Raw genomic sequence first — 57,671 nt, forward strand, 5'->3', positions numbered from 1 at the left:
ACAGGAACGAGAGCACCTTCATGAAATCCATATCGTAGAGCTTCACGCACTGATAAGGTAATCCTTTCCATTCATTTCACCTGGCTTTTCTTTGAGATGCGAGGTACATGGCATACTCCAAGGGACGTCTTACAGCGTTTAACCTTTTTTCTTGATCACCTATTTTTTGAAAGATAATGCGTCCTGGTCTTGCATTGGCTTCTAAGAACCAAATCTTATTATCTTGATCTATGAGAAAGTCTAGGCCTAATTCCCCTAGAGTGGGATACTTCATTGTCAAATGGTCGGTAATTTTCAAGGCTACTTTTTCCATTTCCTCTTCTGAAACAGTGATGCTTTTTTCTTCTTTTAGTTCCTCCATAGAGATGGCTTTAGCACCAGTATGAATATTACAAGTAATACCATTGGCAGCGACTCTAGCTGCCATGCCCGTAATATTCCATTTTCCTGTACTATCTCTTTGCGCCAAAACACGAATATCGAAGATGCGATCCTTCCAACGTCCTGAATCAATGGCTTGCTGGATAACATATTTTTTAAGTTTGCTTGATCTTTTAAGAATTGCCATGGTTTTGTGAAGACTGGCCCAGTATCTTGCTCCTTTTTTTGCTTCTTCTATATAAAAACTTCCCTGTTTACTGTTATTGGTTATGCGAACAATACCCTCTCCTTTTGTACCGAGTACAGGCTTTAAATAGGCTGATCCCCATCGAAGGAGCAGTCTTTTAAGTTCCTTGTCTTGCCCCGCAAAAAGATAGGTCTCTGGTAAGTGAGAGGCTATATCTGGATCATTTTGTAAAAGGCCATGGACAACATATTTATCTGCGACGACAGGATTAAAGAGCGCTACACCCACCTTGTTCAGATTTCGTCTACAATAAACCGCTTCTCTCCAACCCTTTCCAAGGTTGAAATACCGATCATATACAATATCAGGAAGGGGTATTTTTTTTCTCTTCCATTTCTTTTTTGATAGATTATAATGAAAACCTGTAACCATACGCTCTTTCCAGTGAACCTGATTGGGAGAAAAAACAAAAATAGAAAGGCCTAGCTTGGCGCCTTCTTCAGCCAATTGGCGGAAAAACAATCCATTGCCTTGAAAACCTTCTGGTTTGGAGATAGCGTGAACTAATATACCAAGGATGAAAATCTTCACCCCCTTATTGGTCTAAGGTACTATATGATAGGGAGAATTAGAGGGTGAAAAAAAGACTGCACTATGGTGCAGTCTTTTTTTCCTTTTTGCCCCTTTACGAAGGCAATCTTTCTATTATGTTTTTAGTTTTTTCTCTAGCTCTGTTTGAAGTTCTAGCATTTTTTGCTGCGTTGCTTTGATTTGATCTAATAAATGAGTTAGTTCAGACTCTGGTTCTTTCGTAATTGTAAGTTCTCTTTCTGTTTTAATCTCTTGTGCTGCTTTTGCATCTTGCAAATTGTTAAGGACAACAGCAATAAATAGATTAATGACCACAAAAGTTCCAATAATGACAAAAGAGACAAAGTATGTCCAAGCCCAGGGGCTCAGTTCCATGGCGACGTACATGACATCTGTCCAGTCTTCTAAAGTTATTACACGGAAAAGTGTTAACAAAGAAAGACCGAAGGAACCCCAAAGTTCTGGATCGTGTTGATGAAAGAGGTGGTATCCGAGAATTCCGTATATGTAGAAAAGAATTCCTGATAATACAAGAATATGTCCCATGCTAGGAATGGATCGAATTAAAGTTGTTACAATTAACCGTAGCTCTGGAATGGTTGATACAAGACGTAAAATACGTAACAAGCGAACAAGACGGGCAATCATAGCAAACTGGCCAGTCATTGGAATCAACGATAAGATTATAATCGAAAAGTCAAAAAGGTTCCATCCATTGCCAAAATAGCGATTCCATTGGGGCGCAACGGCTGTTATTTTGATCAAAGCTTCGATAATGAAAAAGGCTAGGATGATTTTATGAATCCAGTAAAACCAGTTTTCAAAGTGAGATGTTAGAAAGCTTGACGTTTCCAATCCAAGAACAAGGCTGTTGAGAAGAATTAAAGCTATAATGAAGTGGTCAAAGTAAGGCATGCCAACAATGCGCTGACAAAAGGCTTTCATCTTTCGGTCACTCCCTGGTAGTTTTTATGAATAGAGGTAAATAAAAACCGCCAAGGACTATACCATTGTTGTAGATACCATCATAGGTAAGGGAAGGCACAAGAGGAGCCTTGCTTCGACTCCTCTCGTGTCTTTTTTTTGCTAGATTTCCATGATGATCGGTAATACTATCGGGCGGCGCTTCGTTTTCTGATAAAAATATTCGTTTAAAGTGTCTCTGATTAAGTTTTTCAATATAGACCACTCTGTTGTTTTTCCTGTTTTCTGGGTCAGGGCTTCACGAACACGGCTTTTTGCTTCACCTAGCAGATCGCCTGCTTCTCTGACAAAAACAAAGCCCCGTGAAACAAGATCAGGTCCAGCTAAAATCGTACCATCTTCTTTGTTGATCGTAACAACGGCAATGACAACACCATCATGAGCCAGATGGTGACGATCACGAAGGACAATATTGCCTACATCGCCAACACCGATGCCATCGACCATAATACTGCCAGACTCAACCGTTCCAGTTATCATGGCTTTTTCCATGTTAAATTCTATGCGATCGCCAATATTACAACGGATGCATCGTTCTTCTGGAATACCCATGGTTTGTGCCAACTTGGCAAATGTAGCTTGATGTCGATATTCACCATGAAAAGGAATGACAAAGCGAGGTCGTAAGAAATTGAGCATAAGCTTGATTTCTTGTTGAGCAGCATGGCCTGACACGTGAACATTGGCTACTTCTTTGTAGACAACATCGGCGCCAATGCGGAATAAGTTGTCAATCGTTCTTGATACAAGCTTTTCATTGCCTGGAATCGGCGTGGCCGAGATGATAACGGTGTCACCTTCTCGAATGGAAATCTGGCGATGATTGTTTGTTGCCATTCTGGTTAAGGCTGCCATAGGTTCTCCTTGAGAACCTGTTGTAATAATAGTGACCTGATGATCGGGCAATCTATCAACTTCTTCTAACTCTATAAGCATACCTTTTGGTACATTCAAATAACCAAGTTGTTGCGAAACATCGACAACGGTCACCATACTACGACCAACAACGGCCACTTTGCGGTTAAATTCAGCAGCTGTGTTGATCACTTGTTGAATACGGTGCACGTTAGAAGCAAAAGTAGCAATTATGATGCGGCTATCTGTTTTGGCAAAGACGGAACGAAAGGTGTCACCAACAGTGCGTTCTGAGGGTGTATAGCCAGGACGCTCAACGTTCGTGGAGTCACAAATAAAGAGCATAACACCTTCATCACCATAACGAGCTAGCTTGTTAAACTCTAATACTTTGTCGTCTACCGGTGTCTGATCGAGCTTAAAATCGCCAGAATGAACAATCAATCCAGCGGGTGTTCGAATGGCCATGCCGATACCATCGGGAATGGAATGGTTTACGCGGAAAAACTCCAACTGAAAAGGTCCTGCATTGACCACATCATCAGCTGTAATCTCATGTAATTGGGCTTCTCGTATTAAGCCATGCTCCGTTAGTTTATTCTTAACCAGACCCAATGTCAGTCTAGTTCCATAGACAGGTACTTGAATTTGTTTCAACACAAAAGGCAATGCGCCGATATGATCTTCATGGCCATGGGTTAGAAAGATACCACGGATCTTTTCAACATTTTGCACGAGATAGGTAATATCAGGAATTACAAGATCAATGCCAAGCAGTTCTTCTCCAGGAAATTTTACACCTGCATCAATGACAATGATGTCATCACCATATTCAATGACGCTCATATTCTTGCCCACTTCTCCGACACCGCCTAAAGGGATGAAAGAAACGGTGGGCTTGCCATTGCCATTCATTCTTGGACGTGCCGGCGCCTTCGCTTTTCCTCGTCTAGGGCGATACCCTGTCTTTTTAGGTGGTCCTTGCGTCCCTTTCTGCGGTTGATTGGACTCTTGAGAGTTATTCATAGCTTCTCCTTTTAAAGAAACGAGATTGTTATATTCTTCTTCTATGCTTGTAAGCACCCTTGCTCTTTTTGCTTCATATCTTTATCTTGCCCAAAACAAGGATGCAATTTTTCTAAGTTTAGATGATTTATGAACCTTTTACTCGGGGAAAAACTTATCTAACGCTTCTAGAACACCCCAGGATTGGTACTCTTTGGTTACGTAATTGGCTCGTTCATGAAGACCAGCAGGTGCATTTCCAACATATACACCTGTCCCAGCCCATTCAATCATGGATAGGTCATTTCGATTGTCTCCAATGGCCATCACAGCGCCTTGTGAAAGTCCCAACATAGAGGCAACTTGTGCAAGGGCTTGTCCTTTTGTGGCCATGGGATGTAGAACTTCTGTAAAATAATCATGGGAGTTTGTGACAAAGACTTGATCGCCAAACCTTTGAAAAATCTTATCCGTAATTCGGGCTGTTACGGAACTTTCTGTCATAAGAACAATCATTGTGGGGTGGTGATCTTGTAAAAAGCACTCTTCCATATGATCATGCAAGTTATTAACATAGGAAAAAGATAAACCCAATGCTTTTTCATACTTTTCCGTAAAAAGATGAGGCGTATCGGTGACCACTTGGTCACCGAAAAAAGAAAAACGTAAAATATCTTCCTTTTCTTTCTGCAACTCTTTGAGTATTTCCCGACCTTGACCTCGGTCCAACGTTAGATGGTGGAGCGTTCGATCATCTTTGGTATCACGAATCATAGCACCGTTACAAGCAATCAGAGGTCCTTTTAAAGCAAGTTGACGAGCGTAGGGCAGGGCAGCCGGATAAAGGCGACCCGTCGCTACAACAAAATGAATTCCTCTTGCTTGCAAATCCTCTATTCGTTCGACTAAAGAAAGAGGTATTTCCCTTTTTTCGTTCAACAAGGTTCCATCTAGATCGAGAGCTACTAGTTGGATTCTACGCATTATGCCACATCCAACTAAACGTACTAAATCGAAAGATCTTATGTCTACCATATTCTTCATAGGAAACAAACTTTTCTATAGGAAAAAGAAGTTCCCAATGGAGGCAATCTGCCTCTAAAGGCAAGAGCTGAAAAGCCACTTGCTCAATGGTCAAGTGGCCTTCTTCAATTCGCTCTTCACGACGATGGATCTCTCCAACAACACAAGTGCCTTTCCAGATCGTCCTATGCTGATCAATTTTGAGTGAGAAAGTCCCTTTTTGTCCCTGTAGCGTAGTAAGCCGATCAACCAGAGTCTTTTCTCGTGGATCTGTACTAAAATACTCACTGCCAGCTAAGATGTAACTGCCCATTCTGACTCACCTGCTATACCCTTATTCTGTCGTCGCCTTCCTTATTATAAGCTGTAATTAGGCGCTTCTTTCGTAATTGTTACATCGTGGGGATGGCTTTCCCGCAACCCAGCTGCTGTAATCCGAATAAACTTCGTTTTTGTCATTAGCTCCTCTAGATCGCGACATCCACAATAGCCCATACCAGCTCGTAAACCGCCGATCATTTGGAACAAGGTATCAGAAACAGGGCCTTTGTATGGTACGCGGCCTTCAATGCCTTCTGGAACAAGCTTTTTCTCATTTTCCTGGAAGTAGCGATCTTTTGATCCTTCTTTCATAGCGCCTAAGGATCCCATGCCTCGGTAGACTTTAAAGCTACGACCTTGGTAAATCTCGATATCGCCAGGGCTTTCTTCTGTTCCCGCTAGCAAGCTTCCAAGCATAACGACATTGGCGCCAGCAGCCAGCGCTTTGGTAATGTCACCAGAAAATTTGATGCCACCATCGGCAATAATGGGAATTCCTTTTTCCCGGGCTGCTCGAGCACTTTCGTAAACGGCCGTAATTTGAGGTACGCCAATCCCAGCGACAACACGGGTTGTGCAAATCGATCCCGGACCAATACCTACTTTGACACAATCGGCGCCTGCTTCAATCAAGTCTTTCGTACCTTCATAAGTCGCTACATTGCCTGCAATGATATCGACCTGTGGGTAGAGGCTCTTGATCTTTTCTACCATGTTCAATACGCCTCGTGAGTGACCGTGGGCTGTATCAACAACAATGGCATCTACACCCGATTGTACCAGCGCTTGTACGCGATCGAGAGTGTCGGCAGTGACGCCTACGGCAGCGCAAGCACAAAGACGTCCTCGGTCGTCTTTCGTAGAATTGGGATATTGTCGAGCTTTTTCAATATCTTTAATGGTTACCAGTCCGCGCAGATGTCCTTCGTCATCGACTAAAGGAAGTTTTTCCACTTTATGCTTTCGTAATATTTCTTTGGCTTCTTCTAAGGAGGTTCCTACAGGTGCTGTGATTAAGTTCTCTTGTGTCATCACATCATTAATCGATCTTGAAAAATCGGTCTCAAAGCGCAAATCACGGTTGGTGATAATTCCGACCAGCTTACCCGCTTTATCGGCAATGGGTACACCAGAAATATGATAGCGCTCCATAATGGCTAAGGCATCTTCAATTTTTTGTTGACGAGACAAGAATATAGGGTCTGTAATAATACCATGTTCTGAACGTTTCACCCGATCGACTTCATGAGCCTGTTGTTCAATGGTCATGTTCTTATGAATTACACCAATGCCACCTTCGCGCGCCATGGCGATGGCCATCCTAGAGTCTGTTACTGTGTCCATACCTGCTGACATAATGGGAATATTTAATCGAATTCTACGAGTTAACTGCGTTACGACAGTCACCTCTCTAGGTAGAATCTCTGATTTGCTTGGAATAAGTAGTACGTCGTCAAAAGTAAGGCCTTCTGAAATGGTGAAACAATCGCGCAAACTCAATCTCTCCTTTCATAGAATCACAAAGCTACGGCAAACATATTATCCCTGATTGTAGCACAATTTTGCTATAAGGAGCAAGAAAAACCGGAAGCACCCTGTAGAAAGGTACTTCCGTCTACTCAGTCCGCTCCATATGCTCACGAACGACATAAGAAGGTGCAGAAGCAAGGAAGCGATCAATTAAAAATACAATCACCGTTAGATCATCGATATGTCCAAAAAAAGGCACTACATCAGGCACCACATCAAGAGGCCACAGAAAATAGGCAGCTCCTAAGCCTAGTAACAGCACTTTATTAAGAACGGGTACTCTTCCATCTCGCAACAATGCCATAATGAGTCGGGAAGATCGGGGTATGTTAACAAGAACACGTAAACGCTGCCACGTTGTAGCTTTGTTCATTTTTGCTTGCATAGCTCTCCCTCCCTACTATTTTCATTTTGATGGTTACTACTATTCTACCTTGTTCTCACATTGTGGAAAAGCCCCTACAAGCAAGTGCGTCGTATCATTGATACATTCAATGACGGTCTGATCATCATAAAAGGAAATAATATTAAGGGCTGTGTTGTCTTGCTTTAGTTGCCAGGCTCGATCGAGATCGAGATCGAGAATGGCGCACAGAAGGGTACGAATAGTACCTCCATGGGCTACAATGGCAATGTTTTCCCCTTTATGTTTTGCGACGACATCAAGTAAAGCTTCGTAAGCTCGGACTTGTAATAAAGCAAAGCTTTCTCCACCAGGCACAAGCAACTGTCCCGGTCGCTTTCTCCATGTTTCTATTTCCTGAGGATAGGCTTTTTCTATTTCAGGAAAAGTAAGTCCTTCCCATTGGCCAAAGTGGCATTCACGAAAGCGTTGATCGAGTTGCACTTCTTTTTGATGGGCAGAAGCTATAATCTGGGCTGTTTCTACGGCTCGACCTAGGTCGCTGGCATAGAGCACATCAATGTTCTCATGAGCCAAACGACGTAGCAATTGTTGTGCTTGATATCGTCCCTGTTCACTTAAAGCAATGTCGCTATGCCCTTGATAGCGACGATTCAAATTCCATTCTGTCTCGCCATGGCGAATCAAGTAGACCTTTGTCATAATACGCTCTCCTCCCCTTCAATCACTTGTAACGCTTCTAGAAGTTTTGCCGTTTCTTCTATTGTGCGTACTGCAATGCGCAAGTATCTCTCTCCTAGTAAGGCAAAACTATTACAATTGCGAAGGATCATTTTTTTCTGGGCCAATTTATCGGTCCACCAAGAAGCGCTATAGCCACTCTTTTCTATATTTACAAGTAGAAAGTTGACCGTAGAAGGAAGAGGCTCAAAGCCTTTGATCTTTTGTAACCCTTCAAAAAGATAGGCCCGTTCCTGGGGCAATCTTTCTTGCGTTCTTTTCTGATAGTCTCGGTCTTGCAAAGCAGCAACGGCAGCTATCTGGGCCAGATGATTGACTGACCAAGGATCACGCTTGCTTTGTAGTTCTTCAATAAAAGAGGGTTTCCCAATCAGAAGGCCTAAACGAAGACCAGGAATGGCAAAAAATTTGGTTAAAGAATAGAGCACTCTCACATAGTTGCTCGCTACGGTCTGTTCAATGGCGCGAATTTCTTGCTCTGGTGGTAAAAAATCAACAAAAGATTCATCAATGAGCAGATGAATTCGCCTTTCTTCACAAACTTTGATGATTTCATCACGAACTCCCCGTTCCCAGGTCCATCCGACAGGGTTATGGGGTGAGCATACTATGGCTCCATCGCAGCCTGATTCTATCAGTTGAGCAATCCACTTCTTGTGGTCAAGTTGAAAGTGATCCTTTTCATTGAGATAAAAAGGATGAATCTGGGTACCCTGGGCTTTTAAAGCTCGATGGTACTGCCCAAAGGAAGGTTCACAAAGCATAACCTTTCGAAGTTGGCATTGAGCAATCCAATGATCGAGCAAGTCAACAGCGCCATTTCCTGGCAAGAGAGCAGAAGGCGTTAAGCCCAGATAGGTGCTGAGGTGTTGAAGAAGATGGCGGCAATGGGGATCGGGATAGTGAATCACTTCATCAATTCTCTCTACCATTGCTTTACGGGCTTTTAACGACAAGCCTTGCGCATTGATGTTGGCACTAAAATCTATCACTTTTTCTCCATAAGACCAGATATCGCCACCATGTTCATAAGGCCTCTTTTTAGTGTCCATAGAATAAAATATGGCTTTCTCTCCTTACGTACGAAAGTAAAAAGATTTGGACTTCTTAGTACTAGTAAAAGTCCCAACTAGTGCAGACGCCCTGCCTTCATTTCATAAAAGCAGTGACAAATGATTGGTCCATAGTACTGTTATGGAAGGTTGTAGCGGGCGCCTCCTCCAACGAGTGTGTATTCTCCAAGGTAGTTGTAGGCTGATTGTTCTGTCATGAAAGCTCGCACATTTTCTTTGATAGCTTTTTCTTCTTTTTCAATCAGTAGACCTACAATGGTTCCGCTGTGGGCAATGGATAGGCCTAGAGCACCTTGTGCTTGCGCTTTTTCGACGATAACTTCTAAGTTGGTTTTTGGTAATAAGGTCTGATTGGCTAGGGCGCTGATTGTGGCGCCCTGGCCAATTTTTTTTCTGTCGCCTTGTTCTAGTCCTTCTATGATTAAAGCAAAAGCTTGTTGAACTTTTGCTTCTTTCATCTGATTTCGTTCGAACAGTTGGGGATGGTTGTTAAAAGCAATCGTGTCAACATCGCCACCATTGTCATAAAGAAGTATGTCTATGGCTGGAATATTTTCTGTAATTGTCAGAGCTTGCGAGCCTTGACGGTGATCAAAAATGGCTATGCCTGGTAAAAACAAGCCATCAGAAGGTTCCACTGTTAAAATAACCTCGATCATTTCTTGTTGCGATATCTTTCGCTTACAAGCTCTTGCTAAAGCATATAAAAGTGCACAGAGATCGGCAGTGCTAGAAGCCAACCCTTTGCCACTTGGTAAAGGGTTTTCGAATCGAATGGCTAGATCGTACTTTCCTTCTAGATCCCAGCGAGAGAGTATTTCATAGAGGGCTTTTTCAGCTTTCCAGCGCCCTTTGAGTCCATCGATGTGGCCTCTTCCTGGTTCCATCGATATTTCTGCCGTAACCCAGCAATCAATGGGACAAGTGATATGTAGATAGCGCTTGTCAATCCACCCCTGGGCCAGCTCTCCGCAAGTCCCTGGTAGATAAGCCCGCCCTTTCAAAAGAGCACCTCCCCAAAAGGTGAATATAGAAGAGCCACGAGTAGAACAAGCCCATAGACTTCTACAGTTTCACAGATAGCGCCGTATATATCACCGGTGAGCCCGCCCAGCTTCTTCGATAGATGAGTCGCCCAGACTTGCACGAATAGAGCTGTCATGGCTAAGATAAAAATCCCTACTAAACCAGCCAGGGCCGTAAGCACAAAGGCTGTAAAGAGCGTTGTAATAAAAACAGGTGCAACAGGGCGATGGCGATGAAAAAGAGCGGCCATTCCTTCTGAGCGGGCATAGGGAAAGCGGTAGAGCGCAAAAGCAATGGACCATCGCCCTACCATGGGCAGCCACAAGAGGGTAAGCAAAAGGGGATCGAAGGTAGATCCATAAAATCCTGTCTGAAAATTCCAATTCCACAGGTCAAGAGGTAATGCGAAAGCGATCGAACCAGGCTGTACGGGTAATGATGCGAGAGCACCTAGTTTTAGGAGAAGGAGCATCATCACAGAGACAACAGCATGGGCACCCACTCTTGAGTCACGCATAATCTCTAAGATCCGTTCTGGCTTTCTCCCTGAAAAAATGCCATCAAAAGTATCCATAAATCCATCAACGGTAATAGCACCGGTGAGATAGATTTGTAAACTGAGTAAAAGAGGTATAAGAAGTGTAAGAGGTAGCAACCAAGAGAAGAAAGAAGCAGCCAGAACTAACAAAAAACCAATAATCAAGCCTACAAGAGGCAAAAAAAGCAACGACTTTCCAAAGTCTTCTTCTCTAAATTCTTTTAGATTCGGTACAGGCAAGCGAGTGAAAAAAGAAAGAGCTAGAAAAAAGCGAGTTAATAAAAGATTCACTTGATTATGTCAACGCCACAGAGACGCCTGCATCTTCAAAAGTCGCCATCTCTCGCAAGATTTTGATCGCACAGTCGACCATGGACATAACCAGGACAGCGCCGGTGGCTTCGCCAAGACGAAGGTTCATGGTAAGCATGGGTTTGATTCCTAGGTATTCGAGCATAAATTTATGACCCGGCTCTGCAGAAAGGTGGGAGCCAATCATATAAGCCCTTGATAGCGGTGCCAGTGTTCCAGCGATTAGGGCTGCTGCCGTAGCGTTAAAGCCATCAATCACAACAGGCATGCCGTATACGGCTGCGCCAATCATCAACCCGGCCATGCCCGCAATTTCTAGACCACCGACTTTTGCCAATACATCAAGACTATCGTTGCTATCTGGTTTATTGACTGCGAGCGCTTTGCGGACCGCTTCTATTTTGCGCTTGTATCTTTCATCGTTAATGCCTGTACCACGGCCGACGACTTGCTCCACCGGTACATTACCAAGAGCAGCTATGATGGCAGCAGAAGAAGTGGTATTGGCAATGCCCATATCACCGGGGGCGAGCAAGGTTATACCTTCTTTGGATAGTTGCTCTACCGTTTCTACACCGATTAGAAGCGCTTTTTCTGCTTCTTCTCTAGTCATAGCAGGACCTTGAGTCATATTTTTTGTACCATAGGCAATTTTTTTTCGTATTAAATTAGGCAGATCAGGCAAGTCCACGGCCACGCCAACGTCGACACAAATTAAAGAAGCACCTGCATGGTTGGCCATGACATTAATTCCCGCACCACCGTTCATGTAATTGAGCACCATTTGCGGTGTTACTTCCGGCGGATAAGCACTAACACCTTCAGCAGCTACACCGTGATCGCCCGCCATGATGACAACTTTTTTCTTCGTTAGCGGTGGTTTTACAGAACCGTAGATGGCGGCGACTTGCTTGCCTATATCTTCAAGCATTCCTAAGCTGCCTTGTGGTTTTGTTAAGGAGTCTAGATGAGCTTGTGTTGCTTCTATTATTTTTTGATCCAACGGTTTGATTTGTTTGATTACTTGCTCCAGTGACAAGAAAGGTGGCCTCCTTTGTTTGGTTATGAAGAAAAATAAGAGACAAACCTGTCCATAGCTGCAGGATAGGCTGAAAGATGAAAATGAACGTAAGAAGCGGTTAATCTTTTTTCTACATAGCCTACAGACCGAGAGATTGCTTTTTCTCCAGCTAGGGTCGTCTTCGCGATGGCAAAAACTGGATTTTGCAATTCTGCCTTTTGATAGGTCAAGCTAGAATAATGGAATTCATGGCCTCGCAAATTCTCTCCAGGACTTGTAAGTACATTCTCTGTAAGCGCTGTTGCTGTAACATAGCCTAGGGCTTGTCGTCTTTTTTGCATGACCGAATTCGCTGGTATAAGACCGGCAAGCTTATACCGTCTTTGACTAAGATCTTCTATCGACTGACTTAAAAACATATAACCGCCACATTCGCCATAGATGGGCAATCCTTCTTGAAAAGCCTGGCGTAAATCTTGGATAAATCTTTCATTGCTTTGTAGGGCTTCTAGATAAAGTTCCGGATAACCGCCGCCAAGATAGATTCCTTTGACATGGGCCGGGAAAGTTTCTCCGGCCACCGGTTGAAAGGGAACCCATTCTATGCCCCGGTCACTGAGATCGCGTAAGCTATCTTCATAGTAGAAGTGAAAAGCTTCATCTCTGGCAATGGCTATGGGAATTCTTTTCTGACTCCTTATCTGATTCGATGTGGTTGTAACAATCCTAGTAATGGGATTGTTTTTTTGATCCCATCTCTTTTCTTCCAACAAAAAGAAGTGGGAGCGAATCTGGTTATAGAGTCGATCTAAGTCGATTTGCTGCTCTATCACTTCAGCCAATCTATTACAATAGTCTCGCAATGCCGGTTGATCGGTGACGGCAGAGACCAAACCCAGGTGACGCTCTGGCATTGGTTCAATGCTTTTTTTCAGTAACCAGCCGTAGACAGGTATTTGACAAGTCTCTTCAATGGCTTTTTGAATCATCTGACCATGTCGCTCTGAGCCAACACGGTTGATGATTACAGCGGCAACATTCAAATCTTGTCGCAACGTAGCAAAGCCGTGGACTGTTGCAGCTACGCTTTGTGCTGCCGATGTACCATCGACTACTAAAATAATTGGAATGTTGAGGATTCGAGCAATGGAAGCAGAGCTTCCAGCTTCCCCCGGCTTTTCTCCTACGGCGCCATCATAAAGTCCCATAACGCCTTCAACGAAAGCCAGATCAGCCCCTGCAATGGCTCGATGGTAAAGCCTTTGAATGGTACTTGGATCCATAAGCCAACTGTCGAGGTTCGAACAAGGTCGACCTGTGATCCAGCGGTAAAAGGTTGGATCAATGTAGTCAGGACCGCACTTGAAACTTTGCACTTTTTTTCCACGGTTGCGAAAGGCTGTTAAAAGACCCATGGTGAGAGTCGTTTTTCCTACCCCACTATGAGTTCCAGCAATAAGGGCTGTTGCTATCATAGTAACCACTTTCCTATCCAGTATAAGCCAACAAGGGCTGGCAAGGCAAAAATAACTGTTGTCACAGCCATGATGGTAACAGCCTGGCCAATGTGACGAGCTTGTAGTGGAACGAGCGGATCGCCCATTGTTGCTCGCTGAGAAGGTACTTGCTTATAGTAGTTTAAGCCTCCGAGTTGAACGCCTAAGGCCCCAGCCACCACAGACTCAGGAATGCCACTGTTTGGACTGGGATGGGAAGCCGCGTCACGTTGCCAGGTTCGAATCATTGCTTTGATTGGGTAGCCTAGTAGGGCCGCTCCTACAATCATAGATAGCCCTGTTAGACGGGCTGGTAGATAATTGGCAATGTCATCAAGCTTTGCGGCAAAGCGACCAAACCAGAGGTAGCGTTCGCTGCGATAGCCGATCATAGAGTCTAAGGTATTGATGGCTTTGTAAGCGTAAGCGCCTGGTACACCGAGTATAAAAGCATAAAAAAGAGGGCTTGTAATGCCATCAACAGTATTTTCTGCCACTGTCTCTATGGTAGCTCGTACGATTTCACTTTCGTCAAGCTGTTCTGTATCGCGGCCTACGATATAAGAAAGCTTACGCCGTGCTTCTGCAAGATTGCCTTGTTCCAGCAAATCTTTGATCTCTAAGGCCGCTCCTGCAAGGGAACGAGCTGCCAGTGCAATGCCTAATAGTAAGGCTGCTATGAAAGTGGCCAGTAAAGTACCTAAGGCCTGGGCAATGGTGACAACAAGCGTGGTGATAAGAAAAGTCGTTATCACCACGATCAGGGAAAGCAAAGCGCCTCGCCAATAGAGGGCTTGTGGCTTTTCTTGCTTTGACTTTTGAAGATAAAGCTTTTTCTCTAGCGAAGAGATTAGTTTTCCCATGGCGACTACGGGATGGGGCAGCCATCGTGGATCTCCCAAAAAGAGATCAATCAGAAGAGCCAAGATCAAGATAAGCGGTGTTATTAAAAAAATCTTTTCCATGGGCTTTACTTGGAACTCCCTTTGTTAGCTTTCTTTCTTATGTCGTTCAATTCCGACAATGCTGTAAAGCCGCTCCATATCAAGACTCTCTCTTACGATAGCTGCCAGGCGATTATAATCTTCTTCTTGTCGTTCTTTGCTAGAAAGAGCATGGGCAAAATTCAGCGGTCCCCAGCCTTTTTTTCGTCGTAAAAAGTTAATAAGCTGGTGTCGCAAGCTATCGTTATCGAAAATACCGTGTATATAGGTGCCAATAATCAGACCATCTTCTGATACAACGCCATCAAGAAGCTCCACGTTCTTTTCGCCACGTTGTAGCAGTTGACCAAAGGGTTGCTCTTTCTCTGTAAAATAACTGCGCCCCATATGAATCTCATAGCCTTCTACAGAAAGACCTTGTAAAGGTCCCAAAAAAGGTCCTTGGCCGCATAAGGTCGCTCGTACCTGGTAGGTGATTTTTTCTGCTTCCATTTGTGTTGTCATCGGGAATAAGCCAAGACCCGGTGCTTGTTGTTGCGTACTTTCTACTGCATAGGGATCGACAATCTCTTGGCCTAAAAGTTGATAGCCGCCACAGATACCCCAGAGCATTTTCCCTTGCTCCACATGATCTTTAATTTTGGCAACAAGTCCGCTTTGCTGAAGCCAGAAAGCGTCTTCAATGGTATTTTTCGTGCCGGGCAGGATAACCAGATCAGGAGTACCAAATTGTTCTGCTTCTGTTACATAACGAAGATGGGTCCCTTCTTCTAGTGTTAAAGCGTCAAAGTCGGTGAAGTTAGAAATGCGAGGCAGTCGTATGACCACGATGTCTAGTTGCTCTGCTTGTGACACTTGCGTTGATGCTTTTTCTAAAGCAACAGAGTCTTCCGCTTGAATATGTAAACCTTGAAAATAGGGAACTACACCAAGTACAGGCTTTTTCGTATACTCTTCTAAAAAATCAATGGCTGGTTGTAAAAGCGTAATGTCCCCTCGAAATTTATTAATAATAATGCCTTGAACCCGTTCTTGTTCATCGGGATCTAAAAGGGCCAGTGTTCCTACGACAGAGGCAAGAGCCCCACCGCGATCAATATCAGCCACTAACAATACAGGTGCATCGGCCATTTTGGCGACTCGCATGTTGGCGATATCTCGTGCTTTAAGATTCACTTCCGCTGGTGAGCCAGCACCTTCAATCACAATCACATCATAGTCTCGATGAAATTGATCGAGACAAGCTTGGATCGTTGATAAAGCTTTGGGTGCATAGTCTAAGTGGTAGGTACGAGCATTGAGATTTCCTACAGCTTTCCCCATTAAGATAACTTGCGAAGAAGACTGTCCTGTTGGCTTTAAGAGAACTGGGTTCATTGCAACTTGCGGTTCTAATCCCGCTGCTTCTGCTTGTACGACCTGGGCACGACCCATTTCTTTGCCATCTTTGGTTACGTAAGAGTTCAAAGCCATATTTTGCGACTTAAAAGGAACAACAGCAAGGCCGTCTTGGTAAAAAATACGACATAAAGCTGTAGCAAGCACACTTTTTCCTACATTGGAACTCGTACCTTGTAACATAACTGATCGGGCCAAGCGATTCTCTCCTTCCTGATCCATTTCTCCGTTTTTCCCCTAGCTCTTCACTTCACTATTTCACCTGAAGAGGATAACCACTAACGGTAAAGTAGACTCGATGCGCTTGTCGGGCAAAAGCTTGTTGAAGTAGCCCTGATAAATCGCGAAAAAGACGACTTAAGGGATCTATCGGTACAATCCCGAGTCCTACTTCATTGCCTACAACGAGAATTGTAGCTTTCGATTCCCGGGCTTGTAAGGCCAGTCTTTCTCCCCGCTCTAGGATCTCTCTTTCCTTTTCAGCAGACCAACTTCTTTCGTCATAGATAGGTAAAAGAAGATTGGTTAACCATAGCGTTAAGCAGTCGATTAAAATAACTTGATCTGCCTGATTCCATCTATAAAGGGCATCTTCAAGCTCTGTTGGCTCTTCTACCGTAATCCACCCTTCCGGTCTCCGTTGTTGGTGTAAGGCAACTCTTTGACTCATTTCTTGATCGTAGACTTGGGCTGTAGCAATATAAAGAACTTTTTCTTCCGAAGAAGCCACTTGACTTGCCAACTTCTCCGCAAGAGAACTCTTGCCACTTCGAGCTCCGCCTGTAATTAGCACCAATTCACTTTGACCGACTTGAATCTCCCCATATCGAGACAGGATCAACACCCCCTTGCGCTACAGTATGTGCCACCTGCACCTGCACCTGCACCTGCACCTGCACCTGCCCGGATTCTAACTTTCAGCAGGCTCTTATGCTATACTTTATCTATGAAAAAAATATTTTCTAAAGTCATCTACCGATGCCGCCAAGTGCTCTGGGCTTTAAATAGTAAAGTTACACCAGAAGAAGAAACCTGGACCGCTAGCTTATTAACCAAAGAAGAATATACCATTTTTTCTCAACTAAACCTATCGGATCAACGCCATTGCCTAGACGTCGCTTACTACTGCAAAGAAAAAGCAAAGCACCTTGAGGAGAAGCAACAAAAACTACTCGTAAAAGTATCCTTGCTCCATGACATGGGCAAAAGGCACCATCGCCTTCAACTCTGGCATCGAATTCTCTATGTTCTACTGCAAAATCACCCAAATTGGCTGAATAAAGCGAAAAAAACCTCGCTTCTACAAAAGCCTTTAGAAGTTCTAGCTTGTCATAGTTCCATCGGCGCTGAAGAAGCGAAAAAAAGAGGCTGGTCCAATGACGTAATCACGTTAATCCACCATCATCATAACCCTCACGCTACCTTGGAGCAACCTTTGGCAGAACTCCTCACTCTTTTGCAGGAAGCAGACGAAAAGTACTAGCCTCACCAGAAGTGAAGGTTACTTTTTCTTAGCGATTGAATATTTTTGTGTACCCCCCCATGCCTGGTCGGGCACAACCACTGATGAAAATAACTTTTCCTGATTACGTTGGGGTTACTTCATAGAGGGGCCAGGTCATCACGCTTTCCTGCGCTCTGGACTGGTCCCACGCTGTTACCGCCAGCAAGCTGGCGACAGCTGAGGTCCCAAGTCCCGCTGCGGAAAGCGTGATGCCCAGTCCCAGAGGATTTTTACTGATTGTGACTCCCGTTGGCATAGCTTTGCGTAACGTCCTGCTATGTTTGCACAGCTGCCTACTGTATTTGCAATAGGCCCAAACTCAGTCACAACCAGCAAAATGTACCTGGGTCAGGCGTTATGACTTCCTGGAGAGAGGACTTCAGACCTCAGCCATCGGCAGCTTGCTGCCGCTCATGGCGTGGGATGAGTCCGTTCGGAAGGAATTCATAACGCCTGACCCCACCACAGGGTAGCTATTTTCGTACTATCAACACAGCAGAACCGTCCCCCTGCGCTAGTACTAAGGCATCTGCAACAAAAGCGCATTCACAATCGCAGCCGCCGTCGTACTACCACCTTTCGTACCTTCGATAGTAATATAAGGAACATCAAGAGCCCTAAGCAATTCTTTCGATTCAGCAGCTCCCACGAAACCAACAGGCACCCCAATGACAAGAGCAGGACGGCAAAGGCCGCCTTCGATGGCTTTCATGAGCTCAAAAAGAGCTGTCGGAGCGTTGCCAATGGCTACAACGGTACCATTAAGTTGGGGCGCTAAGATTCGAAAGGCTGTCATAGCCCTTGTTTCTCCCGTTCTTTTCGCTTCTTCGACGACTTGCTCATCATGAATGGTGCAAATGATTTGGCCGCCTCGAGGTTGTAGTAACTTATAATTGATGCCACTTCGAACCATGTTAACGTCACAGTAGATCGAAGCGCCTTGGGCCAGTGCACGTATACCTGCTTGTGCTGCATTGGGAGAAAAATGAACGAGGGGCGCAATATCAACATCGCCCGTCGTGTGAACAACGCGCATAATTACTTTTTTCTCTTCTTCTGTTACCTGAAGTGGCCCCAATTGACTGGCAATGATGGCCATGCTTGTATCTTCAATCGCTTTTGGGTTGGTTATATATTCCATCATGGTAACTCCTGAATTCGATCATGAATTAATTGAGCCAACCGCTTGTCAACACCAAAAGGTCGACCTAAGTTGATTGTTACATGGGGATATTGTGGGCGTAACTCTTCTAAAAGACAAGGTATGTCTCTTTTAAGATGGATGCCGTTATTCAAAAAGAGAGGTACCACTTTCACATTGTCAACGCCTTCTTTTTCTATTAACTGCCGAATCCCTTCTTCTAAGCTTGGTTCGGCCAGTTCCATAAAAGCTACGAGGAGTGGCTCTACTCCAAATTGTTCCTTAACAAGTTCCCCGAGGGCAACAGCATTTTCATTGGCTTCTGCAGCCCGGCTCCCATGAGCAAAAAGAATAACTCCACTTTTCATCGTTCTATCTCCTTTGTCTGTCTTTGCATGGCCCACTTTATGACTTCTTCTAAGTCTCCTGTCACCTGGGGATATTCTAAAGAAGGACGCTTTAACACAATAATATCCATTTTAGAATCCAGGGCCGCCTGGATTTTTTCTATTGCGCCCCCTGGAGAGCCACTTTCTTTGGTTATAAGCCATTGGGCTCCCGTATGTACAAATAATGCTTTGTTGAGATCATAGGAAAAAGGTCCTTGCATGGCAATAATTTGCCATGGTTGTAATCCTAGATCTTGACTGTGAGCAATTTGATCTGTTTCGGGCAAAATGCGCACAAAAGGCACAAGATGACGGGACTGAAGATCAGGTACGGCCTGGGCGAGAATGCGGCTTCCTGTGGCAAGAAAGACTTTTTCTCCGGCTTTGGCTTGTTCTAAATAAGTAAGTGCTTCACTCCAAGTAGAAGCGACTCGAAGATAGGGCGACTTCGGTAAGGCTGTAGAAGGTCTTTCGTAGCGTAGATAGGGCAGGTTTCGCTTGCTAGCCAGATCGATTAGATTTTCTGAAGCTAGGCGAGCATAGGGATGGCTCAGATCCAGAAGGGCTTGAACTTGATACTTTTTCACGAATGAATCCATGGCTTCTCTTGAAAGTGCCTCTTGATGAATTTTTAAGTAGCCCTTTTGTAGGGCTGCTGAAAAAGGGTGCGTGATTAATTCAGCACCATAAGAGCTGACGACTGTGGCCACAACAGGCATTTTAGAAGCTAGAAGCTTTTGGAGTACCTTTGTCGCTTCACTGGTACCGGCAACAAGCCAAATCACAGTCGATAGCCTCGCGGTGTAATCATCCAAGATCCTTCTACGTAGGTCTGAGAATTTCCTATTATGATCGTCGTGAACATATCAATCGGATGGTCCAAGAACTGGCCCAATGTGGTTATTACTTTTTCTTCGCCTTGTCGCCCTACATTGCGCACAATACCAACTGGTGTCTGGGCTTCTTTATGTTGTAGCAAGCATTGTTGAACTTCAACGATTTGCTGAATTCTCTTTTTACTTTTGGGGTTATAAAGCGCAATCACATAATCACCGAGAGCGGCACATTCTACCCGTCGCAATATCAATTCCCAGGGTGTTAATAAATCGCTTAAGGAGATAATGGCAAAATCGTGCATCAAAGGTGCACCCAATTGAGCCGCCGCAGCTGTAGCTGCAGTAACGCCTGCAACGACTTCTACTTGTACCGATTCTGCGCCTTCCGTTCCTGTTACGAGCTCTAATACCAGACCAGCCATGCCATAGACGCCTGGATCGCCACTAGAGACAAGGGCCACCTTCTTCCCTGACAAAGCGAGCTCCACTGCTTTTTGGCATCGTTCCACTTCTTTTCGCATACCAGAAGTGAATATTTCTTTGTCTTCTGTTAGGTCGGCAATGAGCTCTACATAAGGATGATATCCTACAATGACTTCAGCACTTCCAATGACTTCTAAAGCCCTGGATGTCATTTCATCTTTTCCTGCTGGACCGAGTCCAACAATGGCCAGGGAGCCTCGGCAAGGGCTATCGTTACAGGTCCGTAGCTTCTCTTGGTTACCAGGAGACGGCTCCGTTGATGCACTAGTAAAGCCGCTGGTTCGCATAGAGCTTTCACTCCAATCGTTTGATAAACAAAGGATGATGCTGTAATTTCTTCGTGTTGGTTACAGCAATTTTCTATCTCATAAGGTTGAAATGTGTAAAAGGGTAGCTCCCGCTCCCGGGCTAGCTCTACCAAAGCAGGCTCCTCTTTCTTGATCCAACCACTTGCTATGGCAAGAAGGCAACGCTCATCAATCTCTGCTTCCACAAAAGCTTGATGTAAAGCTGCTTTCACCTTTTCTAAAGAAACGCCTCGTCGACAACCGATTCCAGCTACAATGTAGCGCGGATACAACGTGATAGTGGCAGGGCTTTTTTTTCTTGTTGATGTACATAATACCGTAAGATTGTTACCTTTATTATCTCCTAGGGCTAGCTCCCGCTTTTCTTCTTCATCCTTTATATGGCTTGTCCAGGTTTGCCAAGGAATCTGTAGTTCCGGCGCAACTTTATATTCTTTATCTAGGGGTGATAATTTGTTTTTTATATATCTTTGCCAATATTGCAAGAATTTCTCTTCCATCAACCATTGTACAGGTTGCTGTCGGAGTAAAGCGGATGAGATTTTTTTTACATTTTCCCAAGGGTCTATTCGAGCACCATAACGACGAGCAAAAAGATCGACAGCTGGCACTTCTACGACATCGGTGGCCGTTGTGATAACTGGCTTTGCATCAATCGCTTGGGCCACTTGGTGAGCCAGTTCATTGGCACCGCCCCAATGCCCTGAAAGCACTGCAATTACATGGTGACCCTTTTCGTCTAGGGCGACTACAGGTGGATCCTGTTTCTTGTTCGTCATCAAAGGCCCTAAAAAGCGAACAAGAATCGCAAGAGCACCGATGAAAAGAATCGGTCGCCCTTCCTGATAGATGCCTCCAAAGGTTGGTTGTAGCGGTTTTTTCCATCGCCTGTAACGATTTGTTTCCCCTAGGAAGTCCAGATCTTCTGGAATCCACAAGATACTTTCGGGAAAAACCGAGGCAATTCTACTGCCCAGGTTCGCTCCTCCAGGCGTTAGGGCAATGATATTCACGCCCCATCTCCTGTTCCGATTCGATAGCCATGGGTAAAAGATCCATCGTAGAGCAGAGAACGTTCATAGGGGCCTTCAAGAAAAGAGCCTACAAGGATCATCGCTGTCCGTTCGATGCCTGCCTTTTCTACTTTCTGCGCAATTGTCTCTAAAGTACCAAAAACCTTTTTTTCTTCTGGCCATGAGGCTTTGTAGACAAGGGCGATCGGACAATGCTTTTCATATCCGCCTGCGATCAATTCTTGTACGACATCTTTGATTTTATGGGTGCTTAAAAAAATACACATAGAGGCGTTGTGGCGAGCAAGCTCTCTGAGAGATTCTTTCTCTGGGACAAGGGTTCTGCCAGATAGTCGAGTGATAATTACCGTTTGCGAGACACCAGGTAAAGTAAGTTCTCGATTGAGTGAAGCAGCTGCTGCGACAAAAGAACTCACACCAGGGACAACTTCATAGGCAATATTTTTTTCATCTAAGCCATCCATTTGCTCTCGAATGGCCCCGTAGATAGAGGGATCTCCTGTGTGGAGACGAACGACTTTTTTTCCTTCCTCATGGCCTTGGATCATAATTGCAAGTACTTCTTCTAAGGTCATGGAGGCGCTGTTGTAAATGGTTGCTTCCTGCCGACAATGGCTTAGAATTTCAGGGTTCACCAGTGAACCGGCATAAATAACAAGGTCTGCCTGGGCTAATTTTTTCTGTCCTTTTAGGGTGATTAGATCGGGATCACCAGGACCGGCACCAACAAAGCTAATCAACAGGAAGGCCTCCTTTTTTCACCAGTAGCAAACTCAGGTAGTCAAGCTCTTGTCCTTGCAGCAATCTAAGATCTTTTTGAATTACTTCACCGGAGAGGCCGCATCGAGAAATGTAATAAGAAGAAGAAAGTCGTCCTTCTTCTTCTAGAATTTTATAAATTTGTTCAAAAGAAGAAGCGCCCTTCATTAAGACAAGGTTGGGAAAGCTTTTAAGATAACTGCGTAGCTTTTCAGTTTCGCCCAGGGCCGGTACGATAAGAAGAGGCTCTGTGCCTTCTGCCAGGGCTACATTGGCCGCAGAAGCGGCGGCTGCAAAAGAGGTAATCCCAGGTATACTCTCGATCTGTACAGTTTTATCAATGCTGCGTAAAGCTGCAATTAGATAGCTATAGGTAGAGTAAAGCAAACAATCGCCAATCGTGACAAAGGCACAGTTTTGTTCTTGTAGGACCTCGTAGATCTGTGCTGCACCTTCTTGCCAAGATTTCTCTAAAAGCTCTTTGTTTTGTGTCATCGGTAAGTGTAGAGAAATAACTTGACTACTTGGAGGAATTAATTCTTTGATGATAGAAAGGGCAATGCCTTCCCTTCCCCCTTTGCCTTGTGGGGTAAAGATTACTTTTACGTCTTGCAGAATTCGGTATGCTTTCCGCGTCAACAGTTCGGGATCACCAGGACCTACACCGATTCCGTACAGTTGGCCCAGTGGCATGGGCGGTCCTCCTTCGAAGCCCAGAATATTGTAACAGGATTTTGACTTTTCCAAAGATGGTACGATCCTGCTTTTTCCATTTTTTGCACTTGGACTTGTACAGCTTGAAAAGGAATCTTCGCCTTTTCAAACCAAGCTGTTGCTTCTGCTAAGGTCTCTACAGTGATGGCATTCAGGACAATACGGCCCTTCGGTTGTAGCCGTTGCCAGCACGTTGATAAAAGGCTTTGTAACTGTCCACCGGATCCACCAATAATAATAACGTTTGGTTGAGGCAATCTATCCAGCCCGGTTGGTGCTTCTGTCTCTAGTACCGTTACGTTGGATAAATCAAAATGTCGACAATTGGCTTTGATCAGTGTGCAGGCTTCGCTCTTTCTTTCAATGGCATAGACATGACCTAGGGGAGCCAGTTGTGCCGCTTCCATGGAAATGGAACCGGTACCGGATCCCACATCCCAGATTCTATCGTGCTTTTGGATAGCCGCTCTGAGGAGGGTTAATGCTCGAATATCAGACTTGGTCATTGGTATTTGCTGGCGAAGAAAAGTCTGATCGGGCAGTCCAGGGTAGAACCGCTCTTCCTCATCAAAAGGAACTTGACTCTTGTCTTGTGAAGACAAAATTTCTTCTTTTTTTCCACCTTTTACGAGCAATAATGCAGGTTGATAAGGCTTTTCATCTACTTCAGCCAGAGCTTCTATCGAGCTTTTAATGACTATTTCATCTTCATAAGCAAGATTTTTTAGTATGATAGCCTGTCGCCAACCTTCTCCCTTCTGTTGAAGGTACTGGCAGATTTTTTCCGGACTATTCTTAGGGTCCGTTACGTAGGCGATCCAGCCATCATGTTCGAGCCATAAAGATGCTTTTTCAAGAGGTCGTCCGTGTAAGCTTTGCCAACGACAATCTTGCCAGGGAAGCTTTATTCGTGCAAAAGCCAGTTGTAAAGAGCTTAATCCTGGAATGACTCGCAGGCCTTCCGCTCCTATTTCTTTTACGATCATGGGCAGAAGACTGTAAAAGCCAGGATCCCCTGATAGCAAAAGAGCTATCTTGGTTTTCCCTTTAAGTTCTTCTAAAAAGGCCATAAGACCTGGTAAATCGGCATCAATTACCTTGGAAGGCTTCTTCAAATAAGCAAATAAGGCGAGGGCTCTTTTTCCGCCTACTAGCATTTCCGCTTTTTCTGCTGCTTCAATGGCTTCTAGTGTTAAGTGTTCTCTTGTTCCTGGTCCAATTCCAATGACTGTAATGGGATGTTCCAAGAGCCTACGCTTCCTTTCTTTGCGCCGTCGCTCCAGGCCAGTGCTTGACCCTGTAAATTCGTAAATACGACCTCTACAGGGCCTTGAAAGCGTTCTGTTCCTTTCTGAGCTGCTACATTGGCAAGATGTTCTAGCAAAGTATATTCCCCGGCTTTTTCTAGTACCATCACCGCTTCTTCAGCCGTATTGGCATTGAGAAGGCGTTGTAGCAAAGGTTGTGGCAGGCCTACAATAGCGCCATGGGCAACCATAATTTCTCGGCGTCCGTCGGCAATTTTGCTGTGACTGTGAAATATGCCACCTGCCATTTTGACGAGTTTTCCAATGTGACCCCAGAGTAGAACTTGCTTGACACCTTTTTTTCTACATTGATCAAGCATGTGTCCAATAAAGTTACTGATTACAATAATAGCCTCTGCAGGTGCACCCAATTCTTCGAGCGTTCTTTGTCCCATTCTCCCTGGTGTAAGTAGTAAAGTGTGATGACCTGCCTGTAAAGCCAAATCAATCTGGCTCTCTAAGCTATGTTTGAAAGCTTCTTCTGACATGGGGTAGACAAGTCCTGTTGTACCTAAAATAGAGATGCCTCCTGTTATACCTAACTTGGGATTCAGTGTGGCTGGTGCTTTTTTTTCTCCTTCAGGTACAGTGACAACCAAGTGTACGCCTTTATCTTTCGGTAAAACCTCACTTACCGCTTCTCGAATCATCTTTTGGGGAATGGGATTGATGGCTGCTTCACCGACAGGCAAAGCCAACCCAGGCCTTGTCAGGCGACCAACACCTTGTCCACCTGTAATGTGAATACCCTTCGCTGCTACGGAAGCTTTCACCTCTATAGCCAGACCATGGGTGTTATCGGGATCATCTCCCCCATCTTTAATCACTTGACAGGTTACGCTTTCTTGATCTTGTTCCACCATTTCTGCCATCAATCGCAATCTACCGTGATAAGGCAATGGAATCTCTATGATAAATCCTGTTTCCGGAGGAAAGGGTGCATCGACTTGAAGTAAGGTTCTATATAGTATGGCTGTGGCTGCTTTTGCTGCTGCTGCCGCACAAGAGCCCGTGGTGTAGCCTTTACGCATCTTGCCCCCCCTCGCATTGTGAAAAAAGCCACACCTCCTAATAAAGAGGTATGGCTTACGTTGAGCGCCGACAAAATATTATTATTCGTCAGCTTTTGCATCATTCCTGCATATCCAGATAACTTTTCCATAGTCATTCGAAAAATCATTACGAAGTACACTATGATGGGAACGCCCTTTTCGTTGCTCTCGCCTTAGACGTCGATTCTCTTCTTCCAGCTTCGTAATGGTATTACGCCGTTCACTTTCTACTGTTTCTAACAAAACCATCAATACTCGACGGCTCGTCCGTAGCTGACTCAGGCGCGAGCGCAGGTAGACGACTTGATCCTTGAGTAGATCAATCGAATCTCCTTTGACATCTCTCATGGCTATGCCTCCTGCTTTTCTCTTATCACCAGTTTATGTCTACTGAAGAAGGAATATCCCTGTTACTTACAAAGCAATTGCTTTACCGATGCGCTGAACAGCTTCTATGATTTTTTCATCGGGCACAACAAGCGCAATGCGTACATAACCCTCACCGAGATCACCAAAAGCATTACCAGGGATCACAAGGACGCCGGCTTTTCTAATGAGTTGTTCTGCAAAGTCGTAAGAGCTGCTATAACCTGTAGGGATAGGCGCCCAGACAAACATAGACGCTTTGGGTTTATCCATTTCCCAGCCGAGTGCAGTCAGTCCGTCGACAAGCAGATCTCTTCGTTTTTGATAGACGAATGCATTCTCCTGAACCATATCTTGAGGGCCTTCTAAAGCAGCTATAGCAGCCCATTGTACTGCTTTGAAGACACCATAGTCGATATTAGACTTAATTCGATTCAACGCGTTGAGGATCTCTTTGTTCCCTACGGCCATACCGAGGCGACAGCCTGCCAAGTTGTAGGACTTCGATACAGAGTGTAATTCAATGCCTACTTCTTTGGCTCCAGGGACTTGTAGGAAGCTGACAGGTCGGTACCCATCGTAGGCTAGTTCTGAGTAGGCTACATCATGTAAGATCATGATGTCATTTTGACTTGCAAAAGCTACGGCTCTTTCGAAAAAGTCTAGTTCAGCTGTAGCTGCTAGGGGATTGCTTGGATAGTTTAAGACCATCATTTTCGCTTTTTGAGCGACCTCTCTGGGGATGGCATCAAAGTCTGGTAGATAGTGATTTTCTCGAGTAAGGGGCATGGCGTACTTTTCCCCTTCTGCCAACATGAGACCGGCTGTGTAAATGGGATAGCCGGGATCAGGTATGAGAGCAATGTCTCCTCGATTGATCAAAGCCAGGTAGATATGCCCTAGCCCATCTTGAGAACCCATTAAAGAAAGGACTTCTTCTGCAGGATCGAGTTGTACTCCAAATCTTTGAGCATACCATCGTGCTACGGCTTCTTTAAATTCAGGGAGTCCATCAGAAAGAGCATATCCATAAGCATCATCTCGAGCTAAAGCTTTCATAAGGGCTTCCCGCACATGGGGTGCTGGAGGGCGATCGGGACTACCAATGCCTAGGTTGATTACGTCTTTACCTTGCGCGGTCACTTCTTGCCGCAATCTATCCATTTGGGAAAAGACGGCTGAGGAGAGGGCTGCGATTCTTGTTGCTGTCTTCATGATGTCACCTCTACTTTTTATTAGGAAAAATCAATGTTCTGTAACTTTGCGTGATGGTAACACTTTTTTCAAAAAAGCAGTGTAGTTTTCACCGGCGATGGCTTTTACTTGTTCTTCTGAAAAACCTCTATGTAACAAAGCATCCCAGAGGCGAGGATAGTGAGCAGCGCTTTCTAAGTAAGGCACAAATTGATTAATTCCGTCAAAATCACTGCCTACACCGACATGTTTATAAGAACCTGCTACCTGACAAGCATGTTCTATATGATCGACTACCTTATTTATATCAACATTTTCACGATTCGTCGATAAGAATGGTGGATAAAAATTAATTCCCAGCATACTACTTCGTTGCTGAAGTGCTTTTATTTGTCGATCTTGTAAATTGCGAGGGTGATCACAAAGGTGACGGCAATTGCTATGTGAAACGAGTAAAGGCTTAGAAGTAGAAGCAAGTACATCCCAGAAGCCTGCTTCAGAGATATGAGCAAGATCGATGATCATGTTTTTTTCTTCCATGACTGTAATAACTTTATGTCCAAATCGACTTAAGCCACCTCTTGTTCTACTTTCGCCACAACCATCTGCGATCAGGTTACGGTGATTCCAGGTAAGCCCGATAGAGCGTACGCCGAGCCGGTAAAAGATAGAAAGCATTTCTAGAGAACCTTCTAAGGCTTCTCCGCCTTCTATGGCTAATAAGGCACCAATACGATTCGGTTGTGATTGAAGCTGTTCTATATCTTCTTGATCTTTGATGTGTGTTAGCCTGCTATGATAACGCTTCATCAGTCTGTGAAAAGTGTCAATAAGTTGTAATGTGTAACGAAGGCTGCCTACTTGTTGAAAAGATTCATCCACATAGGCAGCAAAAAATTGCAATTTTACAGAACCTGCTTCCATCGTTTCGAGGTTTATGGGTCCTCGAAATCGATCAAAGTTAAAACTGTCCCAATCTGCTTTGTGAATTCGTCCGAGGGTGTCGCAGTGGCTATCGACAACAAAGAATTTCTTCATGGGATTCCCCCTCGATAATAATAAAACCTGCTCAGTATTTATGAGCAGGTTGGGAAACTAAAGATTTATAGTTAAGTAATATAAAAACAAAATTAAGACTTTATAATCGTTAAAAACTATACTTAGCGAGGCTCAATAATAAGCTTAATCGCTGTACGTTCTTCACCATCGATAGAAATATCAGTGAAAGCTGGGATGCAGATTAGATCTACACCTCGAGGTGCTTCAAATCCTCTAGCAATTGCTACAGCTTTTACAGCTTGGTTCAGTGCACCTGCACCGATGGCTTGAATTTCTGCGCCTCCTCTTTCTCGTAAAACACCTGCTAGAGCTCCTGCTACGCGGTTTGGGCTGGATTTGGCTGATACTTTCAGAACTTCCATTAGAACGGCCTCCTTGAATGTTATAATTTTCTTCAATTTCCACTATTGTATATTTCTACAGTAACACGAAAAATCCTTTTTTTCAATCGCCAAAATTGCCATATTAAGGCTCTATGGTCAGGTTTATCCGTTCTATGTCCTTCGCTTTTCCTTTCTCACCCAAATTCGTTAAAACAGCACATAATTGCAAAGTTCCCGAGGCAGTCTCAAAGCGTACAGGCAAGGATGTCAAAAACTTTCTTAAGACTAACTCTTTCTTTACACCAATAACAGAGTCTCTAGGCCCTGTCATACCAACATCGGTGATATAGGCTGTTCCACCTGGTAAAATTCTTTCATCGGCCGTTTGAACATGGGTATGGGTTCCTACAACAACAGATGCACGCCCTGCTAAATGCCAACCAAAGGCAACTTTTTCTGAAGTGCTTCGCCGTGAAAATCAACAAAAACATAGTCTGTTTTGCCCATCAAGCTTTCTAAGATTCGACCAACACTATGAAAAGGACAATCAAGATTATCCATAAAAACACGACCACAATAGTTGATGACAGCTATTTTTTTCCCATTCGGTAAAGAAAAAACGCCCCAACCCCGACCAGGTGTTCCAATGGGGTAGTTGTTTGGACGAATGAGCCTAGGCTCACTATCAATAAAATCAAAAATTTCTTTTTTGTCCCAGGTATGGTTTCCCATGGTTATCACATTAACGCCGAGGTCAAAAAGATTGTGCACAATTTCTTTTGTTATACCATTGCCTCCAGCTGCATTTTCACCATTGGCAATCACAAAATCAATCTTTCGTTCCTTGATTAGCTTAGGCAACAGAAGTTCTATCGCTCTTCGACCTGGTTTCCCAATAATATCACCTATAAATAAAAGTCGCACACTGTAGCCTCCACTCGTATATGCTAGTAAAAGTTATTTGGACCTCAAGATAATGGAAAAAGAAAGAAAAGAAACTGTGTTTCTCTAATCACAGTTTCCCCCTAAAAAGCAGAACATTTTCTACTAGCAGTTAAAAACCATCACTCGACCTTCTTCACGAAAAGCGTAGAGCGATTGTGTTGATTCTATACCTCGTAAATCTTCTAGTAGACTGCTAATCATTTCTTCTTGCCATAATATCTCATCTTCATGCAATGTATCATTCAATTCTTTTTCTAAGAAACAAATTGATCCTACCTGTTGTTTAAGAAGCTCTACAATCAAAGCAATCTCATGAAGAGAAAGGCTTTCTACGTCACGATGTATATAAAGACTCGCTAGTGGTACATTGTTCTCATACTTTACAAATAAAACATCTGGTTGTCTGTACTCTAATTTATGGAAAGTAAGCAAAGCCTCCTGCATAAGAGAAGTACAGGCTTCCATTCTTTTGATCTCTACTTCTTCTTGTAAAAGAAAAGAAAACTTTATAATGCGCTTTAGAGGATCGTATGTTACTGTTCCAACTTCAGGATAACGAGCAAGAATTGATACAAGGAGACCGGTGGTACCTTTCATTTCTTCATTTTGTTTTGTCGTTATATTCAACAATCGTCACCTTCCTTGCTCCGTTTAGCTTTAGAAAGACTTTCTACAAAAATAATAAAAATCCTGTTACTTCGCCATTATCTTTTATAGTGCAAGTATTATCAAAAAAGGAAAGTCGATCAAAAATGAGATCGACTTTCCTTTTTGGAATCTATTTGGCATATTCTACAGCACGCGTTTCTCTTATAACAACCACTTTAATTTGTCCAGGATATTCAAGTTCTGCTTCAATACGCTTTACTATATCTCTGGCTACACGGATTGAGTCAGCATCTTCCACCTTGTCAGGCTTCACCATGATGCGGATCTCTCTGCCCGCTTGGATTGCAAATGCCTTTTCAACGCCTTCAAAAGAGTCGGCGATTTCTTCCAATTTTTGCAAACGTTTAATATATGACTCTAGTGTTTCTCTTCGAGCGCCTGGACGTGCTGCTGAAACAGCATCGGCAGCTGCAACTAAGACCGCTTCCACAGTGTAAGCTTCTTCATCACCATGATGGGCTGCAATACAATGAATCACATCACGAGACTCTCGATACTTCTTGGCCAGATCAACACCGATGCTAACGTGGTTACCTTCTACTTCATGGTCTACAGCTTTACCAATGTCATGAAGCAATCCAGCTCGTCGAGCTAAAGATACATCAGCACCAAGTTCTGCTGCCATTAAGCCTGCTAAGTGAGCCACCTCGATAGAATGCTTCAATACATTCTGTCCATAGGAGGTACGCCATTTTAGACGACCTAAAAGCTTAATCAGTTCAGGGTGCAGGCCATGTACACCTGTTTCAAAAGTAGCTTGTTCGCCTTCTTCACGAATTCTCTGTTCCACTTCTCGTTGTGCTTTTTCAACCATTTCTTCGATTCGAGCTGGGTGAATACGTCCATCAAGAATAAGCTTTTCTAAAGCCATACGAGCGACTTCTCTACGAATGGGATCAAAGCCCGATAAAATGACAGCTTCTGGTGTATCATCAATGATTAAGTCAATGCCTGTCAGTGTTTCTAAGGTACGAATGTTACGACCTTCTCGACCAATAATTCGACCTTTCATCTCATCATTAGGCAGTGCAACTACAGAAACAGTTGACTCGGCTACATGATCGGCTGCGAAGCGTTGAACCGCTAAAGATATAACTTCTCTTGCTTTTTTCTCTGCTTCTTCTTTGGCTTGACTTTCAACATTTTTGATCATCATAGCTGCTTCATGCTTCACTTCTTCTTCTACGTTAGCAAGTAAGAAAGTGCGTGCTTCTTCTGATGTCAAACCTGATAAGCGTTCTAGTTCAGCAATTTGTTGTTGCAAGGTATCAGCAAGTTCACTACGAACTTTTTCTATCTCTTCTTCGCGACGGTGCAAAGAGTCTTCTTTGCGTTCCATCATATCCATTTTGCGATCGAGAGACTCTTCTTTTTGTAACAGTCGACGCTCTAGACGTTGTAGTTCATTGCGTCGTTCGCGATTCTCTCGTTCTGCTTCTGATCGCATCTGATGAACTTCGTCTTTGGCAGCTAGTACGGCCTCCCGTTTCTTCGCTTCCGATTCTCTTACTGCATCTTCTACAATCTGGCGAGAACGTTCTTCAGCAACGCCGATTTTAGCTTCTGCAATCGACTTGCGATACATTACGCCAGCCACAAAGCCGAGAACGGCTGTTACAATGGCTACTATCCATTCCAAGAGTTCGTCACCTCCTCTGTTTTGGCTCATATCTTCGATGATCTTTGTTTAATTAAACAGAAAAAACCGAGCAGAAACTCGGTTTCGAAGAGATATCTGTCCACATTGAAATACAGCTTTAACTATCAATCGGTTAAAACCGCTGGCGCCTATGTCCTTATACTACCACACAGCCCCTTGCCTGGTTACTTATGCGACTCCACCTTGCTATAAGGGTTTTGCTGCTGAATGAAATATATAAGAAAAGCCCTACTTGTGGCTTGATACTCTACGTTGTAAGTTTCCGTCTACTGCGTTATTTTAATATTTTTCATATATCATGTCAAGTTTTCTGCTCTTGAATCAATGGCTCTTCTTTTTTTAATTCATCGAGAAGTCGATATATTAATTCTAAAGGAAAACCTTTTTGTTGTAGATGTCGACCCAGTCTGGCGCTTTTTTGATCTACTTCTTTGCGGTAGAGCTCACGAAGCTTTATATAGGCTACTTTTTTCGCTCTTTCATACTCTTCTTCAGGTGATAAACATTCTTCTAATGCTTCTTCACATAAGGCTCCTTGAATACCTTTTCTGTTCAACTCTTGTTGAATTCGCATTGAGCCATAAGAAGAACAGTCTTTGCGATATCGAGTATAAGAACGAGCAAAACGACGATCGTCAAGGTAACCGAGATCGATAAACCGTTTTATAATTTCTTCAGTATCTTCTGCTTTGGCTCCTTTTCGCCGTAGACGATCTCTTAATTCTTGTGTGCTTAAAGAACGTCTTGAAAGCCAGAAGAGAGCTTTTTTCCAGCTCTCTTCATAAGACAAATGTGTCATTGGACTGCCGGTTCACTTTCAACGGTTCCATCTACAGGATGAATCGGTTGACCTCGAATGATTCTTTCAACTTCTATGGTCAGTTCTTGATTTTTCTTTAAGAATTCTTTCGCATTCTCTCGTCCTTGACCGAGTCGTTCACCTTTATAAGAGTACCACGCACCGCTTTTGTCTATTATGTTCATTTCTACAGCTATGTCCAAGAGACTGCCTTCTCGAGAAATTCCCTCACCATACATAATGTCAAAGTCAGCTTGCTTAAAAGGTGGCGCCACTTTGTTCTTCACAACTTTTACACGAGTACGAGAACCAATCATATCAGATCCTTGCTTGATTGTTTCAACTCTGCGTACCTCTAAGCGGACTGAAGAATAGAATTTTAGAGCCCGTCCACCTGGTGTTGTTTCAGGATTGCCGAACATGACTCCCACTTTTTCGCGAATCTGGTTGATAAAGACACAGCAAGTTCTTGATTTTGATACGACACCGGTAAGCTTCCGTAAAGCTTGTGACATCAATCGAGCTTGCAATCCCACATGGGTGTCGCCCATTTCACCATCAATTTCTGCTTTTGGAACAAGCGCTGCTACAGAGTCAACCACAACAATATCGACTGCACCAGAACGAACAAGGGCTTCTGCAATTTCTAAAGCTTGCTCCCCTGTATCAGGCTGAGAGACCAACAGATTGTCTATATCAACACCAAGATTTCGAGCATAGGCAGGATCAAGGGCATGCTCTGCATCAATAAAAGCAGCCAAGCCGCCTGCTCTTTGTGCTTCTGCAATGATATGTAGGGCAACGGTCGTTTTACCAGAAGACTCAGGTCCGTAAACTTCTACAATTCGCCCTCTAGGAACACCGCCAACTCCTAAGGCCATATCGAGTGCAATAGATCCAGTCGGGATCACTTCTACGGTTAAGCGGGCCGATGCCTCTCCCAAACGCATAATCGATCCCTTGCCAAAAGCTTTCTCAATGTTGTTCAGGGCTTGTTGAAGAGCTTGTAATTTATCACCAGCCATGATCTTCCTCCTTATTTCACATAACAGACAAAGGTTATTTGCTTTGAATATACCTTTCCTGTAATAACTTGTCAATCCCTGTTTGAATCATGGCGTTTGTGTCAAAGGCTTGGCATAGCGAAATCGAAAAGAACCAGCATAGGCAGGAATTTCTACCGTATTTTGCTTAGCAATTCTGATATCGATTTTTCTTTCTTTCAAGCTATTGACGAGACCATCCGTCACTTGTAGTACATCACTAAGTTGATCAGGCGGACCAATGGCATCAATAACATAGATCTGATCTCGATCACTGCTAATGGGCGTCTTATTGATCAGAATATTTTTTCCTGATACATAGATTTCTGAGTTAGCAATGATCCGCTGGCCATTGACAGCAATGGCTTCAGCACCTGCATAGCGTAGTATATTGACCAGTTCCATCAGATCGATAATGTCTAAAGGAAAAAGTGTGGCTTGCTTTGTATCTAAGGTGACTCGAATTCCTGCACCTTCTACACTGGCATACCCTGTCAAAATTCTCAGTCGATCAATTTCTGTAGAAATACCGGTGCCTACGTAACCTTTGGCCACAGCTTCATACTTTTCAACTTCTGCTTTCAATCGACTGATCTCTTCTTCTAGTTCCATTCTCTCGCTTTCGCCTTTTTCTAACAGTTCCTCCAGCGCCTTCTGCCGCTCAATCAGTTCGGTTCGTCCCTGAGCAAGCTGCGTTGCTGTGTTAAACTGTGTCGTAAGCAAGATACCAAGGGTTAAGGCGACAATCGTAGCCGCTACTTGCCATCTTTTCCATTTCATTTTTACAGACATTTTCATTATCTTGCCACCGACTCTTGACTTAGATCGGTCATGGTTCTAGCATACCGAAATCTTATATCACTACGATAAGCCGGAATCTCTAGTTTTTCACTAGGTAGAACATCAAAGGTAATCCCATAACGTTGCCGATAATCTCGAAGCATTAACGATATGGATACCATATTAACAGAAGCCGATAAGTTCTTTGGATCTCCAACAGCTTTAATGACAAAAGGCGGTGTTATAAAGTCACGATTTACAAAAATAGTTGTTCCACCACAAAAAATTTCAGACGTACTAATTAACCTCTGATGATTAATCGCGATGGCTTCTGCTCCACCTGTCCATAAGGCGTTAACTAGCTCTCGTAAATACCAATCGTGAATATAGTAATCGTTCAAATTGTCCAAGCTAGAGAACTGAAAATCCTGTGCTAGGGGGCTATCATCAAGTGTTATGATTACACCAGGTCCTTCTAGTGCGACAAAACCAGCATCAAGACGGGTCCTTTCTAGGGTTTGTTCCAGGGCTTGTCGAGAGTCTTCGCCTTCTCGGTAGCGATTGAGTTGCGCACGAAGTTCCATGATTTGTGCACTCAAAGCATCTTTCGATTGTTCTATCTGAATCAGCTTCGATGTTAGTTCATCAACAGAGTACCCTTCTGCCGCTTTGGTTATCTCTGCCTGCGTTCGCCATTGTACCATTAATGAAAAACCAACAAAAAAGCATATGACCGTTGCGATGATGATCGCTTGTACACGCTGATTCAATTGCAAAGCCTCTCACCTCCCTGGAACTATGAGTAATTCTATTCCTTATCTTGCTTTGGCTGGTTCTACACTAATCTTACGACCTTTGATCATATTCTGATGCATCACACCGAGAACACGACCGGCTACATCTTCAGGCACTTCTACGAAGGTAAATTTATCGTAAATGTTGATAACACCAATTACATTGCCAGGAATTCCTGCTTCTTCAGCAATTGTCCTGACGATGTCTTGAGGCCTTACACCTTGTCCACGTCCAATGTTCATGAAGAGTCGAACCATACCGGGTTCTGCGCCAGTATTGCCAAATTCAGAAGCTTCTCTGGACGTTTCTTCTTTTTCTGCTTCTGGCCCTTCTACTAAAAGTTTAAAAGTGGCTGCCGCAATTTCCATTGGATCATATTCATCGGCTAACTCACTAATAATGCTTTTGTATTCACCGAAGTGACCACCTTCTAGGAGCTTAACAAGCTTACTTTTATGTGATTCTTTATGTCTTTCTACAATGTCTGCCATAGAAGGAAGATCGCGCCGCTGAATTCTTGCTTTGGTTACTCTTTCAATGAGCTTAAGTTGACGATACTCTCGATAATTAATCAACGTCATGGCGATGCCTTTCCGTCCTGCTCGCCCTGTACGACCAATGCGGTGAACGTAAGATTCTGGATCTTGTGGAATGTCGTAGTTGACAACGTGCGTAACATTTTCAACATCAATACCTCGTGCTGCTACGTCAGTCGCAACAAGAAGTTCTGCTTTGCCATCACGAAACTTTTTCATCACTCGATCGCGCTGTGCTTGTGTTAAGTCACCATGCAAACCTTCGGCAAAGAAGCCTCGAGTCTCTAAGGACGCTACGAGTTCATCGACGCCACGCTTGGTTCTACAGAAAATAATAGCAGCTCCAATTTCCTCCATGTCAAGAACCCGACAAAGAGCATCTACTTTCTGTGACTCTTTACACTCATAGTAAACTTGTTCGATCAAGGGGACTGTCAATTTGTCTCTTGAAATGGTGACAAATTCAGGATTTTTCATGTATTGACGAGCTAATTTTTGAATCGGTCCTGGCATGGTTGCTGAAAAGAGCAAGGTTTGTCTGTTTTCTGGTGTTTCATTAATGATTGCTTCAATATCATCAATAAAGCCCATGTCAAGCATTTCATCCGCTTCGTCAAGAATCACCATGCGCACATTGTTCAAGCGCAAGGTTTTTCGACTGATGTGATCGAGAATTCGACCTGGTGTGCCAATGACAACTTGTACACCATGACGCAACGCTCTAATCTGTCTTTCAATCGATTGGCCTCCATAAACAGGCAGCGATTTCAAGTTGCTCAATCGACCAATCTTACTTACTTCTTGGGCTACCTGAATGGCTAACTCTCTTGTTGGACAGAGCACAAGGGCTTGCACTCTGCTGTCAGAAGTATCCATCATTTCTGCCATTGGGATACCAAAAGTTGCAGTCTTACCAGTACCTGTCTGCGCTTGTCCAATTAGATCTTTTCCTTCTAAAATAAAAGGAATCGCTTTTGCTTGAATTGGTGATGGTTCTTCAAAGCCCATATCGGAAATCGCTTTTAAAACCTTTTTATTTAAGTTAATATCTCCGAACTTTTCTATATTTGTCTGTTCCTCTGTGCTGGAGTTTTGTTGGAATGTCAATACGATGCACCCTTTCAATCATCAATATTTCATTGTAGTTGTTACGACGACTCCTGTAGATGATATCGTAACCAGTTTAGCACGGCCGTTGCTGTTCGCTCTTTGATCGCTTTCCTGTCACCAACAAAACGAAACTCTTTCGTTTCACAATAGGCTCCATCGACAAGTGCGCCATATACCAATCCTACGGGTTTTTCTGCCGTTCCTCCATCGGGTCCAGCAATGCCTGTAACGGCCATTGCAATGGATGCACCGGATATTTTTTGTACGCCTTGCGCCATAGCCAGCGCTGTTTCTGCACTGACAGCGCCATAGGTTTGGAGAATCTTTTCTTCGACACCAAGTAGTTCTTTTTTCGCACTGTTATCATAGGCCGTAACACCTAAGAGAAAGTATGCCGAGGAACCTGCTTCATTGGTGATCTCGTGAGCAATCAATCCACCGGTACAGGATTCGGCTAGAGCTAACTTCTTGCCTCGTTGAAGCAAACATTGACCGACTACACCTGATAAAGTTTCTTGATCGAAACCATATATATAAGGATGAAGCCTCTTGACAATCTTTGCTTCTGTTACTTTTATGAGTGCTTCTGCGTCTACTTTTGTTTTGGCTCTAGCGGTTAGTCGAATATGGAGACCTCGTTGTTTGGCCAGCAAAGCAATGGTAGGATTGCTCTGTTGCAGAAGCAAATCGCGGAGTTTTTCCTCTACCACCGATTCTCCCGGTCCAACAACCTTGAGGACGCGAGAATGGAGAAGACCTGGATCAATCTCTGTCTTCATGGTTAAGTAGGGCTTAACTGTCTCTTCAAACATGGGTTCCATCTCACTAGGAGGACCTGGTAAGAGTACAAAGGTTTTTGTACCTTCTTCAAGAATCACACCAGGTGCTGTCCCTAAGTGATTGGGAATAATGATGGAGCCCTCAGGAATAAGAGCTTGTCTTTTGTTGTTATCTGGCATGATACGGTCACGACGTTGAAAAAATGATTCTATATGATGAAGAGTAGGCTCGTGAAGTTGCAAGGAACGGCCGCAAAGTTCGGCAACCACTTCTTTTGTCAAATCATCCATAGTCGGACCTAGACCACCTGTCGTAATAATTAAATCAGCACGACTCATGGCATTTTCAAGAACTTGTCGAATTCTATCGGGGTTATCGCCTACGGTTGTCTGAAAATAACAACAAATTCCCAGAGCAGCCAACCTTTCAGAGAGATAGCGAGCATTGGTATTTATACTTTGTCCTAACAGCAGCTCTGTTCCTGTAGAGACAATTTCAGCGCTTATCATCATAACACCCACTTACATCTTTTTCAATACACTATGAAGTTCTTAACCGTTGTATCATCTCATAAAATATCCATTTTCGCCAAAACCATGTCAATTCCTGCTTATTAAAATCTGAAAAGCCCTGCTCTTTATATCTAATAAAAGAGCAGGGCTTTTTCTTTCGATTTAGGCCGTCATTTGTTGTTCCATTTCTTGTCGGAACTCATCTCCTGATAAGCTTTCTCGTTCACGAAGCAAACGCGCCATTTTTTCCACAGTATCACGCTGACTTTTCAAGGCTTGTTGTAGATTTTTTTTCTCTCGATCTAAGATTTTTTGCAATTCCTGAAAACGTACTTGTTCAGGCAGTTCGGCAGCACCGCTCGGTCCAATGTCAGATAGTCCAGAAAGGACAATTTGCTGCGCCATCTGAGAAGCCATGGTCAAATCCTGACGGGCACCGTTAGAACCTTGGTTAAGAATTTCTTCCTCTGCCACAAGGCCTGCTAGAGCGACACGAATGGCACTGATCATATCAGATTTTGTTTCTAGAACTTTTTCTTCTGGCGGTACTTGACGAAGGTAGCCTAGGGCTCGTCCACGTGGTGAAATGGTCAATCGAGCTACCGAACCAGGTCGTTCCCATTCACTCACTAATGCATGGGCTGTTTCATGAACAGCCACACGCCAGAGCTCTTCTTCTATTGCTTTGCGATCGCCTGCCGCACCTAACAATACTTTTTCAATAGACTCTTTAAGCTGTTCAAAGTTAATTGTTTTTTTACCTTGTCGCAATGATAAAATTGCTGCTTCATTACAAACGCTTTCTAGTTGCGCACCGGAGAAGCCGACTGTCTCTTTTGCCAACATGGCAAGATTGACGTCGTCCGAGACAGGCTTGTTGCGCAAATGAATGTTGAGAATGTGTTCCCGACCTTCTTTATCTGGCAAATCGACTTGAATTTGTCGATCAAAGCGTCCTGGACGCAACAAGGCCGGATCTAGCAAGTCCGGTCGGTTTGTGGCACCTATAATTAAGATTTGGATTGATTCATGCGTTTTCAGTCCATCCATTTCAACAAGTAAGGCGTTCAAAGTTTGCTCATATTCCATATGACCTCGATTGGCTCCTCGCTTGGCACCGAGTACATCAATCTCGTCGATAAAAATAACAGCACCTTTTTTGTTGCTTTTCTTCGCTTTATCTCTTGCTTTGTTGAAAAGATTTCGAATTCGGCTGGCACCCACACCTGCGTAGACTTCAATGAAATCACTGCCAGAGCAACTTAAAAAGACACTGTTGGTGTAGGTAGCCGCTGCTTTGGCTAGCAATGTCTTTCCTGTTCCCGGTGGTCCACAAAGCAAAATTCCCTTTAAGGGTCGGATTCCTAGCTCATCAGCGGCCTGGCTTTGTACCATAAAGTCAAGCGCTTCCGATAGTTCTTTCTTCGCTACTTTTTGTCCTCCAATTTCTTCGAAGGAAAAAGAAGATTCGGCTTTGTAATCACCAATTCCTTGGGTAGCGTTTTGTTTTTGTTGCCAGATCATATAGATCATAGCCGAAATACCGGCCAAAATCAGTGGAAGGGGCGACATCAATTTATAGCTTAGAAAAAGAGTTAGAGCCAGTAAGACACCCATGACAGCTTCTTCTAGCCAACTTTTCTTCTCGGCCTGGTTCATGATAGATCACCGCCTTTTTCTCTCGCAATAATTCGATAGAGATAGCTCTCCTCATTCTCTACTTGAAGGTAGAGATGTTTTGCATCTAAGGTAACGACATAGGAAAAACCGGTTGGCTCAATCATCGCTTTGATTTCATGATGCATATCTTGGTAGTTTCCAGTGGCCAATCCCTGGTATAAAGGAAACTGTATTTCTTTCCACAATTGTTGTAACTCTTGATCAGGATTGTCTACAAAGACAATTTTTACGCCTTCTCCAAGGTATTCTCTGCTTATTTTGTAGATTTCTTGATGTATTTCACTAAGATCATCAATTTCTTTGCTTTCCACTTTGACAAAAGTCGTAGCACCTTCTTTACGATGTTCTACCACAGCGTCAGGCAAAATCGTTGTTACTCTTTCATGAAAAGGCTTTTCCAAGACATATCGCTCATAGAGATGGTGGCTACCCCAGAGTAGAGCCAGTGTTACCAAAGCGACAGCACCGATTCGTAGTATTTTCTTCCCCATCTATCTTTCTCCTCTCTAATCAACAAAGCAAAAAATATTGTGCCATAAAGTCGCAAAGGCTTCTTTCTATATCTACTATTCATATAGTGATTATAAGGATTTTAATTGGAAATTTCATTAGTAAAGGACTGGTAAATAAGAAAACCGTCTGAAAACATCATGTCTCCAGACGGTTCTGTAAAATACCTTTGGCTTTCCTAAAGTAGTCAACACCAGACCAAATGGTGAAAATAACGGCTAAGTAGAGGATGACTTGTGAGATAGGCAAAGGGATTACGATACTTAGGGCTTCGTCTATCAGAATCACTACTACTGTAATGATCTGAAAGACTGTCTTTAATTTACCTAGATTGCTTGCCGCAACAGTCTGTCCTTCAGCAGCTAAAATGGCTCGTAAACCTGTTACAGCAAATTCTCGGCCAATGATGATAACAGCAATCCAGGCCGATATTTTACCGAGCTCAACAAGTGAAATCAAGGCAGCCGATACAAGTAATTTGTCTGCTAAGGGATCCATAAATTGTCCCAGACGAGTAATTTGTTTTCTCGAGCGAGCAATATAGCCATCTAAGCCGTCCGTCGCTGCAGCAATGATAAAGACGACTGCGGCAAGATATTGACGATACGGAATCTCTGGAATTAGTAAAATAATCATAAACAGTGGAACAAAGAGGATCCTTGTTAAGGTAACTTTATTGGCCAGATTCATGAAGCACTTCTCCTATCAGATCATAGTGCTCTGCAGCAGTAATTTTTACAGCTGCCCACTGTCCCGGCAGTAAACCAGTTCCTGAAAATTCTATAAATCCGTCTACTTCAGGAGCTTCCCTTTCGCTACGACCTCGATAGCGCCCTGGCTCCACTTCTTCTTCAATAAGCACTTTGACAGTCTTCCCAATCCACTCTTTTTGAATAGAAAGTGAAATTTCTTGTTGCAATGCCATTGCTCGATGAAATCTTTCTTCTTTTACTTCTTCTGGAATTTGATCGTGTCGCTTTCCCGCTGGTGTTCTCTCTTCTTGCGAATATGTAAAAACACCAACTCGATCAAAACGCATTTCTTCCATAAATTCTAACAAGGCTTGAAAGTGTTCTTCTTCTTCTCCCGGAAAGCCTACAATGAAAGTACTCCGAATCGCAATTCCTGGCAATTGTTCGCGCAGTGACTGAATTAACTTTTTAATTTCTTTTTGTGTTCCTCGGCGATTCATTGCTTGTAAAATGTCATCGTGACTGTGTTGCAATGGTAAATCAACATATTTGCAAATTCTTGGATCAGCGGCCATGGCTTCTATAATTTGCGGTGTAAAGTGATTGGGATAGCAGTACATAAGACGTAACCATTGCAATCCTTCCACTTCTTTGAACTTTTTAAGTAATTGTGGAAGACGATAGGAACCGTACCGATCAAGACCGTAGCGTGTCGTGTCTTGTGCAATCAACAGTATTTCCTGCACACCTCGTTGAAGGAGTGTCTGCGCTTCTGCAATGATAGAGTCTTCACTTCGAGATCGAAAGGAACCTCGTAAACTAGGGATGGAACAGTAACTACATTGATTGTCGCAACCATCGGCCACTTTAAGATAGCCATAGTGAAAAGGTGTTGTAAGAAGTCGAGGTGTATTATGATCGTAAAGATAGTCAGGTTGACCAACTTGCTTGAGTTTCTGACCGGATAATGCTTTTGCAACTAGATCAGCAATTTGGGGGACTTCACCAGGCCCCAAAAATATATCAACTTCTGGCAATTCTTTGGCCAGATCAGAGGAGTAACCTTGTGATAAACAACCTGCCACGAGTAAGGCTCGACAAGGTCCTGTTTGCTTCAATGCAGCCAGCTCTAAAATCCTACCAATCGATTCTTCTTTGGCAGGTAGAATAAAGCCACAGGTGTTCACAATATGGACTTCGGCATCTTCTTCTCGATGGGCAAAGTCGTATCCAGCGTTGCGCAGAATTCCCATCATAACTTCTGTATCTACACGGTTTTTAGCACAACCTAAACTCGTAATATTGACCTTTATCGCCAAAGTCCTTCCACCTTTCAACTTACTAAATTAAAAGTATAAAGGATAGGTTGAAGAGTGTCAAAAGTTAATGTCTTCTCTTCTTGCCCTTCCCTTTTCCTCTCCCCTCTTTATCTGAGAAGAGCTTTCTATTCTTGAATTTTTGAGACATCGGTGGACTGATCAGCTTTTTGCTGCCTGGGCCAATCAAATCCTGTCGTTCAGCGCTACACAATGCTTGATAGACTAATTCGTAATTTTCGGGCTTGCGAAACTGCAATAAGGCCCGTTGCAATGCCTTTTCTTTCGGAGTCCGCGGCACTGTTACGGGTTCCATTGTTCTGGGTTCGATGCCTGTGTAGTAGATACATGTAGAGAGACTACCTGGGGTTGGTATAAAATCTTGTACCTGCTCGGGCATGTATTTCCAATCCCGAATCTTTTCTGCCATCTCTATGGCTTCATGAAGCGTTGCACCGGGATGGCTGGACATAAGGTAGGGTACTAGGTATTGTTTCTTGTCTAGCTTTCGATTCGTTTCTTCATACTCTTTCTTAAAATCTTCATAGACTTTTATGCTTGGTTTTCCCATATACTGCAACACTTTTGGAGATGCATGTTCTGGAGCTACTTTCAATTGACCGCTTACATGATGCTGGCAGATTTCTTCTAAAAATCGACGTCGTCGCTCTTTTTTATCGGCCATTAAATAATCATAACGCAATCCTGAACGAATAAAAACTTTTTTTACACCTTTTATTTGACGAAGTTTACGCAATAACTGTAGGTAGTGATCATGATTAATTTCTAGATTCTTACAAGGCTCTGGAAAAAGGCAATGGCGATGGCGACAAGCGCCTGCTTTGGCCTGCTTTTTACATGCTTGTTGACGAAAATTGGCTGTTGGTCCACCGACATCATGAATGTATCCCTTAAAACTCGGAGCTTGTACTAGTTCTTTTGCTTCTTCTACGAGAGATTCATCGCTACGACTCTGAATAATTCTGCCTTGATGAAAAGTAAGGGCACAAAAAGAGCAGCCTCCAAAACAGCCCCGTTGTGCTGCTAGACTAAATTCAACTTCTTCTAGGGCAGGTACACCACCTTGGTTCGCATAGCTAGGATGAGGTTGTCGTGCGAAAGGCAACGCATAAATGGCATCTAGTTCTTTTGTCGTTAACGGAAGGGAAGGGCGATTCTGAACAAGAAAGAGATCCTGATGTTGTTGAAGTAGTATTTTTCCATTGTAAGGATTTTGTTCTTGTTCCTGTAACCGAAAAGCCTTCGCATAGGCCACTTTGCTTTCTTTTACTTCTTCATAGGAAGGAAGAGTAATTACTTCCTGGGGCTGTAATGTTGCAACAGTGTCAGTTACATAGCATAGTCCTTGTAAATCTATAGCAAATGATTGTTCCTTTTCTTCTCGTGCTCTTCTCTCTTGTAATTCATGAGCTAGAGCGATTATTGTTTTTTCTCCCATTCCATAGACGAGAAGATCGGCTTTCGCATCGATAAGGATCGAGCGACGCACTTTATCATCCCAATAGTCGTAATGAGCAAAGCGACGTAAACTAGCCTCAATGCCACCAATTATAATCGGTGGCTCTTTATAGGCTTCACGACATCGCTGTGCATAAACGAGAGTGGCTCGATCAGGTCGGCGTCCACTTTTCCCACCTGCTGTATAAGCGTCGTTAGAGCGCTTTTTCTTCGCTGCCGTATAGTGGTTGACCATAGAGTCAATATTGCCAGCTGTAATGAGCCATCCCAGGTAAGGGCGACCTAGCTTTTTGAAGTCTTTTGTATTGCGCCAGTCTGGTTGACTAATAATACCAATTCGAAATCCTTCATTTTCTAAGACACGTCCAATGATAGCTCCGCTAAAACTAGGGTGGTCTACGTATGCATCACCTGAGACGATAATAAAATCACATTGATCCCACTTTAGCTTTTTCATTTCTTCTTGTGACATGGGTAGATAGGGTGCTGCCAAGTTGTATGTCGACCTCCTTTAGGACTAGCATACCCCGTAAGTAGCTTGAACAACGTAGCAAAGCCGGCCTTTATAGGCCGGCTTTGCCTTAACAGGCTCTTCTACTCATAATGAGTTCTACAGCGTCTCTAATGCTTCTACGCAAAGTAACTCTATTCTTATCTGTTATGATTTCTCTTCGTGGTATTGGTGGAAACTCATTCGCACCATCTCGCAGTCGCAATGGTAAAGCAACAGGGCTTTCTTTTTGCCAACGCTGTAGCCATTCAACGGGGATCTCATCGGGCAATTCAATTTCATTCATTTCAGCCCAAATCAAGGTCCAAGCACGAGGTACTACACGCCAGTGATCATAGCCACCGCCGCCTAAAGCGAGCCATCGACCCTTACAATATTTATGAGCCAAACGGTGTGCAAGTCGTGGTATTACTTCAAAAGATTTTGTTGTAATAGCCAAATGAGTTAATGGATCGAGATAGTGGGCATCACAACCGTTTTGTGTAATTAAGATATCAGGTTGAAAAGCTTCTAAGATAGGCTCCATGGTTTGTTCATATACTTCTATGAATGAATCATCTTCTGTGTAGGCTTCTAATGGAATATTTACAGAAAAACCATAGCCTTCGAATCGTCCTCTTTCTTCGACCTGGCCGGTCCCAGGAAAGAGGTAGCGTCCTGTTTCATGAATAGAGATGGTTAAAACGGTAGGATCGTCATAGAAGATAAACTGTACACCGTCACCATGGTGAGCGTCTGTATCAATATAGGCAACATTGAGCCCGTAGTTTCGCTGAAGGTACGCAATGGCAACAGCTGCGTCGTTAAGAACACAAAAGCCAGAAGCTTTATTGCGATGAGCATGGTGCAAACCTCCGCCAATGGCAAAAACATGATCGGTTTGTCCTTCCATGATCATTTTTGCACCGCTTAAGGCAGAACCGACAACTTTTTGTGTCGCTTCCAACATACCAGAAAAAGCCGGTGTGTCATCGGTACCCAAACCATAGGTCTGTAACAAGTCCGGTGATTCTTTTCCTTGACTTGCTTTTTCAATAACTTTTATAAAGTTTTCTGGGTGAACCATTAGTAAATCTTCTATAGCACAACTTTGGGGCTCTACCATTTGCCCTTCTTGTATAAGGCCATACTTTTCTATTAAATCTACAGTAAGTTCTAATCTAAGAGGATTAAAGGGGTGATCAGGGCCAAATTTGTAATCATGCAACGCTTTTGAATAAATTAGTTTTGGTAGCTTATTCATTCGGACGCTCCTCATAGATCGGTTTGGGCTGAGGAAATATCATCTTATAACCAGCCGCTACTATGGCATGAATGATCATGCGCGTATCAAAGGCACTAACCCTCAATACAATGGTTTTACGCTTTTCTTCTTTACCTGGCGTAATATAGATACTGATAATATTTGCGCCACCTTCTTTGATGATACGGGTGACCTCCAAAAGCGCGCCCGGCTGATCAGGCACATCAATTTCTAGGTGGGAGCCAGGCTGGGCTACACCCATGACTAAGACGATAGCATGTAATATATCTGTTGATGTGATAATTCCTACAAGTTGATCATTCTGCACAACAGGCAAGCAGCCAATTTTATGTTCATAGATGATTCTGGCTGCATCTTCCATCGCATCTAAAGGATGTACCGTAATGACCGGCTTGCGCATGATGTCTTTTACTTTTGTGGTCGCTAAAAGATCATCCTGCTCTGGACTCAATGTAGAAGGGCTAATATCTCGAAGATCGCGGTCCGATAAGATACCGATTACTTTACCGCTTTCCACAATCGGTACATGACGAACCCTTTTTTCCTGTGTAATCAACAGTGCTTCTGAAGCTGTTGCTTCAGGGCCTACAAAATAAACATTTCTTTCCATAATTTCTTCAACTAGCATTTTCCAAAAAATCCTCCTTTCTATTTCTCTGCTTCTTCAAAAAAGCCATCGATTTAGATAGAGCGACTCTTCGAAAAGCAGCACCGTTTCTTGAGGAACTCGTGGTCCGATACGGGCCATTAGCATATTGGCTGGATGGGCTAGAATATCAGGCTCGTCGGTGCCAACTCTCTTTAAACCAATACGGCCAAAGTGTTTTTCTAAAAACTTCTGATATTCCCAGATGGACATGTTTTTGCCTTTTAAGTCCCAGTGCCAATAATACTCTGTGGCAATAACAATGGCATCATCCATGGATTGATTCCCAAAGGCAACATCTAAAAGAAGGCTGCTGATCCCCATACTGCGCCATTGACGACTTACTTCGATAGCACCCATCTCTAGCATGCCTGGAACTTGATTTTTGGCCCACCGAGCAAATTCTTCAGGAGGGTGAAAGGTTACATAGCCTACGATCAAGTCTTCAAAGAGCGCTAGAATAATTTGGCCATTGGGCAAATCTGCGATTTCTGCCAGTGCTTCTATTTGCTCACTAGGAGGTCGAAAAGCACTAAGTCCTTCATCCATAGTATACTGCAAAATTTCCCCAGGGGCGTAGGGACCACCCACAGAAACTTTACCTACTTTTGTCTCCACAACACGTTCTGTTCTCGGAACTTTCAACCCGATGGTCATGGCATATCCCACCTTCGCCTTACAGTTCATATTGCAAGTGTCATAGAAAGCCTGTCGACATCGTTCGTCAAAGAAGGAAATAATAAAAGATATAGCGAAAAATTTAAGACAGTTTTATTCCATTATGGAGGAGGTGTATCTAGACTGTCCTATCGACGACTTCCTACTGATCAAGGGATGAACAGCAGTACTCCTTTTAGAAGAGTAAAAAGGCGACGCGCTATCGTCGACCCCATAAAGTTTTTGCTAAGCCTTTTATTATTTTTCTTTCTCGCTGGAACGATCGTTACTTCCCTGATATGGTCCTTTTTAACTACTTTTTCCACTGAACCAACCTACTGGTCTATCTTAAGTCGTTCCTATTATCAAAACTTGCTGTTTACATTTCTAATTGCTTTAGGAGCTACTTTTACCTTGCTCATTTTTCGAATTACTTATCAATTGGCGGCGAAACGCCCCCGACCCATCGCGGGGGCCTGTGGAGACTAAAAACTCTATTGCTTGCTCTGTTTTTGCTTTTTATGATTCAATTGACCTATCTAACCTTTAATAGTATTGATACATATCACAAGTATCTTGACACAAGGCAATCAATAACAGCAGAAGGCATTTACATTGGAAGCAGCAAGCAGAAAAAGGAAGACCATATACTTATAGATCTTAATGGAGAAGTCCGTACTTTTATAGCGCCTGCAGCGTTGAATCTACATTCTCTACAATGGAATGACCGCGTCGCTATTCAATATGGAGAAAGAACAATGATGATTGGCTCCTTGGAAAATATCACCTTTACAGCGCCTACTCTGATTCCTATTCCCGTAGATAGTAGTAATACTGATACTACAGATATTCAACAATAACAAGACAAATGTCGTCTGGTTGCGGAACCCCTTCTGCAAAAGATTGAATCTGTTGCATAATGGCCTGGGTCATCTCTTTTGCTGGTAGATGACCTAGATCTGCGACCAGTTTAAAAAAAGTGTTCAATCCGTAAAACTGTTTCTGTTTATTGACGACATCAAAAATGCCATCCGTAAAAAGAACCACTTTATCACCAGAACCTATATCGATTTCTTTGCGTTCATACTGGACTGCGTCAAAAAGACCAAGGGGAAAGCCTTCTCCGTCTAAAGGAATGGTCTCTCCACTTTTACTACGAATCAAAAGAGGGCTGGGATGGCCTGCATTGGCAAAAGTTATTTTCCCCGTTGACTGATCTATGCAGAGGAAAAAAGCAGTAACAAAAGTACCTGTAAGCTCACCATCTACCATCTTGCCAAACTGTTGATTTAATCGATCTAATACTTCGCCAGGATCGCTTACTTCTTGTGTTACAGAGCGCATCATGGTACTGATAACCATTGTAAGCATAGCCGCTGATACACCGTGACCGGAAACATCAGACACAAAGATCCCCATTTTATCTTCGCTGACTTGAATAAAATCATAAAAGTCACCGCCGATTTCAATGGTAGGATGATAGGCTACATGAAAAGAAAGCTTCTTCATCGTTGGAAATTTCATAGGTAAAAGGTGTTGTTGTACATGGCGTGCCATACGCAACTCTTCTGTTAGTATGGTATTTTTTGCTTCGATTTCCTGATAGCTTTTTTCGAGTTGGCGATATAATCTACGAATACGAAGTAAAGATTTAACACGAGTTAACAGTTCAACTCGATTAAAAGGCTTGCTGATAAAGTCATCAGCACCTGCTTCTATGCCTTTTATCCTATCTTCTACTTCATGAAGCGCTGTTACTAAGACAACAGGAATCAATTGTGTATGTGGATCCTCTTTCAGCTTTGCACACACTTCAAATCCGTTCATCCCCGGCATCATTACGTCGAGAAGGATCAGATCTGGCAGTGTCTCTTCGATAACTTCAAGAGCTTGCTCCCCATTGATGGCCGTTAAGACCTGGTAACCAGCTCGGGTCAATTGAAGTCGCATTAACTCTACATTGGTTACGACATCATCTACGACAAGGATAATAGCTCCTGTTTCATTCGTTTCATCAAGCATGTCAGATTACCCTCCTTGAACGGGGACTCCTATAGATTATATCACATGATGGCAAGAAAAACCTATACGCTACGTAACATTGACATCACCATCGCTCGCTGAGCATTTTTGAAATAAGAAAAAGAAACACTTTTTTAGTAAAAAGTGCTTCCTCTATGCTTAATACCTCATTAATACAACAGGTTTTGTTGTATCGTCTATGATTTGGAAAGTGTAGCCTTCCTGAATAAGTCCTTCTATGATAGCAGGCAATGCCTGGGGCAATGTTACTTTACCAGGTCCGTCATGAAAAAGAACGATAATAGAGTCTTTGTTCTTTGCTTGTTCTAACACTTGCTTCTCTATATAGGCAGCGGATACAAGGGGCGCCGATGTATCTCGCGCATCGATGTTCCAATCGTGAATAATATACCCACTTTCTAACAATCTTTTTACCAATGCTGGTGAAAAATTGCCTTGTGTACCACCGGGTGCACGGATGATACTTGGCCTTTGTTGTACGATTTTGTCAAGTAAATTTTCAGCTTTTTGTAAATCCTGCATAAAGGCCTCTACACTACTGTATATCTGCCTATATTGATGAGAATAAGTATGATTTCCCAAAGCATGACCTTCTGCAACGATTCTTTTTGTTGTTTCGACATGATTTTCAACTTGCCTACCAATCACAAAAAAGGTAGCAGGGATTTGATAATGTTTTAGAATATCAAGAACACGAGGCGTTATATCACTGGGGCCGTCATCAAAAGTTAGATAAGCGATTTTTTGACTCTGCTTACCTACGATTGTCTCTATTTCTTCTTGTTTACTTTTTAGTTCTTGCGATTCTTCCTTTCTTTGTTCTACAATATTCGCGTGATTGTTATCAAGTTCTTCTATGACTTTAGGGACTGTCGCTTCTTCTTGGTAAATGGAAGATGTTTTTAGAGTTTCCAGGGTTGCACTATTTTCTCGAGCTGCTGCATCGTGATAGATAAAATAGGCAGAATAGACAGAGAGGCCATAAAAAAATAGAATTAGCAATGCCATTAAACAGAATGTTTTTAGCAGTACTTTCCAGGAGTATCTATTTTGCATCAAAAAGAAAGCGACCCCCTTTTCATTCTAATAATTGTATTGTAAATGATATGGCCATAGATTTCTCATTGATAATAATTGAACATATGGTGGTTATAGGAACGAAAGAGAATAATGCACCTTTTAAATACCTTAATCTGTTGAATTATGATAAATTTTTACCTTTAAGAAGGAATCTTAACTACTCATGATGAATAAAAAAGCTTTGACCAATGAATAAAAATCTTGTACAATTCTTCAAGCGGATGTTGCTCACAGGGAGCATCGGTTCTTAGCTAATAACCACTGTGGGTTCAACCCCCGCCATCCGCACCAAAATTGGCCCTCCCTTCCTTAGAGGGCGCTGGTGGTAGGTGAAGAAATGGTACGAGTTCAGGAAAGTGGCACCTGTACTCAAAAAGGTTCGAATCCTCTTTCACCTACTACGAAGATAACCCCGCTAGGCCTAGAGCTTAGCGGGGTTCTTTCGTTTATATAAGTTTTTTCTTGATTCTGGATCCTTTTTCATTTTTGCTGCGATAATAGATAGTTAATGGCACGATTGATGAGAGTGACACCTTCTTCTCTTGTGAGAGCTCGCTGTGGATTAAAGTTTCCTTTGTCGTCGCCTTGAACAATACCACGGTCTAGAGCCTCTTGTATCTCTTTTGCAGACCAGCGGTCCATTGGCACGTCAGGAAAAGGTCCCTTAGACATGATCTCACTCTCCTTTGGTAAAGAAAGTCCAAAGTGGGTTGCAACCGCTTCAGCAATCGCTTGTGCTGCTTTTTGCTGAAAGCTTTTTTCGCGTAAAAGCTTTTCTTCCTCGGGGTTGGTGATAAAGCCAAGCTCTACAAGAACAGCAGGCATCTTAGTATGCCTGATAACGTAAAAAGAAGCTGTCTTTACACCTCTATCCAGGAGACCCAAAGCTTGCACAAGATTTTTCTGAATCAATTGTGCAAGCTTCTCTCCATTACCACCTCTCATGTAACAATATGTCTCTATTCCTCTTGCTGCTACAGCCGTTGCTGCATTACAGTGAATGCTTATAAAAACAGAAGCATCATATGCATTGGCAATTCGAACCCGTTCCTGTAAGTCTCGATTGACATCTGAGCCTAGAGCAACATCACGCTCTCTTGTCAAACGACAACTTACTATTGGTTCTAATAATGCAAAAAGAGCTTTAGAAACTGATAAGGCCACATCAGATTCTCGCAAACCAGTAGGACCAATAGCACCGGGATCGCGTCCACCGTGTCCAGGATCAATCATAACCTTCAAAACCATCACCTCAAAGACATAGTATTCACTATGCAAGGTGTTTGACTAATATTGCTTGAAGGTCTTCTGTACGAATTGGCTTGATCAAACAATCGTCCATACCGAGTTCAATACATTTACGACTTTGCTCTAGGTCATGTCCGGATATGGCGATAATTGGTGTGTATCTGCCTAAGCCTGCTTCATAAGCACGAATTTCTTTTGTTGCATCAAATCCATCAAGGATTGGCATTTCACAGTCCATAAAGATGATAGAAAAACGATTTATTTTAGCCTTTTGAAGAGCCTCATAACCATTCACAACGACAGTAAGATTGAAGTAGCCAAGTTTGTTGAGCTGCCTTTGGAAGAACAGTTGTTGCACTGGGCTATCTTCTGCGATTAAGATTGACTCTTCTTTTTGATCATACCATCTATCCATCATTTTTTCTTCTTTCTCTTAAGTTTGGTAGATAACAAAGAAAATTATGGCTATATGTTCTTGCAAAAAATATATATTCTGCAATTGCGATAGGGCAAAGCTAAGGTAAGCTTTACTTTACTTTACTTAACTTTACTTTGCTTTAAATGCGATGGCACCCGATTGACAACAGTCTACACAAGCTTCACAAGAACGACAAAGGTCCCCTAGAACTTGAATAGATTCTCCAATTTTCATAAAAGCGCCAAAAGGACAGCTATTTAAGCAAACTCCACATTCAGAACAAAGATTCTTTACGATAAAAGCCTCGATGGACAATTATCATTCCTCCTTATGCAAACTTTCTTGCCAGCGTCTTTTTAAAGCACTAAAGCGACTGCTATCTTCATTATTCGTAACGGCATGGGCAAGGGCATCTTGTTCCCCAATTAAAATGACTTTATCACGAGCTCTTGTTACTGCTGTATAAAGTAAGTTGCGACGCAACATTCTTCGGTGATGCATTGTTAATGGCATTACTACAACAGGGTATTCGCTTCCTTGGGCTTTGTGTACTGTCGTTGTATAAGCCAAAGTAAGTTGATCCCATTCTGAACGAACATAGGAAACAGAATCGTCAAATTGTACAACAATCTTATCTTCGTCACTTTCTCCCTCGCTATGCAAGAGAATTTCTGTGATAAAGCCTACATCACCATTAAATATTTCTTTCTCATAATCATTTTTCAACTGCATTACTTTATCACCGGTACGAAAGCTATAAAAACCTGTCTGCAGCTCCTTTTTCCCAGGCAATAAAGGGTTCAGCCGTTCTTGCATTGCCTTATTCAAGTTCCATACACCTACATCAGTATAACGCATCGGTGCTATGACTTGAATATCTTCTAAACTGTAACCGGCTCTTTCAATGGCTCTTTGAACAGTCTCCAGCAAAGCATCTCGACAGTCTTGCAAACGCCATCGTTGAATAAAAATAAATTCTTTTTTTCCTGTAATATCAGGTAAAATCCCTTCATTGATGCGATGGGCATTCCTGACGATGTCAGAGCTATCTTCCTGGCGAAAAACATATTGCAACCTGATGATAGCTCCCATAGACTGTTCAATGATGTCTTTTAAGACTTGCCCTGGACCAATCGAGGGAAGTTGATCCTGATCGCCCACAAGTACCAACTTGGTATTTTTCTTCATGGCATTGAGGAGTGTAGCCATCATTTGTATATCAACCATAGAAACTTCATCTACAATGACCACGTCAGCTTGTAGTGCTTCTGTTTCACAAGAGAAGTATTCTTTTTCTCTACCTGTTAGTCCAAGAACTTTATGGATCGTAAAAGCAGGATATCCTGTTGTTTCTGCCATTCTTTTGGCTGCGCGACCCGTTGGTGCACATAGTGTAATTTTAGCGTTGGGCGTTGCTCGATTAACCAAGGCAATCAAGCCTTTAACAATGGTAGTTTTTCCTGTTCCAGGGCCACCTGTGATTACAGTAAGCCCCCTCTGGGCCAATGCAAAGAAAGCTTGCTTTTGTTCATCTGCATAGGCAATACCAAAGTCTTCTTCCATCGTTTGAATGACTTTTTCTACATTAACATTCCAGGTAAAATTATGTTGATTGATTGCAATAAGATGACGTACCACTTCTTGTTCCGCCCAAAATAGTTCCGGTAGATAGCATCCCTGGGCGTAATAGTTTATTTTTCCTTCTGAAATAACTTGTAGCAGTTCTTCGCTTAGTTCTTTTTCTCCTGGCACCTCTTGATAATGATTTGACCTTTCCAATCTTTCTTTTACTCGTCGAATCAAGATAGAGCTCGGCAAAAATACATGGCCCTCCTCTTTGCCATCTTTTAAGCAATAGATGAAAGCCGCTTCTATGCGTCTCCTATCACTGCCTTGCAACTGAAGCTTTTGAGCGATGCTATCAGACTTCTCAAAAGGTACATCACGTAAGTCAAGGCATAAGCAATAAGGATTATCTTCGATGGTTGCTACGCTCTTTCTTCCGTATTGACGAAATATTTTGTAGACGAGTTCGCTCTCTATGCCATATTCAGTCAGGGTGATAAGAAGATTCTCTTCATAATCAAAATCTTGATACGCTTCTATGATAGCATCGACTTCTTCGTCCTGTAGATCCGATAAGCTACGTAGCCTTTCTGGTTCATCTCGAAGTATTTCTAGAATATCTGTCCCAAATGCATTTATCAGGCTTTTAACCTTTTTCTTTTCCATTCCTTTTAAGAGGGAGCTAGATAGAAACTTCTCCATTCCTTGGGATGTTGTTGGAGGTACAAGCTTATAAGTAGAAAGCCGAAGTTGCTTCCCAAATTTTGGGTGTTCCACCCATTCACCTTCTAGTGTATAGGTTAAGCCAACTTGTGGAGATATGAGATGGCCGATCACCGTTATCTTTTCTTTTTTGCTTTTAAAAAGTGCTACCATATAAGATTCTTGATGAAAGAGAATTCGAATTAATTGTCCTTCTAGTTGTACCATTGTTGCTGACCGCCTTTTATGACTCAGTGCCTCTTACTTGTTGCTGCACTCATCATATATTTCGTCACAATTGGCTATTCCCCTTCCTTTTCTGCTTGTACCTTTTGCATTGACTTTTATTACTTTGAGAAAGAGAAAAAGCTCGGAACTTATTCCGAGCTTTTATATGCTTTTTCGGGGGGAAGCCCCCGGGGAAGGGGCTTCCAGAGGAGAAACATAGGGGAACAAAAGGGGGTAAATCCCCTACAATCCTATTTTCGCCTTTGTTTACACAAACTATACATCCATATATTGAATATATTAAAAACCAATTTCAATGAAATAATCGAAGGAACATTCACGAAGTTTGTCGTTATATGGCTTCTTGATAGTAGTTGCCTAGTTGGCCATTTTTGATATCGACTTGTACTTGGTGGTATTGATCAATGGTACCGATATCACGCCAATAGCCTTTAACAGGTAATCCAAAGAAAGGAAGCTTCTTTCTCATGAGACTGGGGAAAAGTTCTTTGGAAAAATCATAGAAGCCGTCAGGAATGTGCGAAAAAACTTCTGGTTCTAGTGCATAAATACCTGTATTAACTGTATTGGAAAATATTTCTTCTTTTTTAGGCTTTTCGATAAAGCGATTGATCTGCCCCTGATCGTCTGTTATGACAATGCCAAACTGGGTTGGATCATCAACTTGCGTAAGGGCCATGGTCGCTAAAGAATTGCGTTCTTGGTGGAACTCAATTACTTTGCCCAGATGAATATCGGTGATACCATCACCGCTGATGACGAGGAAAGTTTCATCTAAAAAGTCTTGGGCTTGCTTTACGGACCCTGCTGTTCCAAGTGGTTCTGTTTCAACAAAGTAACTGAATCGAACACCAAAACGAGAACCATCACCAAAATAATTCTTAATCATTTTAGGGTGATAATGGAGTGTTACAGCAATATCTGTAATACCATGTTTTTTTAGTAACATGACAGCATACTCCATTGCGGGTCTACCATGAATAGGGACCATTGGCTTGGGCATATTGTCCGTTAAAGGTCTCAATCTCGTTCCTAATCCACCGGCCATGATGACTGCTTTCATTTTAATACCCTCCTAAGAATATATCATTTATTTTTTATCTTTATGCCCAACAATGCTGTCAATAAAAAAGTCGAAATTGTACTTGTGGTATCTTAATTATACCAATTGCAGGTTCTTATTTCCACCTTGAATGTGATTTTTCTAGAAAGGAATGGTTATCTTTTTGTAAACATAACAGAGTACGAGTAAATTTCTTGAATCCCAATTAGATTAACACAAAAACGGTCAATTGGTATTTTGTGGTGGAGTCAGGCGTTTATGAAAACTTGTTAGCATGTTATCCTTTCCTGTTTTTGCAATGCTTTTTTATTATATTCCTATATCTGGTATATTAGAACTTTTTTCTCTGATACCATATTTTTTCTAACTCGCTTTCATAGTATTCAAATCTCTGTCCCTTTTTTCAGCTCATTTTTATTTCTTACCTGGGAAGGCTATGGTCTATGGAGGTGAAGGATATGTACTACCGCTCTAGCCCTTACAAAGCTTGTAAACACAGCAGTTACATGCCTTTTGTTGCTGTTGGTATGCTTGCTTTAACTGCTTGGTACTTGCGGGAAGTGCAAACCATGACGAGTGCTGTTGTGGATATTCGCAATGGGTTGCGTCGTCGCTAAAAGAACCTCCAAGAAAAAAGAAGCCACCCCTTATCTTTATGGGGGTGGCTTCTTTGCCGACTCCAGTTGAAAAACGGAACACCCAAAATTATTCATTAATTGCTTCTAAGCGCATCGATAAAGAGATCCTATTACGACCTACATCAACATCAAGGACACGCACAGTTACAGGATCGCCTACTGCTACAACTTCAAAAGGATGTTTGACGTAGCGATTGGCCAAAGCCGATATGTGAATAAGTCCGTCTTGCTTGACACCGATATCAACGAAAGCGCCAAAATCAACGACATTGCTTACTGTTCCCGATAAAACCATGCCTGGTCGTAAATCTTTCATTTCCAAGACATCCCGTCGAAAAGATGGCTTGGGCAACTCATCTCTAGGGTCACGACCAGGCCTTGATAAGGCTTCTATTATATCTCGTAAAGTAGGTAAGCCAACTTGTAATTTTGCTGCGGTCTCATCCAAATTAAGAGAAGATAGTTTATTTCTTATTCTTTCTAAGTCAGCTTTGTTTTGTAAGCTTTTTTTGTTTTCTTCTAATAAGACGATGAGTTGCTCTGCTATATGATAGGCTTCAGGGTGAATCGGTGTGTTTTCCAAGGGGTCATCTGCACCAGGAAGTCGGACAAAGCCTGCGCATTGTGTAAAAGTAGCCGATCCTAGACGGGATACTTTTAACAGATCTTTCCGCTTCTTAAAAGGCCCCTTTTCTTCTCGATAAGCTACAATGCTTTTGGCCATAGCTGGCTTGATGCCTGCTACATAGGATAACAGAGAAGGCGAAGCTGTATTGATATCAACGCCTACAGAATTTACACAATCTTCAACAACGCCTGACAAGGATTGATAAAGTCGTTTGCTATTGACATCATGCTGATATTGCCCCACACCAATGGAGGGTGGATCTATTTTAACCAGCTCTGCCAGTGGATCTTGTAATCTTCTCGCAATTGATATGGCACTACGCATGGCCACATCTAGGTTTGGAAATTCTTCTCCTGCTAGTGCTGATGCCGAATAGACAGAGGCACCGGCTTCTGAAATGATGGTGTATTGAACTTTTTGATCTATCTCCTGGATTACTTGCGCTATCAGCTTTTCGCTTTCTCTACTTGCGGTTCCATTACCGATAGCAATAATCTGAACGTTATATTGGTTAATCAAGCCTTTCAGTACATCAATTGCTTCTGACCAATGACCCTGTGGTTTATGGGGATAGATCGTCTGTACAGCCAGTACTTTACCAATGCCATCAATAATAGCTAACTTGCATCCTGTACGATAGCCGGGATCAAGACCCATAATAATCTGTTGACCAACAGGACGTTGAAGTAAAAGAGGTGAGAGATTGGCAGCAAATACTCTTATCGCTTGTTCTTCCGCTTTTTCAGTTAGTTCTGAACGAAGTTCTCGTTCTATAGAAGGCCGGATTAATCGCTTGTAGCTGTCTTGAATTGCTTTGACAAGGGCTTTGGCTGTCTCTGTCTTTTCTTTCTTAATCCATTTGCGATAGAGACCTTCCATAATCTCTTCATCAGGTCCTTCTATTTTTACAAGTAAAGCTTTTTCTCGTTCGCCTCGATTTATTGCTAAAATGCGATGAGCCGGAATGGTTTTAATTCTCTCACTAAACTGGTAGTACATTTCATAAGGGCTCTTCTCTTGCGGCTTTGTGGCTGCTACAACGAGGATGGCTTCTCTTCGCAGATATTGCCGAACCCACTGACGACTTTTGGCATCATCTGATATCTCTTCTGCAATGATATCAAGAGCGCCGACTAAAACAGCAGGGGCGTCTGGAAGTTCTTTTTCCAAGTTGACATATTCCCTAGCTACTTGTAATATGTCGCCTTCTATTTCTTGCTTTTTAATTCGATCAGCGAAAGGCGCAAGACCCTTTTCCCGAGCTACAGAAGCCCGTGTCTTTCTTTTTGGTCGGAAAGGTAGGTAAAGGTCTTCTACTTCCGATAAAGTCTGTGCTTTCCGAAGCCCTTCTAGCCAGGGCTCTTTCACTTTATCCATCTCTTTGACGAGACGA

General features: G+C 43.0%; 57 protein-coding genes and 1 pseudogene (2 of these 58 cut by a window edge). 3 read left to right on the plus strand and 55 right to left on the minus strand.

The genetic code is table 11. The features are described 5' to 3' along the window. From FTV88_RS03155 to cobU, 17 genes are all read right to left on the minus strand, one after another. Positions 1-71, minus strand: partial view of a YheC/YheD family endospore coat-associated protein gene (locus tag FTV88_RS03155; protein ID WP_153724372.1) — the 5' portion only. 1,234 nt of this gene lie to the left of the window's left edge; only the first 71 of its 1,305 coding nucleotides appear in the window; its start codon is at positions 69-71; its stop codon lies beyond the left edge, outside the window. Between the two features lie 5 nt (positions 72-76). Beyond that, positions 77-1,159, minus strand: a complete 1,083-nt coding sequence (locus FTV88_RS03160) for a YheC/YheD family endospore coat-associated protein (protein ID WP_153724373.1) — start codon at positions 1,157-1,159, stop codon at positions 77-79. Positions 1,160-1,273: 114 nt separating this feature from the next. Beyond that, positions 1,274-2,104, minus strand: a complete 831-nt coding sequence (locus FTV88_RS03165) for an ion transporter (RefSeq protein ID WP_153724374.1) — start codon at positions 2,102-2,104, stop codon at positions 1,274-1,276. Between the two features lie 141 nt (positions 2,105-2,245). Then, on the minus strand, positions 2,246-3,913 hold the full coding sequence (locus FTV88_RS03170) for a ribonuclease J (protein WP_162008094.1): 1,668 nt from the start codon (positions 3,911-3,913) through the stop codon (positions 2,246-2,248). A 249-nt stretch (positions 3,914-4,162) separates the two neighbouring features. Then, positions 4,163-4,987, minus strand: a complete 825-nt coding sequence (locus FTV88_RS03175) for a Cof-type HAD-IIB family hydrolase (protein WP_162007876.1) — start codon at positions 4,985-4,987, stop codon at positions 4,163-4,165. Beyond that, entirely contained in the window at positions 4,980-5,339 is a 360-nt protein-coding gene (locus FTV88_RS03180; RefSeq protein ID WP_153724376.1) for a hypothetical protein, read from the minus strand. The genes FTV88_RS03175 and FTV88_RS03180 overlap by 8 nt, the downstream gene beginning before the upstream one ends. Positions 5,340-5,383: 44 nt before the next feature. Next, positions 5,384-6,841 carry an IMP dehydrogenase gene (guaB, locus tag FTV88_RS03185; protein ID WP_153724377.1) on the minus strand — a complete coding sequence of 486 codons (1,458 nt, stop codon included), beginning with the start codon at positions 6,839-6,841 and terminating at the stop codon, positions 5,384-5,386. Positions 6,842-6,962: 121 nt separating this feature from the next. Beyond that, entirely contained in the window at positions 6,963-7,262 is a 300-nt protein-coding gene (locus FTV88_RS03190) for a YkvA family protein (protein ID WP_153724378.1), read from the minus strand. Positions 7,263-7,301: 39 nt separating this feature from the next. Continuing rightward, a complete protein-coding gene (gene cobC / locus FTV88_RS03195; protein WP_153724379.1) occupies positions 7,302-7,943 on the minus strand; it encodes an alpha-ribazole phosphatase in 642 nt (213 codons plus the stop codon). After that, positions 7,940-9,034 (minus strand): pyridoxal phosphate-dependent aminotransferase, encoded by a 1,095-nt coding sequence (locus FTV88_RS03200; RefSeq protein ID WP_153724380.1) that lies wholly within the window; start codon positions 9,032-9,034, stop codon positions 7,940-7,942. The genes cobC and FTV88_RS03200 overlap by 4 nt, the downstream gene beginning before the upstream one ends. Positions 9,035-9,174: 140 nt before the next feature. After that, complete coding sequence (locus FTV88_RS03205) at positions 9,175-10,059, minus strand: GHMP family kinase ATP-binding protein (protein WP_153724381.1); 885 nt, start codon at positions 10,057-10,059, stop codon at positions 9,175-9,177. Next, positions 10,056-10,910, minus strand: coding sequence for an adenosylcobinamide-GDP ribazoletransferase (locus tag FTV88_RS03210; protein WP_153724382.1), 855 nt, complete (start codon positions 10,908-10,910; stop codon positions 10,056-10,058). The genes FTV88_RS03205 and FTV88_RS03210 overlap by 4 nt, the downstream gene beginning before the upstream one ends. A gap of 4 nt (positions 10,911-10,914) precedes the next feature. After that, on the minus strand, positions 10,915-11,970 hold the full coding sequence (cobT, locus tag FTV88_RS03215; protein ID WP_153724383.1) for a nicotinate-nucleotide--dimethylbenzimidazole phosphoribosyltransferase: 1,056 nt from the start codon (positions 11,968-11,970) through the stop codon (positions 10,915-10,917). A gap of 23 nt (positions 11,971-11,993) precedes the next feature. Next, complete coding sequence (locus FTV88_RS03220; protein WP_153724384.1) at positions 11,994-13,427, minus strand: cobyrinic acid a,c-diamide synthase CobB; 1,434 nt, start codon at positions 13,425-13,427, stop codon at positions 11,994-11,996. Then, complete coding sequence (gene cbiB, locus FTV88_RS03225) at positions 13,424-14,413, minus strand: adenosylcobinamide-phosphate synthase CbiB (protein ID WP_153724385.1); 990 nt, start codon at positions 14,411-14,413, stop codon at positions 13,424-13,426. The genes FTV88_RS03220 and cbiB overlap by 4 nt, the downstream gene beginning before the upstream one ends. Before the next feature lie 24 nt (positions 14,414-14,437). Further along, a complete protein-coding gene (locus tag FTV88_RS03230; RefSeq protein WP_207707903.1) occupies positions 14,438-16,012 on the minus strand; it encodes a cobyric acid synthase in 1,575 nt (524 codons plus the stop codon). A 31-nt stretch (positions 16,013-16,043) separates the two neighbouring features. Further along, positions 16,044-16,631 (minus strand): bifunctional adenosylcobinamide kinase/adenosylcobinamide-phosphate guanylyltransferase, encoded by a 588-nt coding sequence (gene cobU / locus FTV88_RS03235; protein WP_243137278.1) that lies wholly within the window; start codon positions 16,629-16,631, stop codon positions 16,044-16,046. A 105-nt stretch (positions 16,632-16,736) separates the two neighbouring features. Between cobU and FTV88_RS03240 the strand changes: the two genes are divergently transcribed. Further along, positions 16,737-17,273 carry an HD domain-containing protein gene (locus tag FTV88_RS03240; RefSeq protein WP_153724386.1) on the plus strand — a complete coding sequence of 179 codons (537 nt, stop codon included), beginning with the start codon at positions 16,737-16,739 and terminating at the stop codon, positions 17,271-17,273. Between the two features lie 541 nt (positions 17,274-17,814). Here the strand turns inward: FTV88_RS03240 and FTV88_RS03245 are convergent. From FTV88_RS03245 to FTV88_RS03390, 30 genes and pseudogenes are all read right to left on the minus strand, one after another. Then, a complete protein-coding gene (locus FTV88_RS03245; RefSeq protein WP_368277469.1) occupies positions 17,815-18,438 on the minus strand; it encodes a precorrin-8X methylmutase in 624 nt (207 codons plus the stop codon). Continuing rightward, the gene (locus FTV88_RS03250) at positions 18,435-18,803 is read right to left on the minus strand and encodes a sirohydrochlorin chelatase (RefSeq protein ID WP_153724387.1); all 369 of its coding nucleotides are present in this window, start codon (positions 18,801-18,803) and stop codon (positions 18,435-18,437) included. Before FTV88_RS03250 ends, FTV88_RS03245 begins: the two co-directional genes overlap by 4 nt. After that, a complete protein-coding gene (gene cobK / locus FTV88_RS03255) occupies positions 18,800-19,609 on the minus strand; it encodes a precorrin-6A reductase (RefSeq protein ID WP_162007877.1) in 810 nt (269 codons plus the stop codon). The genes FTV88_RS03250 and cobK overlap by 4 nt, the downstream gene beginning before the upstream one ends. Beyond that, positions 19,606-20,295, minus strand: coding sequence for a precorrin-3B C(17)-methyltransferase (cobJ, locus tag FTV88_RS03260; RefSeq protein ID WP_170285765.1), 690 nt, complete (start codon positions 20,293-20,295; stop codon positions 19,606-19,608). Before cobJ ends, cobK begins: the two co-directional genes overlap by 4 nt. Next, on the minus strand, positions 20,292-21,464 hold the full coding sequence (locus FTV88_RS03265) for a cobalt-precorrin 5A hydrolase (RefSeq protein ID WP_153724390.1): 1,173 nt from the start codon (positions 21,462-21,464) through the stop codon (positions 20,292-20,294). Before FTV88_RS03265 ends, cobJ begins: the two co-directional genes overlap by 4 nt. Then, complete coding sequence (gene cobM, locus FTV88_RS03270; RefSeq protein WP_207707904.1) at positions 21,461-22,225, minus strand: precorrin-4 C(11)-methyltransferase; 765 nt, start codon at positions 22,223-22,225, stop codon at positions 21,461-21,463. The genes FTV88_RS03265 and cobM overlap by 4 nt, the downstream gene beginning before the upstream one ends. Then, on the minus strand, positions 22,218-22,937 hold the full coding sequence (gene cobI, locus FTV88_RS03275) for a precorrin-2 C(20)-methyltransferase (protein WP_153724392.1): 720 nt from the start codon (positions 22,935-22,937) through the stop codon (positions 22,218-22,220). The genes cobM and cobI overlap by 8 nt, the downstream gene beginning before the upstream one ends. Then, positions 22,904-24,205 carry a precorrin-6y C5,15-methyltransferase (decarboxylating) subunit CbiE gene (gene cbiE, locus FTV88_RS03280; RefSeq protein ID WP_153724393.1) on the minus strand — a complete coding sequence of 434 codons (1,302 nt, stop codon included), beginning with the start codon at positions 24,203-24,205 and terminating at the stop codon, positions 22,904-22,906. Before cbiE ends, cobI begins: the two co-directional genes overlap by 34 nt. Beyond that, complete coding sequence (gene cbiD, locus FTV88_RS03285; protein WP_153724394.1) at positions 24,151-25,296, minus strand: cobalt-precorrin-5B (C(1))-methyltransferase CbiD; 1,146 nt, start codon at positions 25,294-25,296, stop codon at positions 24,151-24,153. Before cbiD ends, cbiE begins: the two co-directional genes overlap by 55 nt. Positions 25,297-25,377: 81 nt before the next feature. Beyond that, positions 25,378-25,665: a hypothetical protein gene (locus FTV88_RS03290; RefSeq protein WP_153724395.1), complete on the minus strand. Its 288-nt coding sequence runs from the start codon at positions 25,663-25,665 to the stop codon at positions 25,378-25,380. A gap of 66 nt (positions 25,666-25,731) precedes the next feature. Next, a complete protein-coding gene (locus FTV88_RS03295; RefSeq protein WP_153724396.1) occupies positions 25,732-26,898 on the minus strand; it encodes an LL-diaminopimelate aminotransferase in 1,167 nt (388 codons plus the stop codon). A 30-nt stretch (positions 26,899-26,928) separates the two neighbouring features. Beyond that, a complete protein-coding gene (locus FTV88_RS03300; RefSeq protein WP_153724397.1) occupies positions 26,929-27,915 on the minus strand; it encodes a dipeptidase in 987 nt (328 codons plus the stop codon). A gap of 122 nt (positions 27,916-28,037) precedes the next feature. Next, positions 28,038-28,298, minus strand: a complete 261-nt coding sequence (locus FTV88_RS03305) for a stage V sporulation protein S (protein ID WP_153724398.1) — start codon at positions 28,296-28,298, stop codon at positions 28,038-28,040. A gap of 103 nt (positions 28,299-28,401) precedes the next feature. Then, a pseudogene (locus tag FTV88_RS03310) lies at positions 28,402-29,183 on the minus strand (TIGR00282 family metallophosphoesterase). A 123-nt stretch (positions 29,184-29,306) separates the two neighbouring features. Then, positions 29,307-29,831 carry a hypothetical protein gene (locus FTV88_RS03315; RefSeq protein WP_153724399.1) on the minus strand — a complete coding sequence of 175 codons (525 nt, stop codon included), beginning with the start codon at positions 29,829-29,831 and terminating at the stop codon, positions 29,307-29,309. Between the two features lie 151 nt (positions 29,832-29,982). Next, positions 29,983-31,542 carry a ribonuclease Y gene (gene rny, locus FTV88_RS03320; protein WP_153724400.1) on the minus strand — a complete coding sequence of 520 codons (1,560 nt, stop codon included), beginning with the start codon at positions 31,540-31,542 and terminating at the stop codon, positions 29,983-29,985. Positions 31,543-31,834: 292 nt separating this feature from the next. Further along, complete coding sequence (locus FTV88_RS03325; RefSeq protein WP_153724401.1) at positions 31,835-32,332, minus strand: regulatory protein RecX; 498 nt, start codon at positions 32,330-32,332, stop codon at positions 31,835-31,837. After that, complete coding sequence (gene recA / locus FTV88_RS03330; RefSeq protein ID WP_153724402.1) at positions 32,329-33,357, minus strand: recombinase RecA; 1,029 nt, start codon at positions 33,355-33,357, stop codon at positions 32,329-32,331. Before recA ends, FTV88_RS03325 begins: the two co-directional genes overlap by 4 nt. A gap of 87 nt (positions 33,358-33,444) precedes the next feature. Further along, positions 33,445-34,173 carry a DUF881 domain-containing protein gene (locus tag FTV88_RS03335; protein ID WP_153724403.1) on the minus strand — a complete coding sequence of 243 codons (729 nt, stop codon included), beginning with the start codon at positions 34,171-34,173 and terminating at the stop codon, positions 33,445-33,447. After that, positions 34,173-34,925, minus strand: a complete 753-nt coding sequence (locus FTV88_RS03340) for a DUF881 domain-containing protein (RefSeq protein WP_162007878.1) — start codon at positions 34,923-34,925, stop codon at positions 34,173-34,175. Before FTV88_RS03340 ends, FTV88_RS03335 begins: the two co-directional genes overlap by 1 nt. A 45-nt stretch (positions 34,926-34,970) precedes the next feature. Then, positions 34,971-36,593 (minus strand): DEAD/DEAH box helicase, encoded by a 1,623-nt coding sequence (locus FTV88_RS03345; protein ID WP_243137280.1) that lies wholly within the window; start codon positions 36,591-36,593, stop codon positions 34,971-34,973. A gap of 41 nt (positions 36,594-36,634) precedes the next feature. Further along, positions 36,635-37,888 carry a competence/damage-inducible protein A gene (locus FTV88_RS03350; RefSeq protein ID WP_243137282.1) on the minus strand — a complete coding sequence of 418 codons (1,254 nt, stop codon included), beginning with the start codon at positions 37,886-37,888 and terminating at the stop codon, positions 36,635-36,637. A 162-nt stretch (positions 37,889-38,050) separates the two neighbouring features. Continuing rightward, a complete protein-coding gene (locus FTV88_RS03355; protein WP_153724405.1) occupies positions 38,051-39,547 on the minus strand; it encodes an AAA family ATPase in 1,497 nt (498 codons plus the stop codon). Beyond that, complete coding sequence (locus FTV88_RS03360) at positions 39,544-40,059, minus strand: hypothetical protein (protein ID WP_153724406.1); 516 nt, start codon at positions 40,057-40,059, stop codon at positions 39,544-39,546. The genes FTV88_RS03355 and FTV88_RS03360 overlap by 4 nt, the downstream gene beginning before the upstream one ends. A 157-nt stretch (positions 40,060-40,216) precedes the next feature. Then, positions 40,217-40,768, minus strand: coding sequence for a CDP-diacylglycerol--glycerol-3-phosphate 3-phosphatidyltransferase (gene pgsA, locus FTV88_RS03365; protein WP_153724407.1), 552 nt, complete (start codon positions 40,766-40,768; stop codon positions 40,217-40,219). Continuing rightward, entirely contained in the window at positions 40,752-42,089 is a 1,338-nt protein-coding gene (gene rimO / locus FTV88_RS03370) for a 30S ribosomal protein S12 methylthiotransferase RimO (protein ID WP_153724408.1), read from the minus strand. Before rimO ends, pgsA begins: the two co-directional genes overlap by 17 nt. 64 nt (positions 42,090-42,153) lie before the next feature. After that, positions 42,154-44,058, minus strand: a complete 1,905-nt coding sequence (locus tag FTV88_RS03375; protein ID WP_438266904.1) for a YgiQ family radical SAM protein — start codon at positions 44,056-44,058, stop codon at positions 42,154-42,156. 88 nt (positions 44,059-44,146) lie between these two features. Next, positions 44,147-45,319: an acetoin utilization protein AcuC gene (locus FTV88_RS03380; protein ID WP_153724409.1), complete on the minus strand. Its 1,173-nt coding sequence runs from the start codon at positions 45,317-45,319 to the stop codon at positions 44,147-44,149. Then, positions 45,312-45,968: a CBS and ACT domain-containing protein gene (locus FTV88_RS03385; RefSeq protein WP_153724410.1), complete on the minus strand. Its 657-nt coding sequence runs from the start codon at positions 45,966-45,968 to the stop codon at positions 45,312-45,314. The genes FTV88_RS03380 and FTV88_RS03385 overlap by 8 nt, the downstream gene beginning before the upstream one ends. 36 nt (positions 45,969-46,004) lie before the next feature. Continuing rightward, a complete protein-coding gene (locus FTV88_RS03390) occupies positions 46,005-46,643 on the minus strand; it encodes a GNAT family N-acetyltransferase (RefSeq protein ID WP_243137284.1) in 639 nt (212 codons plus the stop codon). 497 nt (positions 46,644-47,140) lie between these two features. Between FTV88_RS03390 and FTV88_RS03395 the strand changes: the two genes are divergently transcribed. Continuing rightward, on the plus strand, positions 47,141-47,503 hold the full coding sequence (locus FTV88_RS03395; protein ID WP_162007879.1) for a hypothetical protein: 363 nt from the start codon (positions 47,141-47,143) through the stop codon (positions 47,501-47,503). Here the strand turns inward: FTV88_RS03395 and FTV88_RS03400 are convergent. The 7 genes from FTV88_RS03400 to FTV88_RS03430 form a co-directional block, all read right to left on the minus strand. Beyond that, on the minus strand, positions 47,484-48,665 hold the full coding sequence (locus FTV88_RS03400) for a PP2C family protein-serine/threonine phosphatase (protein ID WP_153724413.1): 1,182 nt from the start codon (positions 48,663-48,665) through the stop codon (positions 47,484-47,486). The two genes, FTV88_RS03395 and FTV88_RS03400, sit on opposite strands and share 20 nt — an antisense overlap. 159 nt (positions 48,666-48,824) lie before the next feature. Further along, entirely contained in the window at positions 48,825-49,742 is a 918-nt protein-coding gene (locus FTV88_RS03405) for a polysaccharide deacetylase family protein (RefSeq protein ID WP_243137439.1), read from the minus strand. Between the two features lie 504 nt (positions 49,743-50,246). After that, positions 50,247-50,999 carry an N-acetylmuramoyl-L-alanine amidase gene (locus tag FTV88_RS03410; RefSeq protein WP_207707905.1) on the minus strand — a complete coding sequence of 251 codons (753 nt, stop codon included), beginning with the start codon at positions 50,997-50,999 and terminating at the stop codon, positions 50,247-50,249. 37 nt (positions 51,000-51,036) lie between these two features. Next, on the minus strand, positions 51,037-51,432 hold the full coding sequence (locus FTV88_RS03415) for a response regulator (RefSeq protein WP_153724416.1): 396 nt from the start codon (positions 51,430-51,432) through the stop codon (positions 51,037-51,039). 129 nt (positions 51,433-51,561) lie between these two features. Then, a complete protein-coding gene (locus tag FTV88_RS03420) occupies positions 51,562-51,747 on the minus strand; it encodes a 4Fe-4S dicluster domain-containing protein (RefSeq protein WP_153724417.1) in 186 nt (61 codons plus the stop codon). Positions 51,748-51,750: 3 nt separating this feature from the next. After that, positions 51,751-53,928 (minus strand): SF1B family DNA helicase RecD2, encoded by a 2,178-nt coding sequence (gene recD2 / locus FTV88_RS03425; protein ID WP_153724418.1) that lies wholly within the window; start codon positions 53,926-53,928, stop codon positions 51,751-51,753. 352 nt (positions 53,929-54,280) lie between these two features. Further along, positions 54,281-55,012, minus strand: coding sequence for a nucleotidyltransferase family protein (locus FTV88_RS03430; RefSeq protein ID WP_153724419.1), 732 nt, complete (start codon positions 55,010-55,012; stop codon positions 54,281-54,283). 458 nt (positions 55,013-55,470) lie between these two features. Between FTV88_RS03430 and FTV88_RS03435 the strand changes: the two genes are divergently transcribed. Next, positions 55,471-55,629 carry a hypothetical protein gene (locus FTV88_RS03435; protein ID WP_153724420.1) on the plus strand — a complete coding sequence of 53 codons (159 nt, stop codon included), beginning with the start codon at positions 55,471-55,473 and terminating at the stop codon, positions 55,627-55,629. An 88-nt stretch (positions 55,630-55,717) separates the two neighbouring features. Here the strand turns inward: FTV88_RS03435 and FTV88_RS03440 are convergent, their stop codons facing one another. After that, positions 55,718-57,671 carry the 3' portion of a Tex family protein gene (locus tag FTV88_RS03440; protein ID WP_153724421.1) on the minus strand. It continues 236 nt past the right edge of the window, so only the last 1,954 of its 2,190 coding nucleotides appear in the window; the start codon falls outside the window, past its right edge; its stop codon occupies positions 55,718-55,720.

Source organism: Heliorestis convoluta (assembly GCF_009649955.1).
Classification (GTDB): Bacteria; Bacillota; Desulfitobacteriia; order Heliobacteriales; family Heliobacteriaceae; genus Heliorestis; species Heliorestis convoluta.

Bases quoted from the DNA above. Each gene is read 5' to 3' on its own strand.
- FTV88_RS03165 (WP_153724374.1), bottom strand. From the start codon at position 2,104: ATGAAAGCCTTTTGTCAGCGCATTGTTGGCATGCCTTACTTTGACCAC.
- FTV88_RS03170 (WP_162008094.1), bottom strand. From the start codon at position 3,913: ATGAATGGCAATGGCAAGCCCACCGTTTCTTTCATCCCTTTAGGCGGT.
- FTV88_RS03175 (WP_162007876.1), bottom strand. From the start codon at position 4,987: ATGCGTAGAATCCAACTAGTAGCTCTCGATCTAGATGGAACCTTGTTG.
- FTV88_RS03180 (WP_153724376.1), bottom strand. From the start codon at position 5,339: ATGGGCAGTTACATCTTAGCTGGCAGTGAGTATTTTAGTACAGATCCA.
- FTV88_RS03190 (WP_153724378.1), bottom strand. From the start codon at position 7,262: ATGCAAGCAAAAATGAACAAAGCTACAACGTGGCAGCGTTTACGTGTT.
- cobC (WP_153724379.1), bottom strand. From the start codon at position 7,943: ATGACAAAGGTCTACTTGATTCGCCATGGCGAGACAGAATGGAATTTG.
- FTV88_RS03200 (WP_153724380.1), bottom strand. From the start codon at position 9,034: ATGGACACTAAAAAGAGGCCTTATGAACATGGTGGCGATATCTGGTCT.
- FTV88_RS03220 (WP_153724384.1), bottom strand. From the start codon at position 13,427: ATGATAGCAACAGCCCTTATTGCTGGAACTCATAGTGGGGTAGGAAAA.
- cbiB (WP_153724385.1), bottom strand. From the start codon at position 14,413: ATGGAAAAGATTTTTTTAATAACACCGCTTATCTTGATCTTGGCTCTT.
- FTV88_RS03230 (WP_207707903.1), bottom strand. From the start codon at position 16,012: ATGGATCAGGAAGGAGAGAATCGCTTGGCCCGATCAGTTATGTTACAA.
- FTV88_RS03240 (WP_153724386.1), top strand. From the start codon at position 16,737: ATGAAAAAAATATTTTCTAAAGTCATCTACCGATGCCGCCAAGTGCTC.
- FTV88_RS03245 (WP_368277469.1), bottom strand. From the start codon at position 18,438: ATGATGGAATATATAACCAACCCAAAAGCGATTGAAGATACAAGCATG.
- FTV88_RS03250 (WP_153724387.1), bottom strand. From the start codon at position 18,803: ATGAAAAGTGGAGTTATTCTTTTTGCTCATGGGAGCCGGGCTGCAGAA.
- cobJ (WP_170285765.1), bottom strand. From the start codon at position 20,295: ATGACATCCAGGGCTTTAGAAGTCATTGGAAGTGCTGAAGTCATTGTA.
- cobI (WP_153724392.1), bottom strand. From the start codon at position 22,937: ATGCCACTGGGCCAACTGTACGGAATCGGTGTAGGTCCTGGTGATCCC.
- cbiD (WP_153724394.1), bottom strand. From the start codon at position 25,296: ATGCGTAAAGGCTACACCACGGGCTCTTGTGCGGCAGCAGCAGCAAAA.
- FTV88_RS03290 (WP_153724395.1), bottom strand. From the start codon at position 25,665: ATGAGAGATGTCAAAGGAGATTCGATTGATCTACTCAAGGATCAAGTC.
- FTV88_RS03295 (WP_153724396.1), bottom strand. From the start codon at position 26,898: ATGAAGACAGCAACAAGAATCGCAGCCCTCTCCTCAGCCGTCTTTTCC.
- FTV88_RS03300 (WP_153724397.1), bottom strand. From the start codon at position 27,915: ATGAAGAAATTCTTTGTTGTCGATAGCCACTGCGACACCCTCGGACGA.
- FTV88_RS03305 (WP_153724398.1), bottom strand. From the start codon at position 28,298: ATGGAAGTTCTGAAAGTATCAGCCAAATCCAGCCCAAACCGCGTAGCA.
- rny (WP_153724400.1), bottom strand. From the start codon at position 31,542: ATGAGCCAAAACAGAGGAGGTGACGAACTCTTGGAATGGATAGTAGCC.
- FTV88_RS03325 (WP_153724401.1), bottom strand. From the start codon at position 32,332: ATGACACATTTGTCTTATGAAGAGAGCTGGAAAAAAGCTCTCTTCTGG.
- recA (WP_153724402.1), bottom strand. From the start codon at position 33,357: ATGGCTGGTGATAAATTACAAGCTCTTCAACAAGCCCTGAACAACATT.
- FTV88_RS03335 (WP_153724403.1), bottom strand. From the start codon at position 34,173: ATGAAAATGTCTGTAAAAATGAAATGGAAAAGATGGCAAGTAGCGGCT.
- FTV88_RS03350 (WP_243137282.1), bottom strand. From the start codon at position 37,888: ATGATGATAAGCGCTGAAATTGTCTCTACAGGAACAGAGCTGCTGTTA.
- FTV88_RS03355 (WP_153724405.1), bottom strand. From the start codon at position 39,547: ATGAACCAGGCCGAGAAGAAAAGTTGGCTAGAAGAAGCTGTCATGGGT.
- FTV88_RS03360 (WP_153724406.1), bottom strand. From the start codon at position 40,059: ATGGGGAAGAAAATACTACGAATCGGTGCTGTCGCTTTGGTAACACTG.
- pgsA (WP_153724407.1), bottom strand. From the start codon at position 40,768: ATGAATCTGGCCAATAAAGTTACCTTAACAAGGATCCTCTTTGTTCCA.
- FTV88_RS03380 (WP_153724409.1), bottom strand. From the start codon at position 45,319: ATGAATAAGCTACCAAAACTAATTTATTCAAAAGCGTTGCATGATTAC.
- FTV88_RS03385 (WP_153724410.1), bottom strand. From the start codon at position 45,968: ATGCTAGTTGAAGAAATTATGGAAAGAAATGTTTATTTTGTAGGCCCT.
- FTV88_RS03390 (WP_243137284.1), bottom strand. From the start codon at position 46,643: ATGACCATCGGGTTGAAAGTTCCGAGAACAGAACGTGTTGTGGAGACA.
- FTV88_RS03400 (WP_153724413.1), bottom strand. From the start codon at position 48,665: ATGCTTGATGAAACGAATGAAACAGGAGCTATTATCCTTGTCGTAGAT.
- FTV88_RS03405 (WP_243137439.1), bottom strand. From the start codon at position 49,742: ATGCAAAATAGATACTCCTGGAAAGTACTGCTAAAAACATTCTGTTTA.
- FTV88_RS03410 (WP_207707905.1), bottom strand. From the start codon at position 50,999: ATGATTGATCCTGGACACGGTGGACGCGATCCCGGTGCTATTGGTCCT.
- FTV88_RS03415 (WP_153724416.1), bottom strand. From the start codon at position 51,432: ATGATGGATAGATGGTATGATCAAAAAGAAGAGTCAATCTTAATCGCA.
- recD2 (WP_153724418.1), bottom strand. From the start codon at position 53,928: ATGGTACAACTAGAAGGACAATTAATTCGAATTCTCTTTCATCAAGAA.
- FTV88_RS03430 (WP_153724419.1), bottom strand. From the start codon at position 55,012: ATGAAAGCAGTCATCATGGCCGGTGGATTAGGAACGAGATTGAGACCT.
- FTV88_RS03435 (WP_153724420.1), top strand. From the start codon at position 55,471: ATGTACTACCGCTCTAGCCCTTACAAAGCTTGTAAACACAGCAGTTAC.